The organism is Pseudomonas sp. URMO17WK12:I12 (genome assembly GCF_000514395.1).
GTDB lineage: Bacteria > Pseudomonadota > Gammaproteobacteria > Pseudomonadales > Pseudomonadaceae > Aquipseudomonas > Aquipseudomonas mucoides.
Genome location: NZ_KI911392.1, coordinates 600,173 through 657,843 on the forward strand (window position 1 = coordinate 600,173; position 57,671 = coordinate 657,843).

Consider the following 57,671-nt stretch of genomic DNA (forward strand, 5'->3'; position numbering starts at 1 on the left):
GTTTTCGACTCTTTGTGAATGATCTTCGGCGCTGGACCGCGCGGGTTTTGCACGGCCGGTTCCGAACGCGGCTGATCGTCACGGGCCGGGCGACGGTTGCGGCCTTCTTCGCGACGGGCCTGACCGTCACGTGGAGCGCCACTGCGTGGACCGCTGCGCTTGGCCGGCGGCGTGCCGGTGGTGGCGCCGTCGCTGCTGCGCGGACCGCTTTGGCGACCCTGAGGCTTGCCGCCGGTGCGCGGAGCACCTGCACCAGCCGTCGTGCCTTGTGCCGGAGCACCCGGACGGCGACCACGGCCCTGAGCCGGTTTGGCTTGAGGGACGTAATCAACGCGGTTACCGAAGTTATCGATATCGTCGTCCAGGAACTCGTCTGGAGCACGGTCAGCCGCGGCAGCGCGTGGCGCCGGACGCTGTTGCTCGCGCGCCGGAGTGCCTTCGCGTGGCTTGTGTTCACGGGCCGGGCGATCGCCACGGCCAGTGGCGGCAGGTTTTTCCTTGCCGCCCTTGTCCTTGCCTTTGTCCTTGCGACCGCCACCACCACCGGTGCCGTTCGGGCCGTCGCCACGCGGGCCACGTGGGTTGCGCGGGTTACGCACATCCGGACGCTCGCGAACTTCAGGTTTCTCGGCTTCTACGGCGCTGGAGTCGAAGCCCATCAGGTTGCCGTCGGCAATCTTCTGCTTGGTCATGCGTTCGATGCTTTTCAGCAGCTTCTCTTCGTCCGGAGCGACCAGCGAGATCGCCTCGCCCGAACGACCGGCACGGCCAGTACGGCCGATACGGTGCACGTAGTCTTCGTCGACGTTCGGCAGTTCGAAGTTGACCACGTGTGGCAACTGGTCGATGTCCAGGCCGCGAGCGGCGATGTCGGTGGCGACCAGGATGCGCACTTCACCGGCCTTGAAGTCGGCCAGGGCTTTGGTGCGGGCGTTCTGGCTCTTGTTGCCGTGGATCGCAACGGCGCTGAGGCCATGTTTGTCCAGGTACTCGGCCAGGCGGTTGGCGCCGTGCTTGGTGCGGGTGAACACCAGCACCTGTTCCCAGGCGCCTGCGGTGATCAGGTGGGCCAGCAGCGAACGCTTGTGGTTGGCTGGCAGGCGGAATACGCGCTGTTCGATACGCTCGACCGTGGTGTTCGGCGGCGTGACTTCGATGCGTTCCGGGTTGTGCAGCAGCTTGCCGGCGAGGTCGGTGATGTCCTTGGAGAACGTCGCCGAGAACAGCAGGTTCTGCCGTTTGGCCGGCAGGCGGGCCAGGACCTTTTTCACGTCATGGACAAAGCCCATGTCGAGCATGCGGTCGGCTTCGTCCAGCACGAGGATTTCCACGTGGGACAAATCGACGCTGCCTTGGCCGGCGAGGTCGAGCAGGCGGCCAGGGCAGGCCACCAGCACGTCAACACCACGGGACATGGCCTGAACCTGCGGGTTCATGCCGACGCCGCCGAAGATGCAGGCGCTGACGAACTTCAGGTCACGGGCATAGACCTTGAAGCTCTCGTGGACTTGAGCCGCGAGTTCGCGAGTAGGGGTCAGGACCAGGACGCGCGGTTGGCGCGGGCCGTGACGCTGGGATTTGTCCGGGTGACCGTTAGGGAACAGCCGTTCCAGGATCGGAAGGGCGAAGCCACCGGTTTTACCAGTACCTGTCTGAGCCGCAACCATCAGGTCGCGACCTTGCAACACGGCGGGAATGGCCCGCTGTTGCACCGGAGTAGGCTCGGTATAGCCCGCTGCCTCGATGGCGCGGACTAAAGCCTCGGAGAGACCGAGGGAAGCAAAGGACATGAGTAATCCTGTTTTAGTTAGGGCTTGGCCCAATGGGAGTCTTGCCTGGCGCGAATGGCGTTTAAGAGGAACGCAATCCCGTCCGGTCCTGCTGGGCCTTGAAAGCTCGTCTGGAGCGCTCGCGCGGGCTGAAAAGCTGCGCTGTAGCGGGATCGAGATGCCTTGAACAAGTCCGAGCGTCCGGGCGTGAGCCTGGCGGGAAGGCCGGAGTATAACAGAGCAATCACTGCGCGCCGCTTTCCTGCTGCTCAACGGTTTTTATGGTGGCCGAAGTGGCGGTGGTGGCTTTCACATCGGGGCCAGGATCGGTGCCATAACGGGCGCTCAACTCCGCGTAGGCGGGCTCGCGTTTGAAACGCTTGAGTTCGGCACCGAAACGCTGCACCAGCAGGTCCATGCCGGCATTTTTGCGTACTGCCAGAAACTGGCTCTGGTGGCTGATAACGGTCGGGTTTTCAGTGATGCTGCCGCGGATACCCAATTCATCGAGCAAATGCTGGCCAACCCGGCGATCAGTGATTAACAGGTCGATCCGTCCACGTACCAGCTTGCCGAAGTTGGCTTCATGGGTCGGCGCCGGCTCGCGGATGAACAGCGTTGAGTCGCTGAAATCCTTGCTATAGAGATAGCCCGGCGAGGTGCCGATGGTCAGGCCTTTCAGGTCGTCGAGGGTACGAAACGGATGGGGCCGGTCATTGGCGTAGAACATCACGAATTCGACTTCCGAGAGCGGTTCCCCGGGGTAGAGCAGCGTCGCGTCACGCTCATCGCTGTGGAAAATGTCCAGCGCGCCGTCTGCCTGACCGGTTTCGAGCATCGACAGGCAGCGTTTCCACGGCAGGAACTGCCAGTCCACTTCGATCCCCAGGCGTTTAAAGACGATGGCGGTGGTTTCGTAATCCAGTCCCAGGGCTTTGCCGTCTTCCTCGTAGACGTAAGGCGCCCACGGTTCGGTGACAATGCGCAGCTTCTCGCCCCGGGCGGCGAAGCTCAGGCAAGTAAAAAGCAGCACGGTCAGACATCGCGAAATCAGGGGCATGGCTTGAGATTACGACGAGAAATCATAAAGAGCCAGAAACTGGATCCAGAAGCTCTGGCGCAAGGCATCTTCCATAAAAAAGGCCCTGGATTTCGCCAGAGCCTTTTCGGGGTTTTGCACTGTTTCAGCGCGGCAACTTCAGGTTGTTCCACACCGCCAGACTCGCTTCAGCCTGATTCAGTGTGTAGAAGTGCAGGCCCGGTGCGCCACCCTGCAGCAGGCGTTCGCACATTTCGGTGATGACTTGCTCACCAAAGCCTTGAATGCTTTGGGTGTCGTCGCCGTAGGCTTCCAGCTGTTTACGGATCCAGCGCGGGATTTCTGCGCCACAGGCGTCAGAGAAGCGCGCCAGTTTGCTGTAGTTGGTGATCGGCATGATCCCCGGCACGATCGGGATGTTCACGCCCGCTGCCCGTACACGCTCGACGAAGTAGAAGTAGCTGTCGGCGTTGAAGAAGTACTGGGTGATCGCGCTGTTCGCGCCAGCGTTGGCCTTGCGCACGAAGTTGGCGATATCGTCTTCGAAATTGCGCGCTTGCGGGTGCATTTCCGGGTAAGCGGCGACTTCGATGTGGAAATGATCGCCGGTCTCTTCACGAATGAATTCGACCAGGTCATTGGCGTGGCGCATTTCGCCGCTGGCCATGCCCATGCCCGAAGGCAGGTCACCGCGCAGGGCAACGATACGCTTGATGCCGGCTGCTTTGTATTGAGCCAGCAGGCCGCGCAAGTCGTCCTTGCTGTCGCCGACGCAAGACAGGTGCGGTGCGGCAGGGACTTTGACTTCGCTTTCGAGCTGCAACACGGTGTTGAGGGTGCGATCACGGGTCGAACCGCCAGCGCCATAGGTGCAGGAGAAGAAATCGGGGTTATACGTGGCCAGCTGACGAGCAGTGGCAAGCAGCTTTTCATGCCCAGCGTCGGTCTTCGTAGGGAAGAACTCGAAGCTGTAGCGACGGTCTTGGGACATGGAGGGCACCTCCAGCTACAAGCTGCAAGCTGTGAGCTGCAAGAGAAGCGGAGGTGCGCTGATCTCTTGTGCCTGGAGCCTGCTGCCTGAAACTGTTTTGGAATAGGGGCAGAGCTCTCGAGCTTCGCGCGGCAAGTTCGGCTTTTGACCTTGCTTGCCGCTTGAAGCTTAAAGCTCGCAGCTGCTGTGTCTTAGTAGCGGTAAGCGTGCGGCTTGAACGGACCTTCGACGGTCACGCCGATGTAGTCGGCCTGGGTCTTGGTCAGTTGAGTCACAACGCCGCCGAAACCGCGGACCATTTCCAGGGCCACTTCTTCGTCGAGTTTCTTCGGCAGTACTTCAACCGTCAGGCGCTCGGCTTTCTGGGCTGGCGACAGGTCGGCGTACTTCTGGCCGAACAGGAAGATCTGCGCCAGCACCTGGTTGGCGAACGAACCGTCCATGATGCGGCTTGGGTGACCGGTAGCGTTACCCAGGTTAACCAGACGGCCTTCGGCCAGCAGGATCAGGTAGTCATCGTTCTGAGCGTCGAAAGCGCCCGGGCCGGTGCGGTGGATTTTGTGAACCTGTGGCTTCACTTCTTCCCACGCCCAGTTTTTGCGCATGAAAGCGGTGTCGATTTCGTTGTCGAAGTGACCGATGTTGCAGACAACAGCACGCTTCTTCAGGGCTTTGAGCATGTTCGAGTCGCAAACATTGACGTTACCGGTGGTGGTCACGATCAGGTCGATCTTGCCCAGCAGCGCTTTGTCGATGCTTGCTTCGGTGCCGTCGTTGATGCCGTCGATGAACGGCGAAACCAGCTCGTAGCCATCCATGCAGGCTTGCATGGCGCAGATCGGGTCAACTTCGGAGACTTTAACGATCATGCCTTCCTGACGCAGGGACTGAGCGGAGCCCTTGCCCACGTCACCGTAACCGATGACCAGAGCTTGCTTGCCGGATAGCAGGTGGTCGGTACCGCGCTTGATCGCGTCGTTCAGGCTGTGACGGCAGCCGTACTTGTTGTCGTTCTTGGACTTGGTTACCGAGTCGTTGACGTTGATGGCCGGGATTTTCAGCTCGCCCTTGGCCAGCATGTCCAGCAGGCGGTGAACGCCGGTGGTGGTTTCTTCGGTCACGCCGTGGACGCGGTCCAGAACCTGTGGGTACTTGTCGTGCAGCAGTTGAGTCAGGTCGCCGCCGTCGTCGAGGATCATGTTGGCATCCCAAGGCGCGCCATCTTTGAGGATGGTTTGCTCCAGGCACCACTCGTACTCTTCTTCAGTCTCGCCTTTCCAGGCGAAAACCGGGATACCGGCAGCAGCGATAGCGGCAGCGGCCTGGTCTTGAGTCGAGAAAATGTTGCAGGACGACCAACGTACTTCGGCACCCAGGGCAACCAGAGTTTCGATCAGCACGGCAGTCTGAATGGTCATGTGGATGCAGCCGAGGATTTTCGCGCCTTTGAGTGGCTGCTCACCGACGTATTTACGGCGCAGACCCATCAGGGCAGGCATTTCGGATTCGGCGATGATGGTTTCGCGACGGCCCCAGGCAGCCAGGGACATGTCGGCCACTTTGTAATCGTTAAAATCTGCAGGCGTGATAACAGCGCTCATGATGAGCCTCCATTCGTAATGTATGCGAATGGGCGCCGTTGTGCGTTTAGTGTCTGGTCGATAACGACCAAGCAACGCCCCATCCGAGCCTGACAGGTCGAACCTGCTGCAGCGCCCCTCGGACAGGTGGCGGGAAAACGGCAGTAGCCGTTCTAAATCGGTGGCGATTATAGCTTTCTTTGTCCGGCTAGTGGCAAGTGACAAGCTACAAGCGGCAAGTAACAGCGAATCTGCTTTTACTTGCAGCTTGTCGCTTAAAACTTGAAGCTGGGGGCAGAACCCTAGCGCTCAAACGCCTCGAACCCGGAGCCCCCTATGAATTTCCACACCCGCAAATGGGTTAAACCTGAAGACCTCAACCCCAACGGCACGCTGTTTGGCGGCAGCCTGTTGCGCTGGATCGACGAAGAAGCGGCGATCTATGCCATCGTTCAGCTGGGCAACCAGCGCGTCGTCACCAAGTACATTTCCGAAATCAATTTTGTCAGCGCCTCTCGCCAGGGCGACATCATCGAGCTGGGCATTACCGCCACCGAGTTCGGTCGCACCTCCATCACGCTGACCTGCGAAGTGCGCAACAAAATCACTCGCAAAAGCATCCTGACAGTAGAGAGGATGGTGTTCGTCAATCTGGGCGAAGACGGCTTGCCTGCACCGCACGGGCGTACCGAGATCAAGTACGTCAAAGATCAGTTTCAGGATGATGTGGCGAGCGAGTAATGCGAGCCCTGTAGGAGCCGAGCTTGCTCGCGATCGATTCACGTCGGTTTCGGCGGTGATGCGAATGACGCCATCGCGAGCAAGCTCGGCTCCTGCGGAAATGGCTTCGTTTATTCGAACACTGAACAGCGCCGAATCGCGCGTGTCGTACCTACATGACACGCCACCGGTTCAGGAACGCTATGGACACCCCAAAAGACGGCAAGACCCCGAACCTCTCGGCTGAAGAACAGCACGACGTCGACAAAAACCAGCCGCCCCGTGCGGCGGTACTGCACGAAATCATTCGGACACAGGGTGACCAGGAACTCGAGCGCAGCATCGCTGCGTTGTGGTGGTCGGCGCTGGCCGCCGGCCTGACCATGGGCCTGTCGCTGATGGCCATGGGATTGCTCAACTCGCGGCTGCCGGACGGCGAGCACTTCAAGGTGATCGCCAGTTTTGGCTACTGCGCCGGTTTTCTTGCGGTGATCCTCGCCCGCCAGCAGTTATTCACCGAAAACACCCTGACCGCCGTGTTGCCGGTCATGACCCAACCCACACTGAACAACTTCGGCCGATTACTGCGCCTGTGGACGGTAGTGCTGGGAGGCAACCTGTGCGGCACGTTGCTGGTGGCCTACGTGATGCTGAACCTGCCGATTTTCGACAGCAAAACCGACCTGGCCTTCCTCGAAATCGGCCGCAAAGTCATGGAAAACCACGCCAGCCAGATGTTCGCCAAGGGCATCGTTTCGGGCTGGATGATCGCCACCATGGTCTGGATGATTCCGTCCATGGAGAGCGCGAAAATGTGGATCATCATCCTCATCACCTACCTTATGGCGCTGGGTGACTTCACTCACATCGTGGTCGGTTCGGCCGAGGTGTCGTACCTGGTGTTTGCCGGCGAGTTGCCGTGGAAGGATTTCTGGCTGGTGTTCGCCGGGCCGACGCTGGCGGGGAATATCATCGGCGGCAGCTGCATCTTTGCGCTGATCAGTCATGCGCAGATTCGCAGCGAGAGTGGGCCGCCAAAGAAGGGTGCCGATCAGGCGCCGGATTCACGCGGACGCGAAGAGAAGTAAAGACAGGTGTACCGCGTCAACTTCATCGCGAGCAGGCTCACTTCTAAAGGGAAGGACGCGGTCCCTGTAGGCGTGAGCCTGCTCGCGATAGCCGTGTGCGAAACGATGCAGCTATTCAGCCGGACACATTCACCGCAGCCGCACTCCGACGCTGCAGGTAAATAAAGAACAACGCCGTCAGCACCGTCAAACCGCTGACCAGCGCGCCGGTCCACGGCAAGTCCGCCAGGTCGGCGCCACTGGCAACTACCAGCCCACCAATCCACGCGCCCGCTGCATTACCGAGGTTGAACGCGCTCTGATTCAGCGTCGAGCCGAGGTTGGGCGCTTCGTGTGCCTGATCGATGATCAGCAGCTGCAGAATCGGGCACAGGGCGAACGCAAAAATGCCCCACAGCACCAGCGTGATCGCCGCAGGAATCACCGAATGGCTGGTCTGCGTGAATGCCGCCAGCACCACCAGCACAGCGAGCGCCATGCCCACCAGCGAAGGCAGTAAGCGACTGTCCGCCAGTCGACCGCCGAGCATGCTGCCAGCGGTCAGGCCGACGCCAAACAACAGCAACATGATGGTCACGCCATGCGGGCTGACGCCCGTGATGTCTTGCAGGATTGGCGCGATGTAAGTGAACACGCTGAACAGACTGGTCGACGCCAGCACGCTCATGCCCAGCGCCAGCAACACATTGACCTTGCCCAGCACCTTGAACTCGCTGGCCAGATTGGCCTTGTCCATGGCGATGTGTTTCGGCAGCCAGAGCCATTGTGCGATGGCGGCAATCACACCAATCACCGAGACCGCCCAGAAGGTCGAGCGCCAGCCGGCGTACTGCCCAAGCGCGGTGCCCAAGGGCACGCCCAGCACATTGGCCAGCGTCAGGCCGGTGAACATCATCGCAATGGCTTGCGCCCGTTTGTTCGGTGCGACCAGACCGGCCGCGACCACCGAACCGATGCCGAAGAACGCACCGTGGCACAACGCAGTGACCACGCGAGCCGCCATCAAGGTGGCGTAGTTCGGCGCCAGGGCACACAGGACGTTGCCGAGGATGAACATCAGCGTCATCCCCAGCAATGTTGCCTTGCGCGGCATGTTGGCCGTGCCGACCGCAAGGATCGGCGCGCCGAACACTACGCCCAGGGCGTAGCCGGTGATCAGCAGGCCGGCGTGTGGAATGCTGACGGCGAGGTCGCGAGCGACGTCGGGCAGCAGGCCCATGATGACGAATTCAGTGGTGCCGATGCCGAATGCGGCAACAGCGAGGGCAAGCAAGGCGAGTGGCATGCGCAAGGTCTCTGTCGGTAGTCTTGACGCTTTGATCAGGCATACGCATGCCGATGACCGTTCTCGGTGAGAGCGGGCATGGGCAGAAATTTTTGGAATTAGTCTGTGCGCAACTGAGTGCGGCGTGGTCGCTTGCAGTATAAACAGCTGCTGACATATCGCGAATCAATTATCCGGGCGCGTCCCGCCGGAAATAAAAACAAATGAAGGAGTAGGCCGTGCTTGCAACAGCACTGGTGTTAGTCGCGGCACTGTTGCATGCGGCGTGGAATACCCTGATCAAATTCAGTGCCGAACGTTTGTTGGTGGTGGCCTGCATGGACAGCGTGGCAATGTTGTTTGTCGCCGTGATGCTGCCGTTTGTGAACGTGCCGCCCATCGACATCTGGCCGTGGATTCTAGCCTCGGCGGCGTTCGAATTGCTGTATCGCTATCTGCTGATTCAGGCCTATCGGGTCGGTGATCTGGGGCTGGTCTATCCTTTGATGCGCGGGCTGTCGCCGTTGGTGGTGCTGGCCTTGACACTGATCTTTGCCGGGGAAGTGCTGACGAATCAGCAGATCTTCGGAATCCTGCTGATCCCGTTCGGCATGCTGTGCCTGCTGTGGCAGGGCGGTGGCGGCGCACGTTTGCCGTGGTCGATGCTGCCGGTGGTGGCGCTGATCGGTCTGTGCATCGGCTGCTACACGTTCATTGACGGCCAGGCGTTGCGGCGCTGGTCACACCCGCTGGATTACCTGGTCTGGGTCACGTTGCTGAGTGCCTGGCCATTTCCGTTGCTGGCGCTGGTGCGCAAGCGGCCGGCGTTCATGCTGTTCTGGCGGGAGCAATGGCGGCTGGGGCTGGCGGTCGGGTTTTGCGTGTTGTTCAGTTACGCTTTGGTGTTGTGGGCCATGCAGCTGGGCTCGATTGCCGAAGCGGCGGCGTTGCGTGAGATCAGCGTAATACTGGTGGTGCTGTTCGGCATGCGCTACCTGAAAGAACCTTTCGGCCGGCCACGGCTCTTAGCCTGTGGGCTGGTGCTGATCGGCATCCTGGTGATGAAGTTTTAACCGAAACCCGAATTTCCAAACTGAAGAAAGGACTGCTTTATGACGGTTGCGCTGTGGTGCATTTTGATCGCGATTTTCCTGCCTTATGTCTGCACGGCGATTGCCAAGGCCGGTGGTCGGTATGGGCTGAGAGATAACCATGATCCCCGGGACTTTCTCGAGTCACTCAATGGTTTGGCTCGACGCGCGCATGCTGCGCAACTGAACAGTTTTGAAGTGACCCCGGCGTTCGCGGCAGCGGTGATCGTGGCGCACCTGGCTGGCAATGCCGAGCTGGTGACGATCAATGTGCTGTCGGTGTTGTTCATCACCAGCCGGTTGCTGTACATCATTTGCTACCTGGCGGACTGGGCGGTATTGCGGTCGTTGGTGTGGTTTGTGGGGATGGGGTTGATTGTGAGTTTCTTTGTGGTGTCTGTTTAAAAGTCGGTGATTTTGCTGGCCTCATCGCGAGCAGGCTCACGCCTACAAGGTTTGTGATCACTGAAGATCAATTGTAGGAGTGAGCCTGCTCGCGATAGCTATCTAATTGCCCATGCACATCTCAGGGTTTGGTGTTCGCCGCATCAGCTACCTGAGGCACCTGTGGCAACGCCGCACCTTTAGGCCACAACATCCAGATCTGCCCCTGCTGCTTCATGTCCCCGGCCAATTGCCCGGCCGCCTCGCCTGTGCCCCAGAACAGATCCGCACGTACTTCGCCGGCAATCGCGCCGCCGGTATCCTGAGCCGCCACCGGGCGAACCAGTGCAGTGCCATCCGGTTTGGTGGTGGATAACCACAACAGACTGCCCAGCGGAATGACCTTGCGGTCCACCGCCGCGCTAAAGCCGGCAGTGAGCGGCACATTCAACGAGCCGCGCGGTCCTTCGTTACTGTCCGGGTTGCGGGTGAAAAACACATAGCTGGGGTTGCTGCCGAGCAGTTCGGGAATGCGCGTCGGGTTGGCCTTGGCCCAATGGCTGATCGCGCCCATGGTCACGTCTTCTTTCTTCAGCTCGCCTTGCTCCACCAGCCAGCGGCCGATGGGACGGTACGGATGGCCGTTCTGGTCGGCGTAAGCGATGCGCAGCTGGCGACCGTCATCGAGCTGAATACGCCCCGAGCCCTGGATTTGCAGGAATTGCAGGTTCATCGGATCGGTCAGCCAGGCCACCACCGGGGCCTTGACCCCTTTGCTCTCAATAGTTGCCGCATCGTCATAAGGCTTGAGCACTCGCCCTTCCAGTCGACCGCGCAGGCGCTTGCCCTTGAGTTCCGGGTAGAGGCTGTCCAACGAGACAATGATCATGTCTTCGGGTACGCCATACACCGGGATATTTGCTGCTGCGGTTTGGGTCAAGCTGCCGGGGTAGACCGGTTCGTAGTAGCCGGTGATCAAGCCGTTGGGGTTGTCATTGGCGGCACGCAGGCCATAGACGTCCAGATTCTGTTTGAGGAAATCGCGAATATCGGTGGCGGTTTGCGGCACGTTGGCGGAGGCGGTGCAGGTTGCACCCCAGACCGGGTCGGCCTTGAGCCGGGTGCACGCGCTGCGCCACGAACCGAAGCCGGCGACCAGATCGCTGTCGGACACCGCCGGCAGCGCTTCCCAGGTGGCACTGGAATAGGTAGCGAGTGCATGGGTTTTTGGCTTGTTGTTATCGCCGCCGGTGCAGCCAGCGAGGACGGCCACCATTGGAAGAGTCCACGCGAGGTGGTGACGCCATGCCTTGAAACGGCTGTTCATGGAGTAATTCCTTTGCCGGTTGCCTGAGTGCTCCATGCGCTCAAACAACCCGTATTGATAATAGGGCTATTGGTCTTTGTCGATGACGCGAGGATACTGGCGGCCGTTCCCGTGACCTGAAGCCACCATGACTCTTAAAAGACTTTCTGTTGTATTGCTGGCCTGCCTGACGTTGTCCGCTTGCGGCGGTGTCGATCCGAATTCGCCGCTGGGTCAGCGCAAGGCGATTTTCAAGCAGATGCTCAAGACCGGCGAAGACCTGGGCGGCATGTTGCGTGGCCGCATTCCGTTTGATGGTCAGAAATTCGCCGACGGCGCCGTGAAACTTGATGCGCTGTCCCATGAGCCGTGGAAACATTTTCCACAGGTGCGCGAAGAAGATCACACCAGCGCCAAGGACAACGTCTGGCAACAGCAGGCTCGTTTTCAGGAAATGTCCCGCAACCTTGAAGCCGCCACCGGTGAATTGGTGATCGCCAGCCAGGTTCAACCTTACAAGGCCAGCAACCTGGGGCCGGCGGTGCAGAAAGTCGAAGATGCCTGCAGTGCTTGCCATAAACAGTTTCGGGATCATTGATTCTCGCTGGCTAATTGATCGATCCCCACGCTCTGCGTGGGAACGATCACTACCGAGCTACTTATCCAGTTCGTCGAGTGCGTCCTGCAATTCCTTGCGGGACTCGGCGAGTTTGTCTTTGCGTTTGTTGATCTTGTCGGGGTCGCCTTTTTTCATGGCGCTGTCGAGGTCGGCCTGACGTTTGCTGACTTCATGCTTGGCGTCGAGGACTTTGTTTTCCCGTTCTTTCTTCAGCGAGGCGTCGGTGCAATGCGCCGTGACTTCGCTCAAGGCGGTTTCCAGGCCAGCTTGCTGATCGGCGTTGCCGTGTGACTTGGCCAGTTCGATCTGGTTGATGATGCCCTGTTTCTTGGCTGCGCAGCCGGTCAGTTCCGGCGCTTCTTCGGCCGCCATCAGTGGAGCGGCCAGCACGCTGCAGAGGGTCAACAGGGCTAGCGGTGAAAGAAATTTCATAAAAGCTCCATGCGCAAAGGCAAGCGGGTCGGTGTGGCAATGGGCGTTGGAGCGCATCGGCCCCTGGGGGTTCCCGGCTGCCGTGGATTGTAGGTCTCTAGAAACCGTCAATCCCGGCAACCCTTAATGTTTCACTCAAGGCCAGGACCTGCGGGTCGCGGAAAAACGCGCTCAATTGCGCCGCACGTCCCGGGCCGATACCGGCTTCAGCCTGCCATCGTTCGGTGTTTCGGTTCGCCATTGCCTGCCATGAATCGGCAAGCTGCGCCTGCCCCATCGGTGGTAAACCCAAGGCTTTCAGCCAACGACTGAAGGGACGCTGTCGAGCACTGTTGAAACTGTTCAAAAGACGAGCGCTGCTGCGTTCGCCGAAGCCGTTAATGGTAGCAAGCTCTTGAGCATCGAAGGTCAACCAATCCAGAAGGCTATTCAGACGGCCTGTTTCTAAAAGTTTCTCCCAGGTGCCGGGGCCGACATGGGGCAAAGCCAGCCCCTGCTTGCCGCTGAGCCAGGTTAGTCGTGCGAGGAATTGGCTTTCACACCCCGGCGTCGGCTGCCAGCAACTCAAATGATGGAAGTCGGCTGCCAGCGGGACGTTTACCTCAGCCCGTTCGGTACTGCGCAGTACAACGCTGTCGAGTCTGGGAATGGTCAGTCCGGCCAGGCTGATGGACACCTGATCGCCGGGGCGGATGTCCAGTTTCTCCCAGCGCTGCAAGGAGCTGACGCTCACGCGTTTGATCTGTCGGTCATCGAGCGTCACCGGTTTCAGGTTCAGTACCGGTGTGATTCGTCCGGTGCGCCCAACCTTGAAGTCGACTGTTCGCACCTCGGCCAGTACCTGCGCGAAAGGGTATTTCCAGGCGACGGCCCAAAAGGGTGATTTCGCCTGCCAGCGTTCGGCCGAGGGGCGCAGGCTTTGGCGCAGGACGACACCGTCGCTGGCAAACGGCAGCGGCGAGCGATACCAGTGATCGCGCCAGCGTTGCGCATCAGCCATTGTCCTGACCGGTTGGCTATAGGGCAAAGTGCCTGGGAACCCCAACCCATCCAGAGCCGCTATTCGTTCAGGCAAATGGGTCGGACCTTGTGGCCAGTCCCAGACAAACAATCCGATACCGGCGGCTTGTTCAGGCGCGAGTACCTTGCGTGCCATCAGACCGGCTACGGTGGAGCGGGCATTTTGGCTGCCGGCCTTGACTTGTATGTGGTCGGTCAGCTGCCAATAGAGTTCGCCTTGCACCAGTATGTCCACGGGTTGTGCGAGTTGCCGGGGGATACCGGGGATCAGGCGAGCCGAGGCCGTCCAGTCCTGGCCATTGATGCCATCGCCACGGCTGATCGCCTGATGCAGCAAGCCGTTGCGATAGGTCAGTGTCACGGCCACGCCATCGACTTTGGGTTGTACCCAGATGTCTTCGCGACCGCGCAGCCAGTTTTCCACAGTCTGGCCATCGCGGAGTTTGTCGAGGCCGGTGTGGGCGATGGGGTGGGCGATCTTGCCAGCGGCAGTGCGCAAGGGTTCGGGTGCGAGACCCAAGTCAAAGCACTCACGCCATTCAATCAATTGTGCGCGGGACTGATCGTAGATTTCATCGGCGACCAGCGAGCGTCCTCCCCGGTGGTAGTGGTCGTCCCAGAAATCGATTTGTTTTTGCAGGGCGGTGATTTCGTCCAGGGCGCGTGCGGGTGGCCAGTCGGGGCAGTCGGCAGCGTTTGAGCTCAGGCAAAACACGGTCAGGAAGACAGCGGGCATCAGGCGTAGAAGCATCGTGAGCATCCTTGCTCAAGTGGGATGCTGGAAGGCTAGTCAATATTTTCGGGCGGGAAGGGTGGGTGTTTTGCCTGGTGTTTCAGGGGTGACCGGGCGGGCCTGCTCGCGATGGCAGCGACTCGGTGCAAAGCGAAAGACAATAAAAAGCCCCGCACGGCGAACCGTGCAGGGCTTTGGGTACCGCCGGGGAAGTCTTACAGACCGGCAGCCGAACGCAGGTCGTCGGCGCGGTCGGTTTTTTCCCAGGTGAACGTGGTGAAGGTGTCTTCGCCCACGGTCTTGCTCGCCGGGGTGCGACCGAAGTGGCCGTACGCAGCGGTTTCCTGGTACATCGGGTGCAGCAGGTCGAGCATGGTGGTGATTGCGTATGGACGCAGGTCGAACACTTCGCGAACCAGTTTGACGATTTTGTCGTCGCTGATTTTGCCGGTGCCGAAGGTGTTCAACGAGATCGACGTAGGCTGGGCAACACCAATCGCGTAGGAAACCTGAATCTCGCAGCGCTCGGCCAGGCCGGCAGCCACGATGTTCTTGGCCACATAACGACCGGCGTAGGCGGCCGAACGGTCAACCTTCGATGGGTCTTTACCGGAGAACGCGCCGCCACCATGGCGAGCCATGCCGCCGTAGCTGTCGACGATGATCTTGCGACCGGTCAGGCCGCAGTCGCCAACCGGGCCACCGATGATGAACTGGCCAGTCGGGTTGATGTGGAACTGGGTGTCTTTGGTCAGCAGTTCGGCAGGCAGTACGTGCTTGACGATCAGCTCCATCACGCCTTCGCGCAGGTCTTTGTACGACACTTCAGGGTTGTGCTGGGTCGACAGAACAACGGCGTCGATACCGACAACCTTGCCGCCTTCGTAACGGCAAGTCACTTGCGACTTGGCGTCCGGGCGCAGCCAAGGCAGCAGGCCGGATTTACGGGCTTCGGCTTGGCGTTGAACGAGCTGGTGCGAGAAGGTGATCGGTGCTGGCATCAGCACGTCGGTTTCGTTGCTCGCGTAGCCGAACATCAGGCCCTGGTCGCCGGCACCCTGATCTTCAGGCTTGGCACGGTCAACACCCTGGTTGATGTCTGGGGACTGCTTGCCGATGATGTTCATCACACCGCAAGTGGCGCCGTCGAAGCCGACATCGGAGCTGTTGTAGCCGATGTCCAGAATGACGTTACGCACGATTTCTTCCAGATCGACCCAGGCCGACGTGGTCACTTCACCGGCGATGATTGCAACGCCGGTCTTTACCAGAGTCTCGCACGCCACACGGGCGAACTTGTCTTCAGCAATGATGGCGTCCAGCACCGCATCGGAAATCTGGTCGGCGATTTTGTCCGGATGTCCTTCAGACACGGACTCGGAGGTGAAGAGGGAGTATTCGCTCATCTCGATGTTTTCCTGAATTTACCGATGGTGAGTGTCGCCAGCCGGTCGCTGAAAATGGCGGACCTGGATCTGGAAACCATTACGTAAGCCTACATAGAGGCTTTCCCCGGGAACGAGTCCCGCAGCGGTGGCCCAACGGGCCAAATCGTCCTGTTCAAACCCCAACCAGAGATCACCGCAGGCCTCCCTGGCCCAACTCTGGTTGTGGCTACATAACTCTGTCACGAGCAGGCTACCGCCCGGTTGCAGCAAGTCGGCCATGTGCTTGAGCGCTTCGGCCGGCGCGGCGAAATGGTGCAATACCATGTTCAGTACAACGCAATCGGCCTGAAGACTGACACCGTTCAATGCATCGGCCAATTGCAGGCTGACGTTAGCCAGCTTTTCACGTTCGCAGACCTGGCGCGCCAGTTCGAGCATCGCCGGGCTGTTGTCCAGCGCAGTGACTTCAGCGAAACGGCGCGCCAGTTCCGGCAGAAATTCGCCGTCACCGGGGCCGACTTCAATGGCCGTGGCGCCTTTGCCGAAACCCAGCTTGTCGAGCAAGGCCACCACGCTTTCGCGGTATTGCGGCAGGCCGGCGATCAAGTCTTGCTGGGCGCGAAATTTCTCCGCAACCCGTGAGAAAAAGTCCTGGCTGGCCGCCGCTCGTTGCCCGTGCACCTGACCAATCCGCGACTGCACATCAGTCGGCAGGGTCAGGTTGTCCACTTCTTCCAGCAGGGCGGCGTGCAGCTTGCCGCCCAGCAGATCGGTGTGGGGCAGCGCACGACGGTAGAAAATCGCGTTGCCTTCACGGCGGGTCGCCACCAGGTCGGCCTGGGCCAAGACCTTGAGGTGATGACTCATGCCGGATTGGCCGATGCCGAAGATCTGCGCCAGTTCCAGCACACCGAACGAATCGTTGGCCAGGGCGCGCAATACATTCAGACGCAGAGGGTCGCCGCCGGCCTTGCAGAGGGCCGCCAGCTCGTCGCAATCGTCATGTTGAATGGAAGGCACGCGTAAATTCATAAGGCCAGCAGTCTAGTGACGGGTCGAAATCACTGCAAGAGCAATATCAAAAAGTTTTGATATTGCTCGATAGATGGCACTTCTCGACGTTAGGTTCTGTCAACAAACGGACAGCGGAAAGGTTTCACCCGTCGAAACCGCCGTTATCACATGGAAAAACGCCTCCAGATGACTATCTGTCATTGCCCCGAGGCGGCCCGGTGAGGGAAAATGCTCGCCTTTTTTCCGATTCGTTTTATTCACTCTCGATTCAATATCCGCAGGAGAACAGCGATGCCCAGCCGTCGTGAGCGTGCCAACGCCATTCGTGCCCTCAGCATGGATGCCGTGCAAAAAGCCAACAGCGGCCATCCCGGTGCCCCTATGGGTATGGCGGATATCGCCGAAGTACTTTGGCGTGACTACCTGAAGCACAACCCGAGCAATCCATCGTTCGCCGACCGTGACCGCTTCGTGCTGTCCAACGGCCACGGTTCGATGTTGATCTACTCGCTGCTGCACCTGACCGGCTACGACCTGTCGATCGATGACCTGAAAAACTTCCGCCAGCTGCACAGCCGCACCCCGGGTCACCCGGAATTCGGCTACACGCCAGGCGTTGAAACCACCACCGGTCCACTGGGCCAAGGCCTGGCGAACGCCGTCGGTTTTGCCCTGGCAGAAAAAGTCCTGGCGGCGCAGTTCAACCGTCCGGGCCACAACGTTGTCGACCATCACACCTACGTGTTCCTGGGTGATGGTTGCATGATGGAAGGCATTTCCCACGAAGTCGGCTCCCTGGCCGGTACTTTGGGCCTGGGCAAGCTGATCGCTTTCTACGATGACAACGGCATCTCCATCGACGGCGAAGTCGAAGGCTGGTTCACCGACGACACGCCGAAGCGATTCGAAGCCTACAACTGGCAAGTGATCCGCAACGTCGACGGTCATGACCCGGAAGAGATCAAGACCGCGATTGAAACCGCGCGCAAAAGCGATCAGCCAACCCTGATCTGCTGCAAGACCACCATCGGTTTCGGTTCGCCGAACAAGCAAGGCAAAGAAGACTGCCACGGCGCCCCGTTGGGTGACGCGGAAATCGCCCTGACCCGCAAGGCACTGAACTGGAACTACGCACCTTTCGAAATTCCAGCTGACATCTACGCCGAGTGGGACGCCAAGGAAGCCGGTCGCGCGACTGAAGCCGAGTGGGATCAGCGTTTCGCTGCTTACTCCGCTGAATTCCCTGAACTGGCCAACGAACTGGTGCGTCGCCTGAGCGGCGAGCTGCCGGCTGACTTCGCTGAAAACGCCTCGGCTTATATCGCTGAAGTCGCGGCCAAGGGCGAAACCATCGCCAGCCGTAAAGCCAGCCAGAACGCACTGAATGCCTACGGCCCGCTGTTGCCTGAACTGCTGGGCGGCTCCGCTGACCTGGCCGGTTCCAACCTGACCCTGTGGAAAGGTTGCAAAGGTGTTACGGCTGAAGACGCCAGCGGCAACTACATGTACTACGGCGTTCGCGAATTCGGCATGAGCGCGATCATGAACGGCGTGGCGCTGCACGGCGGTCTGGTGCCTTACGGCGCGACCTTCCTGATGTTCATGGAATACGCGCGCAACGCAGTACGCATGGCTTCGCTGATGAAGAAGCGCGTGGTGTTCGTCTACACCCACGACTCCATCGGTCTGGGCGAAGACGGCCCGACTCACCAGCCAATCGAGCAACTGACCAGCCTGCGCAGCACGCCGAACCTCGACACCTGGCGCCCGGCCGACGCCGTTGAATCGGCCGTGTGCTGGAAGCTGGCACTGGAACGCAAGGACGGCCCTTCGGCGCTGATCTTCTCGCGTCAGAACCTGCAGCACCAGGATCGCAACGCCCTGCAAATCGCCGACATCGCCCGTGGCGGTTACGTGTTGAAGGACTGCGACGGCGAGCCTGAGCTGATCCTGATCTCCACCGGTTCCGAAGTCGGCCTGGCGGTTCAGGCTTACGACAAGCTGACCGAACAGGGTCGCAAAGTGCGCGTTGTCTCGATGCCTTGCACCAGCGTGTTCGATGCTCAGGACGCCGACTACAAGCAAGCGGTTCTGCCGTTGCAAGTCAGCGCCCGTATCGCCATCGAAGCCGCTCACGCGGACTACTGGTACAAGTACGTGGGCCTGGAAGGTCGCGTGATCGGCATGACCACCTACGGCGAGTCGGCGCCTGCGCCTGCCTTGTTCGAAGAGTTCGGTTTCACCCTGGAAAACATCCTGGGTCAGGCTGAAGAGCTGCTGGAAGACTGATCCAGATCAGGTGTCGCCTGAGCGACGCCTTCGCGGGCAAGCCCGCTCCCACAGTGTTTTCGGTTGCTCACACATGTTGTGTACACCAACGAACCTGTGGGAGCGGGCTTGCCCGCGAAAGCGGTGGTTCGGGCAACACCACGCTAACGGTTTCACCACGGTAATCGAGAACCCCATGCCTCAACCGCGTCCTTACAAAGTTGCACTCAACGGCTACGGCCGGATTGGTCGTTGCGTCTTGCGTGCGTTGTTTGAGCGAGGCGAAAAGGCCGGGTTTGAAATTGTCGCGATCAACGATCTGGCTGACATGGCCAGCATCGAATACCTGACACGCTTCGACTCCACTCACGGGCGTTTTCCCGGCGAAGTGCGGGTTGAGGGCGATTGTCTGCATATTAATGGCGACTGCGTGAAGGTCCTGCGCAGTGCTACCCCCGAAGGCATCGATTGGGCGTCGTTGGACGTCGATCTGGTGCTGGAGTGCTCCGGCGCTTATCACACCCGTGAAGACGGCCAGCGGTTCCTCGACGCCGGCGCGCCGCGCGTGCTGTTTTCCCAGCCGATGGCCAGCGAGGCGGATGTCGACGCCACCATTGTCTACGGCGTGAACCAGGATTGCCTGACCGGCGACGAACTGCTGGTGTCCAACGCGTCCTGCACCACCAACTGCGGCGTGCCGCTGTTGCGTCTGCTGGATCAGGCCATCGGCCTGGAATACGTGTCGATCACCACCATTCACTCGGCGATGAACGATCAGCCGGTGATTGACGCCTACCATCACGAAGACCTGCGCCGTACCCGTTCGGCGTTCCAGTCGGTGATCCCGGTGTCCACCGGTCTGGCGCGCGGCATCGAACGCCTGCTGCCGGAACTTGCCGGGCGAATTCAGGCCAAAGCCGTACGAGTGCCGACGGTTAACGTGTCTTGCCTCGACATTACGATGCAGACCGTCAGCGACACCGACGCCACCGAGGTCAACCGGATTCTGCGCGAGGCCGCCACCAGTGGCCCGCTCAAAGGCTTGCTGGCCTATACCGAGTTGCCTCACGCCAGTTGTGATTTTAACCATGACCCACATTCGGCGATCGTCGATGCCAGTCAGACTCGAGTTTCCGGCCCGCGGCTGGTGAACATCCTGGCCTGGTTCGACAACGAATGGGGGTTTGCCAACCGAATGCTGGACGTTGCAGAACACTATCTGCAAACAGCTACTCCAACAGCTTCTCCAAAACAGTAACTCAGGAATTGCGACCCATGACCGTGTTGAAGATGTCCGACCTCGATCTGCAAGGTAAGCGCGTACTGATCCGCGAAGACCTCAACGTCCCAGTCAAGGACGGTGTTGTCACCAGCGATGCGCGAATCCTGGCCTCGCTGCCGACCATCAAGCTGGCCCTGGAGAAAGGCGCGGCCGTGATGGTCTGCTCGCACCTTGGCCGTCCGACCGAAGGCGAATTCTCGGCCGAGAACAGTCTCAAGCCAGTCGCTGACTACCTGAGCAAGGCCCTGGGCCGCGAAGTGCCGCTGGTCGCTGATTATCTGGGCGGCGTCGACGTGAAAGCCGGCGACATCGTGCTGTTCGAAAACGTGCGCTTCAACAAAGGCGAGAAAAAGAACGCTGACGAACTGGCCCAGCAATACGCGGCCCTGTGCGACGTGTTCGTGATGGACGCCTTCGGCACCGCGCACCGTGCCGAGGGTTCGACCCACGGCGTGGCCAAGTTCGCCAAAGTCGCTGCCGCTGGCCCGTTGCTGGCCGCCGAGCTGGACGCACTGGGCAAAGCCCTCGGCGCCCCGGCCCAGCCAATGGCTGCCATCGTTGCCGGCTCCAAGGTCTCGACCAAACTCGACGTGTTGAACAGCCTGAGCCAGATCTGCAACCAGTTGATCGTTGGCGGCGGCATTGCCAACACCTTCCTGGCCGCTGCCGGTCACCCGGTCGGCAAGTCTCTGTATGAACCGGACCTGCTGGACACCGCTCGCGAAATCGCTGCCAAAGTCAGCGTGCCATTGCCGGTGGACGTTGTGGTTGCCAAGGAATTCGCTGAAAGCGCGACCGCTACCGTCAAGCTGATCGCTGATGTGGCTGCCGACGACATGATCCTGGACATCGGCCCGCAGACCGCAGCGAATTTCGCCGAGCTGCTGAAGTCGTCCAAGACCATTCTGTGGAACGGCCCGGTTGGCGTGTTTGAATTCGACCAGTTCGGCAACGGCACCAAAGTGCTGGCCCAGGCCATCGCCGAAAGCTCGGCGTTCTCCATCGCTGGCGGCGGCGACACCCTGGCGGCCATTGATAAATATGGCGTTGCGGATCAGATCTCCTACATTTCTACCGGCGGCGGCGCTTTCCTCGAGTTCGTCGAAGGCAAAGTGCTGCCAGCCGTTGAAGTCCTGGAAAGCCGGGCGAAGGCCTGAGGCCGCCCATTTGACCAGGCAAAGGAGTGTTTACATGGTCAAGACGTTAACGCTGTTGATCGCAGCGGGCATGCTGGCGGCTTGCGGGAGTAACCCGAAAGCCACGCCGGAGCCTGCGCCGCAGTCGCAGGAAAAAGGCTGCTACCAGGCCGACTGGCAAGCGGAAACCAATCCTGTGCTAAACAAGCGTTCCGGTCCCGATGGCCTGGATAAATACGAGACACAGACACCCGCCAAGGAACATGGTTGTCCTTGACGGGTCTGACTCATTACTCAGGGCTGGCGGCGTGCGCCGTCAGTCGAGGAACATGGATGAAAGGTTTTATCGCCGTTACGGCGTTGGCGTTGCTGGCCGGTTGCGCTCAGTTGAACCTGTTCCAGTCGTCCGCCCCCGTGGATAACTGGACCACCTGGACCTGTGACAGCCAGGCCAAAGTGCTGTGGCGCTACACCGACGACAGCCGCAAGGAAGTCGACGTGCGCCTCGGCGGGGCCGATCAGGTGTACCGCTTGAAGCAGGAGCCGGGCGCCGAAGGTTCGCTGTACAGCAATGACATGCTGGCGTTTCACGTAAAAGGTGAGGAAGGCCTGGTTTACTGGGTCGCCACCAATGATTTGATTGGCCGCGGTTGTAAAGCGCAGTAATTGACAGATTCAGGCAACACCCGAATTCGCAGCCCGGGCTTTACCCCCGATCTGCAATAACTTGAATAGCCGCCGCCGCTACGGCAGGCTGGCACGATTAACGACCCAAACCGGGAGAGACACACACAATGGCACTTATCAGCATGCGCCAGATGCTGGACCACGCAGCCGAGTTCGGCTACGGCGTTCCAGCTTTCAACGTCAACAACCTTGAGCAGATGCGCGCCATCATGGAAGCCGCTGACAAGACTGACTCTCCGGTGATCGTCCAGGCCTCGGCCGGTGCTCGCAAATACGCCGGCGCCCCGTTCCTGCGCCACCTGATCCTGGCGGCGATCGAAGAATTCCCGCACATCCCGGTGTGCATGCACCAGGACCACGGCACCAGCCCTGACGTCTGCCAGCGCTCCATCCAACTGGGCTTCAGCTCGGTGATGATGGACGGTTCCCTGGGCGAAGACGGCAAGACTCCGACCGACTACGACTACAACGTCCGTGTTACCCAACAAACCGTGGCCATGGCTCACGCCTGCGGCGTTTCGGTAGAAGGCGAGCTGGGCTGCCTGGGTTCGCTGGAAACCGGCATGGCCGGTGAAGAAGACGGCATCGGCGCCGAAGGCGTTCTGGATCACAGCCAAATGCTGACCGACCCGGAAGAAGCCGCTGACTTCGTCAAACGCACTCAGGTTGATGCCCTGGCCATCGCCATCGGCACCAGCCACGGCGCGTACAAATTCACCAAGCCACCTACCGGCGACGTGCTGGCCATCGACCGCATCAAAGAAATCCACAAGCGCATCCCGAACACCCACCTGGTGATGCACGGTTCCTCTTCGGTTCCGCAAGAGTGGCTGGCGATCATCAACCAGTACGGCGGCGACATCAAAGAAACCTACGGCGTGCCGGTTGAAGAGATCGTCGAAGGCATCAAGCACGGCGTGCGTAAGGTCAACATTGATACTGACCTGCGTTTGGCGTCGACCGGTGCGATGCGTCGCCTGATGGCCACCAACCCGAGTGAATTCGATCCACGTAAATTCTTCGGCGCGACTGTGACTGCGATGCGTGATGTTTGTATTGCTCGTTATGAAGCGTTTGGTACTGCGGGGAATGCTTCGAAGATCAAGCCGATCTCGTTGGAAGCGATGTATCAGCGGTATTTGAAGGGTGAGTTGAACGCTAAGGTGAACTAATTCTTCCGTGTTTCAGTAGTAAAAAAAACCCGCCGATCGGCGGGGTTTTAATGGAGTTACTCTTGGTTTCAAAGAAACAATAGAATGTTTTGTATTTAGTTATATAAGTCAAATTTAATTTGGCACCCAGTCAATACGGGCCCCTTCGCGTCGAAAATCCTCATACGCTGCGTTGAATCCTTCATATTCACCGCTTGCCTTTATTCGCTGTAGAATTTTACCTGCATCTTCTATCTCTGATTCGGTGGGTTGGTTTATATCAAGTCCAAATTGTGCGTTCTTTGCTCTAATGTAATCTATTTGGGAAGCCCCTGTGTTGCGTCCGGATAGTTTTTTATGATGAGTTTTCATCATTTCTTCCGCAGCTTTTTTAGTAGCTTCATTTTCCGCGGATGCAAGTTGCTTAAATGTCTGAAATTGGTTGATATTAGAGAGGGGGGGTAATTTTTTCAATAAGTCGTAAATATGGAGGTGCTGATGGTCATCCTCTTTGGGTAAGCAAAAGTCTAGTTGTTCCTCTGATTGTTCCTCTGATTGTTCCATAGAGCGTAGTTCTTTCTCGGAGATTAATGTTTGTATATCGCCGCGTTCGAGCTGGGACTTGATAAGTGAGGCAACATAAGATTCGTGGTAATACGGCAAGCTGGCCATGGAAGTGTTCCCTCACTAATTAAGTTAGAAAATCAGAAGCTAAGAAAGAGTTGGGTTGGCTTTTTTATTCGTTTTTCTTTAGCAGTGCTGCATGGAAGAGAATAGGTGTCGGTCTCTCTATCCGCACCTGTAAAATCTGACAGTTTTTAATATCCTTTTGCTATAAATAAACCAGCTTGGAAAAGGGGACGGATTTATTTAATGACTAAAAGGGGACAGATTTATTTAATAATCGTCCCCGGCGTTATTTTATTCGAGTTGCTTCGCAGGTCTGCCTTGCGCTCGATGAGATATTCGCAGGCCAGTAATTTTTTCAATCTCGTCTGTGAATCGTGGATTGCCCGTCAATTGTCCGCGCTGAAGGGCTCCTCGGATCAACTGCAACTCCGAGGAGGGAATCCTCTGCTCCATAAAGGAGGTATAGCGAGCAAGTCGCTCGGCGTGAGTATTACCCAATTCGGCAAAGCAAAGATTTTCATCCAGCCAATGATGTCCGGCCGCTTCGTTGAGGCGCAGGTGCAAGCTCGACCAGGGGTAATCCTGTGCACGCTGTACCATTTGCGCTCGTACCGGATTTAGCTCGATGTATCGACTACAAGCCAGCAAATAGGTGTCGGATTGAACCACGCTGGATTTGTATCGACTCTCCCACAAGGTACCGGAGCGTCCCTCCAGCTTGTTGCGATAGCGCGTCATACGGCCCGCCAGGCCTTTCATCAATTGCCCGAGACTCGCGTCTCCTGGTGCGAGGAGTAAGTGGACATGATTGGTCATTAAACAGAAGGCATAGACTTTAACGTCATATAGCGTTTTGAGCTCTCGCAGATCTTCGAGATAGCGCTGGAAGTCGCCCGCTCGGATTTGTTTTCAGTCTCGTCTGCTTTTCAGTTATCTCTGCTATCGCAAAAACGTATGAAAAACTGTCATTTATTACAGGTGATTTAATGCTGGTTGCTGCCTATTGTTTGATATGTAAGTCGAGAGGAAAGGGGAAGAGGTGGATTAAATAATCTGCTCCATTTTTCTTATTGGTCCTTTATTTGTTGTGTGTGAGGTGAGTTATGAAAAAAACTACTGCAATTATGTTTCTAGTTATGAGTCTTTCCGCCGTGTGTGGATTGGCTGTTGCTAAAGATACAACTCAGGGCGCGTCTTATGACGAAACAGGACATTCTTCAAAAAACGTCTTTGCTGCTGAGTGTACCAAGGAGAATTATGATCCTAAAAGTGAAAACTGTAAAAAGAAGTAGAGGGCTAAATGGATCTCTCCCTGAGAGATTCCCGCAAATTTACTCTAGATTCTGCGCCTGTTGATGTACTTCGTTTCTTGACGATAATTAAATAAATGTGTCCCCATTGTTCTCATCTTCATATTTTAAGTAAGGGAGTTGCAATATGTATCTGCCAAGAAAAATACTTGTTTTATTCGTCACGTTTTCTTTAATGCTGTTTCTATCTCTCAGCTTGAGAGCTGAAGACTCAGAGTATACGTGTAGTTATAGGTCTCATAATGGGGAGGTTTCTAAAACCTTTAAAGCTGGCTCAGTTGATGAGGCAAGAGATAAGGCGCATGCGGAATGGGAAACACGAACGAGCCCTTATCTCCTTAAGCGAGAGATTTATTGTGGTAAGAAATAGAGTGTTAAACAGGTCTGTCTGTGGAGCACGTGTAGCAGACTATCACTGTCTATGAGCAGGACGGGGCAGTCGGTGGTGTAATTAAATAAATCTGTCCCCATTGTTGTTCCAGTTGATCCTCCGTTGAGTAAGCGTTGTTTGAGTGTCGTTGGCGAACTTCGAGTTTTAAGTATTAAGATTTGGTGTTTGTGCCTTTAATAAAAACCCGCTATGCGCGGGTTTTTATTGCGTGAATATTTGCTAGCGAACTTTAGGTAATTCGAACCCTCGCTGCTCGATTACCCCAAACACGTCAGCGATATCCTGGACCAGGATTCGCGCAATGTTGGTGACGGTGTTGATACCGTTTTCGGCGTAATCGGGGAGGCTGGTGCAGGCCATCAGGTTCAGGTACTTGAGGACGGCGTTGAGACGTTCGCTGACGCAGTTGTGGAGTTCGCGTAGCGGGGCGTCGCTGTCGATGAGAAGGACGGGATAGTCGGTGGACAGCTGGGACATTGGGGTAAAGCGGCGTGGCGGTTGCTGATTGCTCATGGAAAATCCTTAACTCAAAAAAAGAATTTGCCACCGTCTGCTGCGAAACAAATTGGGTGGCAACTGCGCGCGGGTTCGCAGACCGAGGAGTTAAGACCCGGCAGACCAGATGGTCTCCCACGCACAGCCGCCATAAAAAGAGCACAGGCAAAGTTGCCGCGCCGTATTTTGACGGTTGTGGATCTAACTCGCTAGGGCTGCGAAACCCTATCGCCAACAATGGTCAGCGACAGGCCAACTTTAGGCAGCAATTTCGGCATTCACAACCGGGCTGTAGGACGTGCATGCGGTCATTGTGGCGAGGGAGCTTGCTCCCGTTCGGCGGGGCAGCTTCCGTAAACCGGGCGGTGTGGCGTGTCTGTGGGAAAGGAGTGGCAGGGTTTGGGGCTGCTTCGCCGCCCAGCGGGAGCAAGCTCCCTCGCCACAGTCGGAGGTGTCCTACGCGTTTTTCGGGCGCCGTAGCAGCTGTCGAGCAGCGCGAGGCTGCGTTCGGCTCCGCAGCAGTCGTAAAGGGGATTGTGAGGACTTCGTCCTCGGACGCAGCCTCGCAGGCTCGGCAGCTGCTACAGGGGATGCGGTGTTTTTACTTGTCGTGATCAATATCCAGCTTGCTGAACGTCACTTTCCCGCCTTCGCTGGTGTACCCGGTGTGGTCTTGCACATAGACCCCGGCCTTGAAATACAGCGGCTTGTCGCGCCACGTCGCGCTGATGTTGGTGTCCCACTGGTAGCCTGCCGCGCTGATGCCCAATGCACCGCCGGGGCTCAGGTGGATGAGGTAGGAAAACTCCTGATCAAGTTTCACCCCGGTGGCGATGGTGATCACCCGACCTTCATCGTCATCCGGATGCATGCGCACTTTGGCAACGATGTTGCCGGTGGCGGTGCTGGTCTTGTACTGATACTCGACCTTCACCATCGGTCTTTGGCTTTCATACGCATGGATCTGGCCAATAACGATCTTTCCTGAACTCGGTACCTGATTCACCGCCAGCGTCGCCCGCAGGGAGTTGTCGGCGTCCGGGTAGAGCCAGTTTTTCAGGGTGCCGTTGCTGTAGGTTTCTCGAAGTTCAGTGCGGGGATACTTTGCATTGGCTGTTTTAGAGCCGGTGACGGGTGCCCAGAAAAACAAGGTGCCGGTGTCTGAGTGGAAGTATTGGTCCTTGAAGCCGTCCACCAGTTTGGCGGTTTCAACGGTATACGGCGGATTGCCAACGGGAACGCTGAGGTTCCAGGTTGCGAGATCGATCATAGACAAAGCTTCCACAAATTTTTGCTGCACGCGCGTGCCAGAAGCTCTAGCCCGCGCATCGGGGGGCGGTCTTTATAAGCGTACGAGGCCACTTTGTTAATGCCCATCCGGCAGAGATTTGGCGTCAACGTCCTGTCGAAATGCCATCTTTCCCGGTTTTCGGGGCTTTCAGGACCGACCGTTAGTCGGCAAATGAACGCGTTAGTTAAATGATGGCGCTCTGATGGCTTCTGCTTTTGTGGATCCCGGTCTAGAGTGAAGGCCTAGTATTTGTCCGGTTTTCACGAGAAACCGGCCTGACGTCCCCGAACAAGAGAAGCAGCATGGAATGCGCGCAACCCACGCCAGCCGAAGGCAACTCGGTCCTTTTAATCGTCGATGATTACCCTGAAAACCTGATCAGCATGCGCGCGTTGCTCCAGCGCCAGGACTGGCAGGTGATGACCGCGGCCTCCGGCTTTGAAGCGCTAAACCTTTTGCTCGAACACGATGTCGACCTGGTGCTGCTCGATGTGCAAATGCCGGGCATGGACGGTTTTGAAGTCGCGCGCCTGATGCGCGGCAGCCAGCGAACCCGCCTTACACCAATCATCTTCCTCACCGCCAACGAACAATCCCCGGACGCGGTGATCAAGGGCTACGCCAGCGGCGCGGTGGATTACCTGTTCAAACCGTTCGATCCGCAAATCCTCAAGCCTAAAGTCCAGGCCCTGCTGGAACACCAGCGCAATCGCCGTGCCTTGCAGCGCTTGAGCCACGACCTGGAAGTCGCACGCGCGTTTAATGCCTCGGTGCTGGAGAACGCGGCCGAAGGCATTCTGGTGGTGAGTGAGGACGGGGTTATCCAATTTGCCAACCCGGCGATGTCGCGGCTGCTGAACGCAACGGTGCAGGAGCTGCAAGGCAGGGATTTTCTGGACTTCCTGCAAAAACCGCACATCCCGGTCTGGCTGGAATCCGAAATTTATACCGGTTACCGGCGCGGCGAGACTTTGCGCCTGCATGATGCGCTGTTGCGTACTGCGCCCGGCCAACAGGTGCCGGTGGCGCTGTCATGCGCGCCATTGCCTGCGGAGCAGCACGCGATGGTGGTGACGGTGCTGGACATGTCGGTGGTGCGCCACCTGCATCAGCAGCTGGAGTTCCAGGCCGTGACCGATCCATTGACCGGCCTGCTCAATCGTCGGGGTTTCTACCAGACCGTGGAAAACCTGTTGCTGCGCGGTGAACGCACCGACAGCGCCTGGGTGCTGCTGTACCTGGACCTCGACGGCTTCAAACGGGTCAATGACTCCCTCGGCCACGATGCCGGCGACCGCGTGCTGCGCTGGGTGTCCGAGCAGTTGAAGGCCTGCTTGCGGCCGTTCGACATTCTGGCGCGGATGGGCGGCGATGAATTTACGGCGCTGCTGGACCTGGAGTTTCCCGAGCAGGCGGCGAAGATTGCGGAAAAACTCATCGAGCGGGTATCCATCTGTCAGCAGATTGATGGACTGGAAATCACTTTGGGCGCCAGCATCGGGATTGCGACGTTTCCGGATTGCGGGGCGAACCTCGACGGTTTGTTGCGGGCCTCGGACATTGCCATGTACGAAGCCAAGCGCGCGGGCCGTCAGCAGTACCGTTTCTACGATCACGAGATGAACGGCCGGGCGCGTTCGCGGCTGATGCTCGAAGAGAGCGTGCGCACGGCCATCGAAAACCGTGATTTCAATTTGGTGTACCAACCTCAAGTGTCCATTGCCAATGGACAGGTTCGCGGGTTCGAGGCGTTGCTGCGCTGGCAGCACCCGAGTGTCGGCGATGTGCCGCCGGGGCTGTTTTTGCCGTTGCTGGAAGAGGCGCGACTGATCAGTCGACTGGGCAGCTGGATTTACCAGCGTGGAGCCGGGCAGCGAAAGGCTTGGGAAACCCTGTTTGCCGAAGATCTGGTGCTCGGCGTCAGTCTGAGCAGCACTCAGTTCGGCATGCCCAATCTGGTCACCGAGTTGCGCCAGGTGCTGGAGCGCCATGGCCTGCAACCGCGTCATCTGGAAGTCGAAGTAACGGAAGAAGCGCTGATGCAAAACCCGGAAGAAACCCATAAGACCCTGCGTCTGCTGCGCAATCTTGGGGTGCGGGTGGCTCTCGATGACTTTGGTTCCGGGCCCTGCTCGCTGGCGCATCTGCGGGACCTGGAACTGGACACGCTCAAGCTCGACCGGCATTTGATCTCCCGGCTGCCCGAGTCCTCAAGGGATGCCGCCCTGGTGCGCACTGTGATCGACCTGTGCAAGCAATATGGAATGCTGGTGATCGCCGAAGGGGTGGAAACCGTTGCGCAGTACCAATGGCTGCAAGCGAATGGCTGTGAGTACGTGCAAGGTTTTCTGGTGGCGCGACCGATGATGGCCGAGGACGTCGGCGACTTTGTGCAGCCGTTCGACTGGAGCGCACTGAACAGTTGAATTCGCTACACTGGCGACCTTTTCGTGATTCGTGTTGCCGCCCCAATGACCGCGTTGAAATACCTCCAGGCCTATCCTGCTGCATTGCAGGATCAAGTGCGCCAGTTGATCGCCGACGATCGGCTGGGCGATTACCTGACCAAGCGCTACCCGGAAAAGCACGGTGTGCAGAGCGACAAGGCGCTGTACACCTACGCGCTGGATCTCAAGCAGGAATACCTGCGCAATGCTCCAGCCATCGACAAAGTGTTGTTCGATAACCGTCTAGACCTCACGCATCGCGCCCTTGGCTTGCACACCACGATCTCGCGGGTGCAGGGCGGCAAGCTCAAGGCCAAGAAAGAAATCCGTGTGGCCTCGCTGTTCAAGGAAGCGCCTTCGGAGTTTCTGAAAATGATCGTGGTGCATGAGCTGGCGCACTTTAAAGAGTCGGATCACAACAAAGCGTTCTACAAACTCTGCGAACACATGCTGCCGGGCTATCACCAGGTGGAGTTTGACCTGCGGGTGTACCTGACCTGGCGGGACATGCAATAACGGATCAACGGCCGGGAGTGTTTGAATGGAAGTCAGCAAGACCAAGAGCAGTTTTTACCGCCGGTTGTACGTGGCGTACTTGATCGACAGCGGGCTGGCGAGCAGCGTCCCGGCCTTGACCGAAGTCACCGGCATGCCCCGGCGCACGGCGCAGGACACGATTGCGGCGTTGGCGGACCTGGACATCATTTGCGAGTTCGAACAGGAAGAAGGTGCGCGCAATCATGCGGGGCGTTATCGGATTCGTGAGTGGGGGGCGATTGATCGGGGGTGGATCGAGCGGAATTTGCGGCAGATCAAAGAGGTGCTTGAGTACCCCTAGCTTTTGCGGTGTTGCAGCTGATGCCATCGCGAGCAAGCTCGGCTCCTACAGGATTGAGGTGATCCCTGTGGGAGCGAGCTTGCTCGCGATGGGGCCCTTAAGGCCGACGCATCCCAATGTGCGGAATGCCATCCTCGACATACTCCTCACCCGCCACCACAAACCCGTACTTCCCGTAATACCCCTGCAAATGCGCCTGGGCCGACAGGTAAACCGGCATGTCCGGCCAATGTTTCTCAGCCTGCTTCAACGCCTGCGCCATCAGCTCATGCCCAATCCCGGTGCCACGGGCCGTCGGGGCAACGATCACCCGGCCAATCACCACATCTCCTCCTTGTAGCTGCGGATCGAGCAATCGCAGGTAACCCACCAGCCGATTCTCTTCCCATGCCATCAAATGGCAGGTGTCACCTTCCAGGTCCTGGCCATCGATGTCTTGATAGACGCATTTCTGCTCGACGACGAACACCTCTGAGCGCAGTTGCAGAATGGCGTACAGCTGTTCCTTGCCCAAATCGCTGTGGTGTTTGCAGATCCAGTCAATTGTCATATTCACTTTCCTTGAGCATCGTCGCTCGATACTAAGCGTCCTGAGGATCATTGTCTTTATGGCGGGGAAATCTGTGACAAAGGCCAAAATGCCATCATTCATTTCGCGCGGCGCCGTCTTCTTTGTGTAATCTTCGATGACGCGCTGTGCAATGGCTTCAATGAGCTAATGTTGAGTACCTGGCTGCCGGTACACGGGTCTTGGAGTTTGGGCTGAAAAACACGTCGGGCTACCCGCTCGCTAAGGATTTTCTAGCATGCCGCGATTGCATCGAGCTTCTGCTTTGATCGTATTGCTGTGGCTGACACAAGGCGCGGCAGCGGAAAAGCTGCGACTGGTCGCCGACGCCTGGCCGCCCTTTACCGACGCGACGCTGGTCAACGGCGGTTTGGCGACGGACATCGTCACGACCGCGCTGGCACGCGCAGGCTATGCCAGTGATTTCGAGCAGGTGCCCTGGGCCCGAGCGTTATTGGGTGTAGGCGAGGGGCGTTATGACGTGCTGGTCAACGCCTGGTACACCGCTGATCGCACCAAGCTGGGCCAGTTCTCCGGCGAATATCTGGTGAATCGTGTGCGCTTCCTGAAACGCAAAGATTCGCCGATCGAATACAACAACTTGCAGCAACTGCACACCTATCCGATTGCGATCGTGCGCGGCTACGCCTATTCGCCAGAGTTCGATGACGACGCATCACTGCAGAAAGTCCCGGTGCATAACTTTTCCATGGCCGTGCGCATGGTCGCGGCGGACCGGGTCAAGTTGACGCTGGAAGATGAGTACGTCGCCCGTTATTACCTGGCGCGTGAATCATCCAAAGTGCGTAATGCGGTGGAGTTTCTGCCCAAGCCGTTGAGTGAGAACAGCCTGCATATTTTGGTCAGTCTGAAGAACCCGCAGCATGAGCAGATCGTTGCCGGGTTTGACCGTGAGATTGCCGAGATGAAGGCGGATGGCAGTTATCAGCGGTTGATGAAACAGCATGGGATGTGAGGCTGATCCGATGCCTCCGCAAGTCTCAAGCCTCACTGGTGTCTTTGATCAAATGCGCCGCCAATGTTCGCAGCGGCCCCAGTTGCCGACAAATCAACGCCAACTGCGTCTGCACCAACCGTTGCCCTTCATCGATTTCATCGGGCATCTGCTCAAGCGAATTGGCCAGGGCCTCTTCTTCATCACTCTGAATCGCCACCGGCGTTTTGCTCGCCAGGCCTTGGGCGATCTCATCGATGCTCGCTGCCAGGCTCACGCCGGCACCCTCAATCAACTGCTCGCGAACATCCGCCGGTAGCGCCGTTTCACGGTGCGCGCCCAGCCCGGACAAATAGCTGAGCAAGGTGTGCGACAGCACCAGGAAACGAAACCCGACATCCGCTTCTTTTCGGAAGTGCCCAGGCTCCATGAGCATGTTGGCCAGCGTCGTCGACAATGCTGCGTCGGCGTTGTGCGCGTTGCGTCGAGCCAGGCGATACGCCAGGTCGTCACTTTTGCCGGCGGCGTATTGCTGCATGATCTGGCGCAGGTAAATGCTGTTGCAGGTCAGGGTGTTGGCCAGAACTTTGTTCAGGCGTCGGCCCTGCCAGTCCGGCAGGAACAGGAACACCGCCAGCCCGGCGATCAGGCTGCCGAGCAACGTATCGAGCAGTCGTGGCAGGAACAGTCCGTACCCGTCGCCGACCTGATTGAAGCAGAACAGCACCATCAAGGTAATCGCGGCCGTGGCCAAGGTGTAGCGGGTGGTGCGGTTGATAAAGAACACGACGCCAGCGGCGATGGCGAAGCACGACTGAATCAGCGGATTCGGGAACAGATCGAACAGTGCCCAGGCCAAGGTCAGGCCGATCGCCGTGCCGATGATCCGCTGGCCGAGCTTGCGTCGGGTAGCGCCGTAGTTCGGCTGGCACACGAACAGCGTGGTGAGGATGATCCAGTAGCCTTGCGAGGGGTGAATCAAATGCACCATGCCGTAGCCGATGCTCAGCGCCAGGGGCAAACGCAGTGCATGGCGGAACAGCAGCGACGTTGGCGTCAGTTGTGTGCGCAAGCGTATCCACACATCTTTGAGGCTGCGCGGCGAACGGTCGAGCAGGCTGCTGTCGGTGGCATCGGCCAGGGCGTCCGGGTTGCTCGCGTCGCTGAGCAAGCGGTCGAGTGTCGAGAGGTTGGCCGTGAGCGCCCGCAGCGAGCGCAACAGGCCGCGCCAGGCCGGGTTGCTCTGGATGCGCAGGTGTTCGATGGAGGCGTTCAGGTCGCCCAGGGCTTCGGCGAAGCTTGCGTCGTAGACGAACGGCTGACGCATCTGGATCGATTCGGCCAAGGCGCGGCACGCCTTGCCTTGTTGACGCAGCAGGCGCTGACAGCGGAACAGCACGTCGCTGTGGAAAAACGCCTCGGCGAGTGCGTTGTAGGGGTAGTGTGACGAACTGGCGCGCTCGTGGATGTCCTGGGCGAGGAAGTACAGCTTCAGGTAGCGGCTGACTTTCGAGCCCGGCCGTCCGTTGCCGACCCGGTGCAAAATGATTTCCTTGGCGGCGTTCAACGCTGCCACCACCCGACCGTTCTGCTGGGCCAGTTCCAGGCGCCGGGCTTCCACGTCCATCTGCCGGATCGGCTCGAACAGCGACGATTTCAGCTTCAGGTAGAAACCCAGCTCACGGAACAACCGCGCCAGGCTCTGCTGCACTGGCTGGTTGGAAAACATTGCCTGCCACAGCACTGACAGCAAACCGTACCAGGCCGCACCGGCCACTAGCAGCACCGGTTCATGCCAGAAGTCGGTGACGGCGCCACCGCGCTGGTCCACGCCGATCATCGTGTAGACCGACAGAATCAGCGTCGCCGAGGCAATGGCGCCATAGCGTTCGCCGAGGGCGCCAAGCATGGTCAGGCCGAAACTGGCGAGGGCCAGGGCGATGATGAAGAGGTAGGGGTAGGGGAACAGCAGTTCGACGGAGAACGCGGCGACGCTGAAGCACACCAGTGTCACGGCGAGCGCATTGAGGCGGCCCTGCCAACTGTCGTCGGTTTCGGCCAGGGCGCTGGCGATGATCCCCAGGAACAACGGGATCAGCAGGCCCATTTCATCCTGATACCAACAGACCGCCATGCTGCCGGTCAGGGCGATGAACACCCGCACGCTGTAGCTGAATTTATCCAGCGCCCAGAGGCGACGCAGAGACTGACTGAGAGGAGTCGATGACATGAAGTGCGAAGGCCTTCCGAGGCAATGACGCTAAATTGAGCCAGTAATGACGCCGACGCAATGGCGTCGATCACATCTGACAGCAAAATCTGTTCCTTGATATCACACAGGGTCAATGTAGGAGTGAGCCTGCTCGCGATGAGGACGCTACATTCAACATCTCTGTCGACTGTTACACCGCTAGCGCGAGCAGGCTCACTCTTACATGGATTTTGTGTTGCTTCAGGCGTACTGCGCGGCAGCGTAGCCAGAGGCCCAGGCCCACTGGAAGTTGAAGCCGCCCAGATGCCCGGTCACGTCGAGCACTTCGCCGATGAAGTACAGGCCGGGGCTTTTCAGCGATTCCATGGTTTTGGACGACACTTCGTGAGTGTCGACGCCGCCCAGGGTCACTTCCGCCGTGCGATAGCCTTCGGTACCGGCCGGCACCACTTTCCAGCTCGCCAGTTTTTCGGCGATGTCGGCGATTTCCGCGTGGGTGTACTGCTTCATCGGTTTGGACACGAACCAGTTGTCCGCCAGCAGATTGGCCATCTTCTTGGTGAAGATTTCCCCCAGAAGGGTTTTCAGTTCGCTGTTCGGGCGTTCGGCTTGCTGCTGTTGCAGCCACTCATGCGCGTTGTGGTCCGGCATCAGGTTGATCTCGACCGTGTCGCCAGATTCCCAGAACGAAGAAATCTGCAAAATCGCCGGGCCGCTGAGGCCGCGGTGAGTGAACAGGATGTTCTCGCGGAAACTCTGCTCGTTGCAGCTCACCAGGCAATCCACCGACGTGCCTGACAGCTCGGTGCAAAGCTCTTTCAACTGATCGGTGATGGTGAACGGCACAAGGCCGGCACGGGTTGGCAGCAGTTGGTGGCCGAATTGTTTGGCAACCTGATAACCGAAACCGGTCGCGCCCAGCGTCGGGATCGACAGTCCGCCTGTGGCGATGACCAAAGACTCACAAGTGATCTGGCCCATCGTGGTGTCCAGCAGGTAACCGCTTTCGAGCTTTTCGATGGTCTGGATCGAGGTGTCCAGGTGCAGGCTGACGCCCACCTGATCGCACTCGTTGAGCAGCATCTCGAGGATGTCGCTGGATTTGTTATCGCAAAACAACTGCCCGAGCTTTTTCTCGTGATACGGCACGCCATGTTTGGCGACCATGCCGATGAAATCCCACTGGGTGTAGCGCGCCAGTGCGGATTTGCAGAAGTGTTCGTTCTGCGAGAGGAAATTGCCAGGTTCGGTGTACATGTTGGTGAAATTGCAGCGGCCACCGCCCGACATCAGGATTTTCTTGCCAGCCTTGTTCGCATGGTCGAGCAACATCACCTTGCGCCCGCGCCCGGCGGCGGTCAGCGCACACATCAACCCTGCGGCGCCAGCGCCAATGATCACGACTTCGGTAGAGCGCAAAACGGTGTCCTCTTGGTGTGTCACCACAAAACAAACTGTGGGAGCCGGCGTTGCGCCGGCTCCCACAGGGGAAGTGCGTTGTTCTTACAGGATACGAACGCGCAGCGAACGGCCTTTGATCTTGCCGTCATTCAGGCGTTGCAAGGCCTGCTTGGCGATCCCGCGCTCCACGGCCACATAGGCCTGGAAGTCGAAAATCGCGATCTTGCCAACCTGGGCGCCCGGAATGCCGGCATCGCCAGTCAGTGCGCCCAGGATGTCACCCGGACGAACCTTGTCTTTACGGCCAGCGCCGATGCACAGCGTGCTCATGACCGGCAGCAGTGGACCGCCGCCCTGGGACGTGAGGTTGTCCACCAGATCCCAGTTCAACGGCGCCTTCTGCAGTTGCTCGATGGCTTGGGCGCGGTGCGCTTCAGACGGTGCAACCAGGCTGATCGCAATGCCTTTCTCGCCAGCGCGGCCGGTACGGCCGACACGGTGAATGTGAATTTCCGAGTCCCGGGCCAGCTCGACGTTGATCACCATGTCCAGCGCATCGATGTCCAGACCGCGCGCGGCGACGTCGGTGGCGACCAGTACCGAGGTGCTGCGGTTGGAGAACATGGCCAGCACTTGATCGCGATCACGCTGTTCCAGATCGCCATGCAGGCCGACGGCCGAGATGCCTTTGGACGTCAGGTGATCAACGGTTTCCTGAACCTGCTGCTTGGTGAAGCAGAACGCCACGCAGGACGCCGGGCGGAAGTGGCCAAGGACTTTGGTCACCGCGCTCATGCGGTCATCCGGGGAGATCTCGTAGAAACGCTGCTCGATCTGCGTGTCGTCATGGAACGCCTCGGCCTTCACGATCTGAGGGTTGCGCATGAATTTCGCGGCGAGTTGCTTGATGCCCGACGGGTACGTGGCCGAGAACAACAGGGTCTGGCGACGTTCCGGGGTCTGGGCAATGATTTCTTCGATGGAATCGTAGAAACCCATGTCGAGCATGCGGTCAGCTTCGTCGAGGATCAGCGTGTTCAGGCCATGCAGAACCAGCGAACCTTTGCGCAAATGCTGCTGGATACGGCCCGGGGTGCCGACGATGATGTGCGCGCCGTGTTCCAGCGAGCCGATCTGCGGGCCGAAGGACACGCCGCCGCACAAGGTCAGGATCTTGATGTTGTCTTCGGCGCGGGCCAGACGACGGAGTTCCTTGGCGACCTGGTCCGCCAGCTCGCGCGTCGGGCAGATGACCAGTGCCTGGCAACCGAAGAAGCGCGGATTGATCGGGTTCAGCAGGCCGATACCGAAGGCGGCGGTCTTGCCGCTGCCGGTCTTGGCCTGGGCGATCAGGTCCATCCCCTTGAGGATCACCGGCAAGCTTTGCGCCTGGATCGGCGTCATCTGGGCATAACCGAGGGAGTCGAGGTTAGCCAGCATGGCGGCGGACAGCGGCAAAGTATTAAAAGCGGTGGCGATGGTGGTCACGGGACTGGCCTGCAAAACAAAATGTCGCGCAGTGTACCAGTCTCGCTCTATCTACCTGCAAATTCTGGACGAATAGCCGTAGCCGCTGTCGAGGCTACAGGTCAGTGTTCTATATCGTGCTCGCGGGTGACCATCCGTCGGCCGTCCGTTGGTGAGAGCTGGGAAAAGATCGTGGCCGCCAGCATGGCCATGATTCCGACCGTGACAAACGTCAGCTGGAACGCGCCCAACACCGTTTCCACGCCATCGTTTCCGATCTCGGCGGTAAAGCCGCCGAGCAACGCACCGGCGCAGGCAACGCCCAGGCTCAGGGACAATTGCGCGACGACCGACAACAGGCTGTTGCCGCTACTGGCGCTGGCATCGTCGAGGTCGATCAGGGTGACGGTGTTCATCGCGGTGAATTGCAGCGAGTTGATCGCCCCGAGAATCGCCAGCAGGCACAGCAGCAGCCAGTACGGTGTCTGTTCGCTGACCAGGCCCATGCTCGCGAGCATGATGCCCAGCGCCAGGGTGTTGCCGGTCAGCACGATGCGATAGCCCAACCGCTCGATCAGCGGACGTGCGACCCACTTGGCAACCATCGCCGCCGCCGCCAGCGGCAGCATGCTCATCCCCGCCTGTGACGGCGAATACCCCAGCGCCACTTGCAGCAGCAAGGGCACGAGGAAGGGCAGGGCGCCGCTGCCGAGGCGGGCAAACAGGTTGCCGAGGATGCCCACGGCGAAGGTCCGGGTCTTGAACAGTGACGGCGCGAACAGCGGGTTTTCAGTATGCCCGGCGCGTAACCAGTACGCCGCCAGACAGGCCATGCCAGCGAACAACAACAGCATCACGCGCAGGTGGGGCAGGTGCAGCTCGCCCAGACCTTCCATGGCGACGGTGATCAGAATCATCGCCGCGCCGAACAGCACGAACCCAAGGCTATCGAAACGGGTGCGCTCGGTGCCGCGTAGGTCCGGGATGAATTTCCACACGGCGTAGCAACCGACCAACCCGACGGGCAGGTTGATCAGGAAGATCCAGTGCCAGGTCAGGTACTCCACCATCCAGCCGCCCATGGTTGGGCCGATCAAGGGGCCGAGCAAGCCGGGAATGGTGATGAACCCCATGATCCGCACCAGTTCCGAACGCGGGTAAGCGCGCAGCACCACAAGGCGCCCGACCGGCAACATCAATGCACCGCCCAGGCCCTGAATGATCCGGGCACCGATCAGCAGGCTCAGGCTCGTCGAAAAGGCGCAAAGCAACGAACCGAGGCTGAACAGAAGGATCGCGCCGAAGAATATTTTCTTGGTGCCGAAACGGTCGGCGATCCAGCCGGAAGCGGGGATCAGCAAGGCGACGGTGAGCATGTAGGCGATGATCACGCCCTGCATCCGCAACGGATCTTCCGCCAGGTCGCGGGCCATGGCGGGCAGTGCGGTGTTGAGGATGGTGCCGTCGAGGGACTGCATGAAAAACGCGATGGCGACGACCCACGGCACCCAGCGGGCGGTGACAGCGTCGAGAGGCGGGCGGTTGGGCATGGGACCTCTTGCGGGTTGGAGTTGTTAATGCAAGGTCATTGCAAGCCACAATCTCTGTGGGAGCGGGCTTGCCCGCGAAGGCGGTGTGTCAGTCAACATTAATGCTGAGGCTGATGGCCTCTTCGCAGGCAAGCCCGCTCCCACAGGGGTTTTGTGTTTACAGGGTCAAGGTGAGTTTACTGATGAGTGCGCCCGGCAATAACGCCGAAGCTGTGGCCCGCTGACTGTAGGTACTCGCCGACAGCAACAACTCGCGCTCCTCGGTCAACGCCTCCAACTGCGAACCCAGCAAGCTGTAGGCGCTGTCATCAAAACGCATGGTGCTCACCGGCGACTGAATCTCGCCGTTCTCGACCCAGAACGTCGCAAACCGGGTCATCCCGGTCATGCGTGCCCCCGGTTGGTCGGAGTAGTTCAGGTACCAGAGGTTGCTGATGTACAACCCCGTGCCCAGTTGCTTGAGGATTTCGGCTTCAGGCAACGTCCCGGCCGCCATGTTCAATGCACTGGGCATCTCCCCACCGCCCGCCCCGTTGGCAGTCAAGCCGTATTCCGCCGCGCTGCGGGAACTGACCATTTGCGCGCCGGCCTTGCCTTCGACGATCAACCCCAGATCACTGCGGGGATAACCTTCGCCGGAGAATGCCGGGCTCAACGAGCCACTGACTTTTTCATCAATGGACACCTGCGGGCTGAACGAACTGTCCCCCGCATACAGCTTTTGCAGTGGGCTGGTTTTGCTGGCAATCGACTGCGCTGAAAAACCACCCCAGCCGAGCATGCCCATGATTTCTTCAAGGGCTGCCGGTGCGAGGTAGGCGCGGTACTGACCCGGTGCCAGCGTGCGCAACGGCCGACCGAGAAACGCCAGTTGCTCGCGCGCCAGAGCGAAGCGCTTGGCAAACCCTTCGCTGCTCCAGTCATGTCCGGCATAGCTGGCTTTCACGGCCTGACCATTTTCATGAAACAGGCTGAAGTCGAAGTTGAAACTGTTGGCCTGATGCCAGCCAAACGCACCCGAAGAGCTGGCGAAACCGCGACTGATCGGGCCCGCCGCATAGAAGCCCACCAGGTCCAGCCCTTCCGCGGCCTGAGTGATTTCAGCGACCACCTGCCCGGTGTCCGGCAGTGGATGTTCCTGCACATTCTTGCTCTGCCAGCTGTTGTGGTTGATCAGCAGGTACGGATCCTGCGGCAGCAACGGCAGAATTTCGCGCAACTGTTGCAGACCTTCGGCCAGACGCTGCAGGTCCACTTCCGGGTCGCCAGCCAAGGTGATGTCGAGGTCGGCATGCCGGCCATCGTTGATCAGCTTGAGGCCGATGCTCGCTTGCTGCACCTGCCCGGCCTGGCGCACCTTGGCGTGGTTGAAACGCACGAAGGCCGATGACTCGGCGGCGTAGCTGAGGGTGAATTGTTCCGGCTCGCCAATGGCGTCGCGTAGCCAGTTGACCAAGGCCTTGAAGCCATCGGCCTGATTTTTCGACGTACTCATCAGGCGTCTCCCCCAAACACATCCACGTTGCTGAACACACAGGCTGGCGACGCGTGGCCGACGCGGATCACCTGGTTCGGTTCGCCCTTGCCACAGTTCGGCGTGCCCAGGACCTTGACGGTGTTGGCGTCGCCGACGGCGCTGAGGCTTTTCCAGAACTGCGCGGAAATCGCCCGGTAGTTCGGGTTTTTCACCACGCCCTTGAGTTCGCCGTTTTCGATCAACTGCGCCCATTCGCAGCCGAACTGGAACTTGTTGCGCGCATCGTCGATGGACCAGGAACGGTTGGTGGACATCATGATGCCGTGCTCGATGTTGCCGATCAGTTGCGCCAGCGGTTGATCGCCGGGCTCGATGTTGAGGTTGGCCATGCGGTCGATCGGTGGACGGTTCCAGCCACAGGCGCGGCTGTTGGCGACACCGTTCATGCCCGCGCGAAATTGCGAGAGCGCGCCGCCCAATGGGCGCAGCAACACACCTTCCTTGATCAGGAATTGCTTGCTCGCGGCCGTGCCGTCGTCGTCATGACCGTAGCTGGCGAGCTGCTCGGGGATGTCCGGGTCGAACGTCACGTTGAGCAGTTTCGAGCCGTATTGCAGATGACCGAAGTCTTGTGCCTTGACGAAACTGGTGCCGGCGTAATTGCGCTCATCGCCGAGGATGCGGTCCAGCTCCAGCGGGTGGCCGATGGATTCGTGGATCTGCAGCATCATCTGATCGGGCATCAGCAGCAGGTCGCGCGGGCCTTGCGGGGTGTTCGGCGCCAGCAGCAATTGCAGCGCCTGATCGGCGACTTGCGGGCCGGCGCCGATCAAGCCGCACCGGCTGATCACATCCGCGCCGCCCTGCTGGCCGAAGTTCTCGCGGCCAAGGCTGCGGGTCTGGCTGTCGCTGCCGTCATAGGCCGTGACGTCGAGGCCCGGGTAGACGAAACGTTGGGCCTGGCGCAGTTCGGCACCGGCGCTGTTGAGGTAGATCTGCTCGACGTGGGTGATGCCGATGCTGACCTGCCAGTTCACCAGCCGCTCGTCCTTGGGCACGGACGCAGATTCGGCGCCGAGCAATTGGTAGCAATCACTCAGGGACGGGAAAGGCTGGTCGAGGTTAGGCGAAAAATAGTCGGCGCGGTCGCTGGAGACGGTTTGGTCGCGCAGGTCGAGCAACGCATGGGGCTTGAGTCGGCGGGCTTGTTGTTCGGCGCGGTCGAGGGCCGATTGCAGGCCGTGTTGCGACAGGTCGTTGGTCGCGGCGTAGGCTTCGACGCCGTTGATGCGCACGGTCAGCATCGCGCCTTCATCACGGCTCAGGCTGGGAGGTTCGGCGACATTCTTGCGCACCGACAGGTATTGGCCGGACTCGCGCACATAACGCAGCGAAAAGAATTCAGCGCCCGTGCGCAAGGCAGCGAAGCGCTGCTTGAGCTGGGGGTGGAAATCGAACATTCGGGAACCTCCTTGGTATGGAGTGGCGGTGTTGCGGTGTTGCGAAGGGGGAGGTGAAACGTTTGCGTGGCGCTAGATTAGGCCTGTGCGGGGAGCGATATCAAGGGTGGAGCGGTGTAGGAAAGGATTACGTCGGTGTGTCAGCCAGGGATGTGTTGTCTGGTAGGACCCATCGCGGGCGAGCCCGCTCCCACAGGTTTTCGGTTTGATCACATATCTGCAATCCAACCGAAAACCTGTGGGAGCGGGCTTGCCCGCGATTGGCCGCGACGCGGTGTAACGGTCTTACTGCGCCGTAGGACTCACATCACGCATCGGCTTGCCACGCACCGGTGCATCACCGGCCACGAAGTAGGCAGCCTTGCTGCGCGGCAGCGGCTGGCGGCCACGGATCTTGTCGGCGATTTTCTCGGCGATCATGATCGTCGGCGCGTTCAGGTTGCCGGTGGTGATGATCGGCATGATCGAGGCATCGACCACACGCAGACCTTGCATGCCATGCACACGGCCTTCGCCATCAACCACGGCCATTTCGTCGGTACCCATCTTGCACGAGCAGGACGGGTGGAACGCGGTTTCGGCGTGTTCGCGGATGAACTTGTCGAGCTGCTCATCGGTTTGCACGTCGATGCCCGGGCTGATTTCGCGGCCACGGAAAGCATCCAGCGCAGGTTGCTGCATGATTTCACGGGTCAGGCGGATGCCGTCGCGGAATTCCTGCCAGTCCTGCTCGGTGGCCATGTAGTTGAAGAGGATGCTCGGGTATTCGCGCGGGTCTTTCGACTTCGCTTGAATACGGCCACGGCTCGGCGAACGCATGGAACCCATGTGCGCCTGGAAGCCGTGCTCTTTCACACCGTTGCTGCCGTTGTAGTTAATCGCGACCGGCAGGAAGTGGTACTGGATGTTCGGCCAATCGAATTCCGGACGGGTACGAATGAAACCGCCGGCTTCGAACTGGTTGCTGGCGCCGATGCCGGTGCCGTTGAACAGCCACTCTGCACCGATGGCCGGCTGGTTGTACCAGAGCAGTGACGGGTACAGCGAGACCGGTTGGGTGCAAGCGTATTGCAGGTACAGCTCTAGGTGATCCTGCAGGTTTTCGCCGACGCCTGGCAGGTCATGGACCACCGGGATGTCGAGCTTGTTCAGCAGTTCGGCCGGGCCGACACCGGAGCGTTGCAGGATCTGCGGCGACGCGATGGCGCCGGAGCACAGCAGCACTTCTTTGCGGGCACGGGCTTCAACGCGCTCTTCGGCGGCGCCGATCAGGTAACGCACGCCGACCGCACGCTTGCCTTCGAACAGGATCTTGTCGGTCAGGGCGTGGGTGACGATGGTCAGGGTCGAACGCTTCTTGGCGACGTCCAGATAACCGCGAGCGGTGCTGGCGCGACGGCCGTTCGGCGTCACGGTACGGTCCATCGGGCCGAAGCCTTCCTGCTGGTAACCGTTGAGGTCTTCGGTGCGCGGGTAACCGGCTTGCACGCCGGCTTCAACCATGGCGTGGAACAGCGGATTGTTGCCGGCTTTCGGCGTGGTCACGCTGACCGGGCCGTCGCCACCGTGGTAGTCGTTCGGGCCGATGTCGCGGGTTTCGGCTTTGCGGAAATACGGCAGGCAGTTCAGGTAATCCCAGTCTTCCAGGCCTGGCAACTTGGCCCAGTTGTCGTAGTCCATCGCGTTGCCGCGGATGTAGCACATGCCGTTGATCAGCGAGGAACCACCGAGGCCCTTGCCGCGACCGCATTCCATCCGGCGACCGTCCATGTGTGGCTCTGGATCGGTTTCGTATGCCCAGTTGTAGCGACGGCCTTGCAGCGGGAACGCCAGGGCGGCCGGCATCTGCGTGCGGAAGTCGAAACGGTAGTCCGGTCCGCCGGCTTCGAGCAGCAGGACGGTGACGCCTTCGTCTTCAGTCAGACGGGTCGCCAGGGTGTTACCGGCCGAACCGGCACCGATGATGATGTAATCGAATTCTTGGGACATTGAATGCACCCTCTTTGAAGTTGGTCAGGTCAGCGAGTGCTTCGCACTCGATCGCGGGCAAGCCACGCTCCCATAGGGATCGGGGGGCACCGCAGATTTGGCGAACGACGCCAAACCTGTGGGAGCTGGTTTGCCTGCGATAGCGATCTCGCAGGCGAAGCAAATACCGCCTTAGAAAACCGAGGCGTAATCGCCCAGTTCGACCTGTACCGATTTGATGCGGGTGAAGTTGTTCAGCGAGCTGATGCCGTTCTCACGGCCAACACCCGACTGCTTGTAACCGCCAACTGGCATTTTCGCGTCGGACTCGCCCCAGGCGTTGATCCAGCAGATACCGGCTTCCAGTTGATGAATCACGCGGTGAGCGCGGTTCAGGTCCTTGGTGACGACGCCAGCGGCCAGGCCGAAGTCGGTGTCGTTGGCACGACGGATCACTTCTTCTTCGGTTTCGTAGGTCAGGATGCTCATCACCGGGCCGAAGATTTCTTCGCGCACGATGGTCATCTCGTCGGTGCAGTCGGTGAACACGGTCGGGGCCACGAATGCGCCTTTGGCGAATTCGCCGTCGGTCAGACGAGCGCCGCCGCACAGCACGCGAGCGCCTTCTTCCTTACCTTTGGCGATGTAGCCCAGCACGCTTTCCATGTGGGCGAAGCTGACCAGAGGACCGAAGTTGGTGTTCTCGTCTTCCGGGTTGCCGACGCGGATGCGCGCTACGCGTTCAACGATCTTGGCTTCGAAAGCGGCTTTCAGGTGGCTCGGTACGAACACGCGAGTGCCGTTGGTGCAGACCTGGCCGGAGCTGTAGAAGTTGGCCATCATCGCGGTGTCGGCGGCGCGATCAAGGTCGGCGTCGTCGAAAATGATCAGCGGGGATTTGCCACCCAGTTCCATGGTCACGTCTTTCAGCGACGAGGCAGAAGCGCTGGCCATGACTTTCTTGCCGGTGTCGGTGCCGCCGGTGAAAGAGATTTTTTCGATGCGTGGGTGTTCGGTCAACCAGGTGCCGACTTCACGGCCGCTGCCGGTCAGTACGTTGAACACACCGGCTGGCAAGCCTGCTTCGGTGTAGATCTCGGCCAGTTTCAGGGTCGTCAGGGACGTGACTTCGCTTGGCTTGAAGATCATCGCGTTACCGGCCGCCAGGGCCGGTGCGGATTTCCACAGGGCGATCTGGATCGGGTAGTTCCACGCGCCGATACCGGCCACGACGCCCAGCGGCTCGCGACGGGTGTAGACGAACGAGGTGGTGCGCAGCGGAATCTGCTCGCCTTCGATGGCCGGGACCAGACCTGCGTAGTACTCCAGCACGTCCGCGCCGGTGACGATGTCGACGTACTTGGTTTCGGAGAACGACTTGCCGGTGTCCAGGGTTTCCAGGGCGGCCAGTTCATCGTTGCGCTCGCGCAGGATGTCGACGGCGCGACGCAGGATGCGCGAACGCTCCATGGCGGTCATCGCGGCCCAGATTTTCTGGCCCTTTTCGGCGCTGACCACAGCACGCTCAACGTCTTCCTTGGTCGCGCGTTGTACTGTTGCGAGGACTTCACCGTTAGCCGGGTTGATGGCTTCGAAAGTGGCGTCGCTGCTGGCGTCGGAGTAACCGCCATCGATGTAGAGTTTTTGCAGTTCGAAACGGGCCATAAAGTCCTCGCAAGTGCATAAGTTAGTTGGCGTTAACCACTGGGCGTGCCGTGTTGCGCTGGCACGCGGGTCAGTGGCGGTTCGGGGGTTGAGCGTTTTGTGTGTGCTCTAACTCACCCGCTTGGCCAGTTGGAAATCCATGTATTCGTAAGCGATCCGGTGCGCCTGCTCGGTGTCGAAAGCATCTCCCGACAGCGCGCCGCGCAACCACAAACCGTCAATCAACGCTGCCAGGCCACGGGCTGCACTGCGCGCATCATCGAGCGGCAATACGCGGCGGAACTGGCAGCACAGGTTGGAATACAGACGGTGATCGTTGATCCGCTGCAACCTGTGCAAAGACGGGTGGTGCATGCTGGTGGCCCAGAAGGCCAGCCAGGTTTTCATTGCCGGGCCATTGACCTGGCTGGCGTCGAAGTTGCCTTCGATGATCACCTGCAGATGCGCCCGCGGGCTGTCATCTGTCAGCGCCTGACGGCGTGCGGTGACGTTCTCGCTGAGTACACTCATCAGGTACTGCGCCGTGGCAGCGATCAGGCCGTTCTTGTCCTGAAAATAGTGACTGATGATGCCATTCGAGACACCGGCCAAACGGGCGATCAGCGCAATGCTGGCGTCCCCCATACCGACCTGATCGACGGCCAGCAAGGTGGCTTCGATCAATTGCTGGCGGCGGATGGGTTGCATACCGACCTTGGGCATCTTGCACATCTCCTTAGGCCTTCCGGCGGACGTAAGACGTCCATCGGTTTGAGGGCCAGTCTATTTTGTTTTGATTGAACGTTCAATCAACAAAGAATAAGATCTGCGACAATTCGTCGCTGCTTACAGATTTTTCCTACGTGTAAATGACGATAAACCGACATCCAAAACGGCTCGAAACCCCTACGCCTTGGCGTTCCGGGCTTCGGGCTTTTTTCGGGGTGTCTTTATATCACCCGTCGGTCGGCTGCCCACTAACCGATTAGTCGGGTACCGCGTTGCCTTGTGTTCTTCTCTCGCACTGCCTGGAGCATCTGTGCCATGAGTTCTGCCTCTCTTATAAAGACCCCACCCGATAAGGTGACGGTCAACGGTTGGGTGTTCTACACCTCTACCGCGCTGATCCTGTTGTTGACCGCCATTCTGATCATCGCCCCGCAAGAGGCCGGCAGAGTGCTCGGTATTGCCCAGGCCTGGTTGTCCCGCAGCTTCGGCTGGTACTACATGGTGGTGATCGCCGCTTACCTGGTGTTTGTGGTGGGCCTGGCGTTTTCGTCCTATGGCAAACTGAAACTGGGCAGCAAGGACGATACCCCGGACTTCAGCTACGGCGCCTGGGCGGGGATGCTGTTCTCGTCGGGTATCGGCATTTCGCTCCTGTACTTCGGTGCCTCCGAGCCGCTGGACCACTACTTCAACCCGCCCGAAGGCGTGGCCGCGAGCAACATGGCCGCCCGTCAGGCGGTTCAGCTGACGTTCCTGCACTGGGGCCTGCATGGCTGGGCGATCTACGCACTGGTCGGTCTGGCCGTGGCTTACTTTGCCTACCGTCATAACCAGCCGCTGGCGCTGCGTTCGGCGTTGTATCCGCTGGTGGGCGAGCGTTGGGTCAAAGGCGCGGCCGGTCATGCGGTGGACGGCTTTGGCATGTTCGTGACCTTGCTGGGGCTGGTGACGAACCTGGGGATTGGTTCGCTGCAAGTGTCTTCCGGGTTGGAAAACCTGTTCGGCATGGAGCACAGCAACACCAACCTGCTGATCGTGATCATTGTGATGAGCACCGTGGCGACCATCGCCGCCGTGTCCGGTGTGGAAAACGGTATCCGCCGTTTGTCCAACCTGAACATCGTGCTGTTCAGCGGTTTGCTGATTTTCGTCCTGTTGTTCGGCCCGACCCTGCACCTGCTCAACGGCTTCGTGCAGAACATTGGCGACTACCTGAACGGCGTGGTCCTGAAGACCTTCGACCTCTATGTGTACGAAGGCGACAGTGAGAAGTCCGACCGCTGGTTGGGCCTGTGGACCCTGTTCTACTGGGCCTGGTGGATTTCCTGGGCGCCATTTGTGGGCATGTTCATCGCGCGTATTTCCCGTGGTCGCACGGTGCGTGAACTGGTGGCCGGCGTGCTGCTGATTCCGCTGGGCTTCACCCTGGCGTGGCTGTCGATCTTCGGTAACTCGGCCCTCGACCTGGTGATGAACCATGGGGCGGTGGAGCTGGGGAAGACGGCGCTCGAACAGCCGTCCATGGCGATCTACCAGTTGCTTGAGCATTACCCGGCGTCGAAGGTTGTGATCGGCGTGTCGATTTTTGTCGGTTTTGTGCTGTTCCTGACCCCGGCGGATTCCGGCGCGGTGATGATGGCCAACCTTTCGTGCAAGGGCGGTAATGTCGACGAAGATGCGCCGCACTGGCTGCGGATTTTCTGGTCGGCGGTGATTACCCTGGTGACCATCGGCCTGCTGTTTGCCGGTAACTTCGAAGCCATGCAAACCATGGTGGTGCTGGCCGGTTTGCCGTTCTCGGTGGTGCTGGTGTTCTTCATGTTCGGCTTGCACAAGGCCATGCGCCAGGATGTGCAGATCGAGCAGGAGCAAGCGGAGTTGGCTGCGCGCGGTCGTCGTGGTTTCAGCGAGCGTTTGACTCAGTTGGACCTGCAACCGAACCAGTCGATTGTTCAGCGTTTCATGGACAAACAAGTCAGCCCGGCGCTGGAAGATGCGGCGGTGCAATTGCGCGGTCAGGGTCTGGATGTGCAGACGTTGCTGGGCAAGTCGAAACGCTGCATGGGCGTGCGGATCGAGATGGAAGAGGGCAACCCTTTTGTCTACGAAGTGAGCCTGGACGGCTATCTGGCGGCGGCGAGTGACACGGCGTCGGCTGAAAGCGCTGATGAACCGCGCGCACGCTACTACCGCGCCGAGGTGTACCTGCACAACGGCAGCCAGGATTACGACTTGATGGGCTTCACCCAGGATCAGATCACCCGTGACGTGCTCGATCAGTTTGAAAGCCATCGGCAGCTCCTTGGCCGTGTCTATAGCTAAACCTTGATAGGGCGCGGTGTTTCAGTCTGAAACACCGCGTCCTATCCATCGCGGGCAAGCCCGCTCCCACAGGATTGCCACCGTCCTTGTGGGAGCGGGCTTGCCCGCGAAGGGGCCATCACTAGCAAAGCAGCTTGACCCGATGTCCCGATAAACAAAAACGCCGCGATCCTCTCGCGGCGTTTTTGTGTCTGCTGCCTTACCCCAGGTTCTTGCCGAGCAGCGCGTGATACAGCTCGCTGTCGCCGAGAATCCCGACCACTTTGTTGTTGTCGTGAAGCACCAGTTTGTTGCCGGTCTGATAACGAATCTGCAACGCATCGCGCATGCCGATGTTCGAGTCCACCAGCGTCGGCCGACGGCCCAGACCTTCCACCGCTTGCCCTGGAATCCAGTTCTGCAGGTCCAGGCTCGCGCCGTTCTGGCGGGCGCCCTTGATGGTGTTGCCTTCAGCCAGGTCCAGCCACGAATCTCCGCCCGGATCGAGGCACACCGAACCGTTGATGCGCTTGCAGTTGTCCAGCGTGCGCATCAGGCTGCGGCCGCACAACACGTTCAGCGGGTTGGTGTGCGCGACGAAGGTCCGCACGTAGTCGTCCGCCGGGTTCAGCACGATCTCTTCCGGCTTGCTGTACTGAATGATCCGGCCGTCTTTCATGATCGCAATGCGGCTGCCGAGCTTCAGGGCCTCATCGAGGTCGTGACTCACGAACACGATGGTCTTGCTCAGCTTGCGTTGCAGTTCCAGCAATTCGTCTTGCAGGCCCTGGCGGATCAGCGGGTCGAGTGCCGAGAACGGTTCGTCCATCAGCAGAATGTCGGCGTCCATCGCCAGTGCGCGGGCCAGGCCCACACGTTGCTGCATACCGCCGGAAAGCTCGTTGGGTTTCTTGTTGCGCCATTGGGTCAGGCCCACCAGCTCAAGCTTGTCGTCCACCAATGTGCGGCGTTCCTTCTCGGGACGACCCTGCATTTCCAGGCCGAAACTGATGTTTTCACGAACGGTCAACCAAGGCATCAGGGCGAACTTCTGGAACACCATCGCAATGCGCTTGGTGCGCATCATTTTCAGTTCTGCCGGGGTGCAGGAGGCGATGTCGATCTGCTTGCCTTCGTGCTCGACAAACAGCTTGCCGCGGCTGACGGTGTTGAGGCCGTTGATGCAGCGCAGCAGGCTGGACTTGCCGGAGCCGGACAGGCCCATCAGTACGCAGATTTCACCTTTTTCGACGTCCAGGCTGGCCTTTTCCACACCAACGATCTGCCCGGTCTTTTTCAGGATCTCGTTACGGGTCATGCCTTGATCCAGCAGTTTGAGTGCCTCGCGTGGATCTTTGGAGAAGATTACGTCGACGTTATCGAAGCGAATAATGCTCATGCGTCACCCCCTACTTTGGCGTCGGGTTGTTTGCAGATACGGTCGAGCATGATCGCCAGCAATACGATCGCCAGGCCCGCTTCGAAGCCCAGGGCGATATCAGCAGTGTTCAGTGCGTTGACCACGGGTTTGCCCAGGCCGTCGGCGCCTACCAGTGCCGCGATCACCACCATCGACAGCGACAGCATGATGCACTGGGTAATGCCGGCCGCGATGCTTGGCATGGCGTGGGGCAATTCAATCCGTGAGAGCAGTTGACGTCGCGAGCAGCCAAAGGCCTTGCCAGCGTCCATCAATTCTTCCGGTACATCGCGAATGCCCAGGTAAGTCAGGCGGATAGGCGCGGCAATCGCGAACACTACCGTCGAGATCAAGCCCGGGACCACACCCAGACCGAAGAGGGTCAGGGTAGGAATGAGGTACACGAAGGTCGGTACGGTCTGCATCAGATCGAGCACCGGACGCATCAATGTGTAGAACATCGGTTTGTGCGCGGCGACGATGCCCAACGGCACGCCGATGACCACGCAGACCAGGGTGGCGAACAGCACCTGGGCGAGGGTTTCCATGGTTTCCTGCCAGTACCCCAGGTTGAGGATCAGCAGGAAGGAGGCGATGACGAAAACCGTCAGTCCCCACTTGCGTTGAATGAAGTGTGCCAGTAGTGCGATGAGGCCGATCAATGCCAGCGGGTTGAACCAGGTCAGCGCAAAAGTCACGCCGTGGATCATCGTTTCCAGTGTCACGGCGATTGCGTCGAAGGTGTTGGCGCCGTGTTGCGTCAACCATTCAACGAAGCCCGCGATGTACTGGCCTAAAGGGATTTTCTGATCAATCAGCATGGTAGTGAACGTCCGCATGCAAGGAAATAAACAGCCCGGACGGCCGAAGCCGTCCGGCGTAAGCGATTACTGCGCGAGCTTGGCTTTCACGGCCTCCAGGCCTGGTTTACCGTCAATGGTGGTCACGCCAGCGAGCCAGGTATCGAGGACCTGTGGATTCTTTTTGAGCCAGGCCTTGGCGGCCGCGTCAGGCTTCATCTTGTCGTCCAGGATGTTGCCCATCAGAGAGCTTTCCATGTCGACGGTGAATTCCAGGTTCTTCAGCAGTTGGCCGACGTTGCTGCATTCCTGGGTGTAACCCTTGCGGGTGTTGGTTGCCACGGTGGCGGCGCCGAAGTCGGGGCCGAAGAAGTCGTCACCACCGGTGAGGTACTGGATCTTGAAGCGCTTGTTCATCGGGTGCGGCGCCCAGCCGAGGAAGACCACGGCGGTGTCGCGCTTCTGCGCGCGATCGACCTGCGACAACATGCCGGCTTCGCTGGACTCGACCACTTTGAAACCAGCGTCTTTAAGGCCGAAGGCGTTCTTGTCGATCATACTCTGGATCAGGCGGTTACCGTCGTTACCTGGCTCGATGCCGTAGATCTTGCCGTCGAGCTCTTTCTTGAATTTGGCGATGTCGGCGAAGTCATGCAGCCCTTTGTCGTACAACGCTTGCGGCACGGCGAGGGTGTACTTGGCGCCGGTCAGGTTGGTGCGCACCACATCGACGGTGCCGGCATCGCGGTAGGCCTTGATGTCGTTTTCCATGGTCGGCATCCAGTTACCCAGGAAGACGTCCATGTTCTTGCCGTCGGCCAGGGACTTGTAGGTCACCGGCACGGAAATCATCGTGGTTTTGGTCTTGTAGCCGAGGGCGTCGAGCACGACGCTGGTGGTAGCGGTTGTCGCGGTAATGTCGGTCCAGCCGACATCGGAGAAGTTTACGGTACTGCACTGAGCGGGTTCTGCAGCGTGAGCCAGTAACGGCAGACTCAGCATGGCGGCCAACAACAACGACGGGGAACCTTTCATGGATGGACTCCTTGGTGTTTTTTTTGGCAGTGTTCCGACTGGACCACCGCACTTATAGGTTGCGGTTGGATGGCGTTTTGGAGACAGCTCTACCACGGCGCCTTGCAATCGAGTCGATACGATCATGTACCAGTGAAAATCTGACGCCTACAGGGTGCGTCGTAACCAGTACAGGGAGGGTCGCATCCAGTGTCGGTGACGTCGTTTACAGCTTTTTTCAGCCCTCTTTTCCCCTCTGATCCGCTAAAAAACGGCGAAAACATTGCGTCGCCGCCCTGCGGCGTTGGTGGGCATGAGTGCGTCGGTGTGAGACGTCGAACGACATGACAAAAGCCTGATGATGCGGCCATCTCGGCGGATTGCAGCTTGAGCGTAGCAGCTCCGCCACTGGGCGCCTTTGCGTCTGGAGTCGGCACATCCAGGAGTTCGGCAGTAATGGCTATCAGTGTTTTCGACCTGTTCAAAATCGGCATCGGTCCTTCCAGTTCGCACACCGTGGGGCCTATGCGGGCCGCCGCGCTGTTTGTCGAGTCGCTTCGGGACAAGCATCTACTGGAGCAGGTGCGACGGGTCGAAGTTCAACTTTATGGTTCGCTGTCGGCCACCGGCATCGGTCACGGCAGCGACAATGCCGTCATCATGGGCCTGATGGGCGAATGGCCGGATGCGATCGATCCGTCGCAAATCGGCATTCGCATCGAAACCCTGCGTGAAACCCACATGTTGCTGCTCGACGGTCGCTTGTCGGTGCCGTTCATTTGGGCGCGGGACATGCGCCTGATCGACGAAAACCTGCCGTTCCACCCCAATGCCATGACCCTGATCGTCGAAGGCGATCACGGTGAGCTGCATCGCGACACCTACTATTCCGTCGGCGGTGGTTTTGTCGTGGATGAGGCCCAGGCGTCCAGCGGCGTGGTCGATCTGGACCGCACCGTGTTGCCGTACGATTTCTCCAGCGCCGTCGAACTGTTGAGCCTGTGCCAGACGCACAACCTGCGCGTGGCTGAATTGATGATGGCGAACGAGAAGGTCTGGCGCAGTGAAGAGGAAATCCGCGCCGGTCTGATGAAGTTGTGGCGTGCCATGCAGGATTGCGTCGACCAGGGCCTCAAGCACGAAGGCATCCTGCCCGGCGGCCTGAATGTGCGCCGTCGCGCGGCGAAGTTGCACCGTAGCCTGCAGGAACTGGGCAAGCCCAATGTGATCGGCTCGACCTTGAGCGCCATGGAGTGGGTCAACCTGTTTGCGCTGGCGGTCAACGAAGAGAACGCCGCGGGTGGGCGCATGGTCACGGCGCCGACCAACGGCGCGGCGGGGATCATTCCGGCGGTGTTGCACTACTTTATGAAGTTCAGCGAGGCGGTGACGGACGCCAACGTGGTCGACTATTTCCTCAGTGCTGCGGCGGTGGGCATTCTGTGCAAGAAGAACGCCTCGATCTCCGGCGCCGAAGTCGGTTGCCAGGGCGAAGTGGGTTCGGCTTGCGCGATGGCGGCAGCGGGGCTGGCGGAGATTCTCGGTGCCACGCCGGAGCAGTTGTGCAATGCGGCGGAAATCGGCCTGGAACACAACCTCGGCCTGACATGCGACCCGGTGGGTGGACTGGTGCAAGTGCCGTGCATCGAGCGCAACGCGATTGCCGCGGTGAAAGCGATCAACGCGGCGCAGATGGCGCTGCGTGGGGATGGTCAGCACTTTATCTCGCTGGACCGGGTGATCCGCACCATGCGTGATACCGGCGCGGATATGCATGACAAATATAAAGAGACATCGCGGGGTGGGTTGGCGGTGAGCGCGGTGGAGTGTTGAGACCGAGTTGACGCCATCGCGGGCAAGCCCGCTCCCACAGGATTTGTTGTGTATTCAAAAACTGATGCGCACCACAAATCCCTGTGGGAGCGAACTTGCTCGCGATGGCGTCAGACCAGTCAAAACTGCGCGCTAAATGAACACCCGATTCAAAACACGCCACCTTTTAGCGCGTCGCTTACAGATAAGCCCCTTTCCGAATCACAGGGATCCAAACCGGCCCTGACCACTCGTCACCCGTGCTTGCGGTGACACTCTGTCCCGGCACCTCGCAGCCCTGTTCCCACAAGTGCTACCGATTTGCTCACGCCCCGCAAGGCAGGGCGTCTATCGCCGATAATGGCACTTATATCCACCCGTCGCCGCGCGGCTTATATAGACATGTCGCGACGTCGTTTTCAGGAGTTATTGAACGCGCATTCAATTTTAGGCATGGCATTTGCTCTGTCATTACAAAGCCCGTCTCCCACGCGAGAACGATGGCAATAACAAGAGCCTCCGCCTGAGGCCATCACCCGCTTTGTGTGAGGAGATACCGCGATGACGACGTCCAACTCCGGGGCTCAACCCCAGAACCGTGCGCCTCAATCCATCGGCTTTCTGCTGTTGGACAATTTCACGCTTATTTCTCTGGCCTCCGCAGTTGAACCCCTGCGCATGGCCAACCAATTGTCCGGCCGCGAGCTGTATCGCTGGTCCACACTCACCGTCGATGGCGGCCAGGTCTGGGCCAGTGACGGTCTGCAGATCACCCCCGACTGCTCCATGCACAAAGCCCCACCCCTGGACACCATCATCGTCTGCGGCGGTATCGGCATCCAGCGCACCGTTACCCGTGAACACGTGTCGTGGCTGCAAAGCCAGGCGCGTCAGTCCCGTCGCCTCGGCGCGGTCTGCACCGGCAGCTGGGCCCTGGCCTGCGCCGGCCTGCTGGACGGTTTCGATTGCAGCGTGCACTGGGAATGCCTGGCCTCGATGCAGGAAGCTTTCCCGCGTGTGGCCATGAGTACCCGCTTGTTCACCCTCGACCGTAACCGTTTCACCAGCTCCGGCGGCACCGCGCCACTGGACATGATGCTGCACCTGATCAGCCGCGATCACGGCCGTGAACTGTCCGCCGCGATCTCGGAAATGTTTGTCTACGAACGCATCCGCAACGAGCAGGACCATCAGCGTGTGCCACTCAAGCACATGCTCGGGACCAACCAGCCGAAATTGCAGGAAATCGTTGCGCTGATGGAAGCCAATCTGGAAGAGCCGATCGACCTCGACGAACTGGCGGTGTACGTCGCCGTTTCGCGTCGACAGCTTGAGCGCCTGTTCCAGAAATACCTGCACTGCTCGCCGTCGCGCTACTACCTGAAGCTGCGCCTGATCCGCGCCCGGCAGTTGCTCAAGCAAACGCCGATGTCGATCATCGAAGTGGCATCGGTGTGCGGTTTCGTGTCGACGCCGCACTTCTCCAAGTGCTACCGCGAATACTTCGGCATTCCGCCGCGTGACGAGCGCGTAGGTTCCAACACCACGCAACAGGTGGCGATGATGCCGCTGCCGCAAGCACTGGTGCTGTCGCCATTGTCGGGGCCGTTGTCGGCGTTGAGTCAGGCGCGTAACGAGTCGACTTTCGCTAGCGTACGGCTCTAGACCGCGCTGGCTTCATCGCGGGCAAGCCCGGCTTCTACAGGATCACGCTGTACTGTAGGAGCCGGGCTTGCCCGCGATGGCGGTTTATCAGGTTCTAGGGCTCTGTTGATACTCCGCCAACGCTGGCAGCAATTGCCTGTCGATCGCCTGACGCACTGCCGGCAGGATGGTCGCGCTGCTGGTGTACATATTCTTGACCATCTTGCGCAGTTCATATGCCCGGGCATCGTCCAATCCCCTTACCGCACACTCGCAAGCCTGTTCGGCTGTGGCACCGCTTGGCACTTGAAAACCCAACGATTTCAGCTGGCCCAACAGGTCTTCCTGGTCGATCAAATCGGCGTACATCATGACGCAATCCTTCTTCAGGGAACGGTGTCTTGGCTCGATTCTGGTAGGGGGACGAAGTGGCGGCAAGGGCGATTTGTCGCAATGGCCGCAATACCTATGAGCATGTCGTTTTCGGCTAACTTGTGAATCAAGGGAGTGGGCACACTGGACTCAGCTGGCAACACGAAGGTTTGGTCACCCTCGCGCAACGGCTCCTCAACAGTACCCTCCTCAGCTCCGATCCTGTCACGGCTTGATCGGGGTTTTTTTTGCCTGTGAATCAGGGCGGGATGGGGTGTCTGGATTTAAGCCATCGCGAGCAGGCTCACGCCTACACTCAACCGTATTCCTCTGAAAGAACCCGGTCAACGGCAGGAGTGAGCCTGCTCGCGATGAACGATGACGCGGTCTAGCGTTGCAACACCAGGATCCGCGACAACAACTCATCACGGTCGACATAGCACCCCTGAAAATGCCGGGCGCCACTGGCGGGATCAAACGCATTGCGCGCATGCAGCGTACGACGGTTATCAAAACACCACAGCTCGCCCGGATTCAGCCGCGTCATCACCCGAAACCGTGCTTCCCGAGTCATCGCGATGAACCGCCGGTAAGCGTGATACAGCCCGGGCATCTGCTCCACCGACGCATCAAACGGTCCGCGCAGGAAGTTCGCCATGCGGATTTCCGACACCTGCCCCCGTGCATCCAGCGCGATGATCGGCGCCAGGCAACGGTAGTCGCTGTGACGGTCCTTATTGCGGAACTCCACAGGGATTTCACAGAGACTTTTAAACGCCTCGGGGTCCTCATTGCGCAAGGCATCGGCGATGGCAAAACCGTCGACAAAAATACTCTCGCCACCGTCGGCATCATTGACCAGGCAATGCAGGAATTGCAGCCCTGGTTGCAGCTCCCGGGTCGGCAGATCGCTGTGCAACGGCAGGTTGAAAGCGGTGTAGGCATTGCTGTCGGCATCGGCCTTGGATTGCACGTTGAACAGCACGCCGAAATTGCTCTCGCGGATGAAGGAAATCCGCTGGGCGATCAGCTTCAGCGAGCCCGGTTCAGTGGGGACGCCGCGCACTTGAGTCAGGCCGATATCGCGCACTGCCAGTAGCCATTGCAGCAGGGCGTCGTTGTCATTCATCAATGCCTGGTAATCGAACACCGGCAGCTGCAAATCCTGCTGCCACAGCCTGGCCTTGGGTTTACGCGCCTCCCGTTCGGCGCGGGATTCATCGTCATAGGCATGGGCGCGCAGCCAGCCGGGGTCGAAGCGGCTGAGATGGCCGTCCTGCCAATCGACGCAGAGACAACCTTCAGCATCGACGCGAGAGTCGGAAGGCAACAGGGTTTCGGCGACATCGACGATTTCCAGCACTTGCTCGCGGGTCACGGTATAGACGCATTGCGGGCAGGGGCAGTTGTCGCGCAACCACTGATGATGAAAGGGGCTGACGCGACCGTCCGCCCAGCTCACTTGAATTCGGTCCGCCAGGGTGTGCACGGCGGTCAACGCGCTGATCAACGGGTAGGTACGGAAGTCGGCAAAAGCGGCGGCGGTGTTCAATGGCGATCTCCTTGTTATTTTTTTTGGGGTAAAGCGATCACTCGACCAATGTACTCGGGGGTGGGCAAGTCAGTCTGCTCGGCGACGATGGCTTGCAGCTTGCTCAGCGACAGTTCACTGAAGGGCGCGGATCGCGGCCCGGCAAGGTCGACGTGCAGCAACATTTGCTCGTTGCCGGCCAGCTCCTTGTCGTCACCGACCCGATGCAGGCTGTGGTAGAGGTGCAGGCGTTTGCTGTCGTGACCGATGATTTGCGTGTGCACTTCGACGTCGGCGTCGAGCTTCACTTCGTGCAGGTAATTGAGGTGCAGTTCGAGGGTGAACAGCGAGTGGCCGCTGGCTTCGCGGTTGTTGCTGTCGAGCCCTAAGCGATCCATCAGCGCGTCGGTGGCGTAGCTGAAGATCAGCAAGTAGAAAGCGTCGCGCAGGTGGCCGTTGTAGTCGACCCAGTCGGGGATGATGCGTGTTTGGTAGGTGGTGAGGGTGGGCATGATGAGGATCCAGAATATAGGGTGATCGGGCTGCCGCTATCGCGAGCAAGCTCGCTCCCACAAGGACTGCGCAAAACCTGTGGGAGCGAGCTTGCTCGCGATGGGGCCAGTCCTGCCAGTTCATTACTCGCTGAAGGCCATCCCATGCTTTTCTTTGGTGGTCTTCACCGCTTCGAGCACCGCCAGCAGGCAATCATCACGATAGCGCTCCAGCGCCGAAATGCTGTGCGTGCCCAACTGATCAGTGGTGCCATCCACCACATCATCGATCAATTTGTCGGTCAGCTCCGGCGCTGGCAAATAGGTCCACGGCAACTGCAACGCCGGACCGAACTGCGCCATGAAGTGGCGCATCCCGGCGTCACCGCCGGCCAGCGTGTAGGTCAGGAACGTGCCCATGAATGACCAGCGCAACCCCGCGCCAAACCGAATCGCGTCGTCGATTTCACCGGTGGTTGCCACGCCATCGT

Annotated in this window: 49 protein-coding genes, 1 pseudogene and 1 riboswitch (2 of these 51 running past the window's edge); of the genes and pseudogenes, 19 read left to right on the forward strand and 31 right to left on the reverse strand. The window is 59.3% G+C overall.

The window, feature by feature from the left end; all coding sequences use genetic code 11:
- The 4 genes from D882_RS0129755 to ahcY form a co-directional block, all read right to left on the reverse strand.
- On the reverse strand, positions 1-1,790 hold the 5' portion of the coding sequence (locus D882_RS0129755; RefSeq protein ID WP_027926599.1) for a DEAD/DEAH box helicase. 88 nt of this gene lie to the left of the window's left edge; only the first 1,790 of its 1,878 coding nucleotides appear in the window; its start codon is at positions 1,788-1,790; its stop codon lies off the left edge, out of view.
- Positions 1,791-2,013: 223 nt separating this feature from the next.
- Positions 2,014-2,829 carry an ABC transporter substrate-binding protein gene (locus tag D882_RS0129760; protein WP_027926600.1) on the reverse strand — a complete coding sequence of 272 codons (816 nt, stop codon included), beginning with the start codon at positions 2,827-2,829 and terminating at the stop codon, positions 2,014-2,016.
- Between the two features lie 124 nt (positions 2,830-2,953).
- Complete coding sequence (metF, locus tag D882_RS0129765) at positions 2,954-3,799, reverse strand: methylenetetrahydrofolate reductase [NAD(P)H] (protein ID WP_027926601.1); 846 nt, start codon at positions 3,797-3,799, stop codon at positions 2,954-2,956.
- Positions 3,800-3,990: 191 nt separating this feature from the next.
- Positions 3,991-5,400 (reverse strand): adenosylhomocysteinase, encoded by a 1,410-nt coding sequence (gene ahcY / locus D882_RS0129770; protein ID WP_027926602.1) that lies wholly within the window; start codon positions 5,398-5,400, stop codon positions 3,991-3,993.
- Positions 5,401-5,423: 23 nt separating this feature from the next.
- A riboswitch (S-adenosyl-L-homocysteine riboswitch) is annotated at positions 5,424-5,526 on the reverse strand.
- 189 nt (positions 5,527-5,715) lie between these two features.
- Here ahcY and D882_RS0129775 point away from each other — a divergent pair.
- The gene (locus D882_RS0129775; RefSeq protein WP_027926603.1) at positions 5,716-6,120 is read left to right on the forward strand and encodes an acyl-CoA thioesterase; all 405 of its coding nucleotides are present in this window, start codon (positions 5,716-5,718) and stop codon (positions 6,118-6,120) included.
- A 182-nt stretch (positions 6,121-6,302) separates the two neighbouring features.
- Complete coding sequence (locus D882_RS0129780; protein ID WP_027926604.1) at positions 6,303-7,187, forward strand: formate/nitrite transporter family protein; 885 nt, start codon at positions 6,303-6,305, stop codon at positions 7,185-7,187.
- A gap of 115 nt (positions 7,188-7,302) precedes the next feature.
- Here D882_RS0129780 and D882_RS0129785 read toward each other — a convergent pair whose 3' ends face one another.
- Complete coding sequence (locus D882_RS0129785) at positions 7,303-8,472, reverse strand: MFS transporter (protein WP_027926605.1); 1,170 nt, start codon at positions 8,470-8,472, stop codon at positions 7,303-7,305.
- Between the two features lie 218 nt (positions 8,473-8,690).
- Between D882_RS0129785 and D882_RS0129790 the strand changes: the two genes are divergently transcribed.
- The gene (locus D882_RS0129790; protein ID WP_027926606.1) at positions 8,691-9,524 is read left to right on the forward strand and encodes an EamA family transporter; all 834 of its coding nucleotides are present in this window, start codon (positions 8,691-8,693) and stop codon (positions 9,522-9,524) included.
- 39 nt (positions 9,525-9,563) lie between these two features.
- The gene (locus D882_RS0129795; RefSeq protein ID WP_027926607.1) at positions 9,564-9,947 is read left to right on the forward strand and encodes an MAPEG family protein; all 384 of its coding nucleotides are present in this window, start codon (positions 9,564-9,566) and stop codon (positions 9,945-9,947) included.
- A gap of 121 nt (positions 9,948-10,068) precedes the next feature.
- On the opposite strand, the gene D882_RS0129800 is transcribed toward D882_RS0129795, so the two are convergent.
- A complete protein-coding gene (locus D882_RS0129800) occupies positions 10,069-11,253 on the reverse strand; it encodes a murein transglycosylase A (RefSeq protein ID WP_027926608.1) in 1,185 nt (394 codons plus the stop codon).
- 127 nt (positions 11,254-11,380) lie between these two features.
- Between D882_RS0129800 and D882_RS0129805 the strand changes: the two genes are divergently transcribed.
- Positions 11,381-11,830: a cytochrome c gene (locus tag D882_RS0129805; protein WP_027926609.1), complete on the forward strand. Its 450-nt coding sequence runs from the start codon at positions 11,381-11,383 to the stop codon at positions 11,828-11,830.
- A 57-nt stretch (positions 11,831-11,887) separates the two neighbouring features.
- Here the strand turns inward: D882_RS0129805 and D882_RS0129810 are convergent, their stop codons facing one another.
- The 4 genes from D882_RS0129810 to D882_RS0129825 all read right to left on the reverse strand — a co-directional run bounded on the left by D882_RS0129810 (position 11,888) and on the right by D882_RS0129825 (position 16,456).
- Positions 11,888-12,283, reverse strand: a complete 396-nt coding sequence (locus D882_RS0129810) for a DUF1090 domain-containing protein (RefSeq protein WP_027926610.1) — start codon at positions 12,281-12,283, stop codon at positions 11,888-11,890.
- 97 nt (positions 12,284-12,380) lie between these two features.
- The gene (ligB, locus tag D882_RS0129815) at positions 12,381-14,054 is read right to left on the reverse strand and encodes an NAD-dependent DNA ligase LigB (RefSeq protein WP_027926611.1); all 1,674 of its coding nucleotides are present in this window, start codon (positions 14,052-14,054) and stop codon (positions 12,381-12,383) included.
- A 197-nt stretch (positions 14,055-14,251) separates the two neighbouring features.
- Positions 14,252-15,442, reverse strand: coding sequence for a methionine adenosyltransferase (gene metK / locus D882_RS0129820; RefSeq protein WP_027926612.1), 1,191 nt, complete (start codon positions 15,440-15,442; stop codon positions 14,252-14,254).
- Positions 15,443-15,460: 18 nt separating this feature from the next.
- Entirely contained in the window at positions 15,461-16,456 is a 996-nt protein-coding gene (locus tag D882_RS0129825; protein ID WP_027926613.1) for a metalloregulator ArsR/SmtB family transcription factor, read from the reverse strand.
- 273 nt (positions 16,457-16,729) lie between these two features.
- On the opposite strand from D882_RS0129825, the gene tkt reads away from it, so the two are divergent.
- The 6 genes from tkt to fba all read left to right on the forward strand — a co-directional run bounded on the left by tkt (position 16,730) and on the right by fba (position 22,983).
- Positions 16,730-18,727, forward strand: a complete 1,998-nt coding sequence (gene tkt / locus D882_RS0129830) for a transketolase (RefSeq protein WP_027926614.1) — start codon at positions 16,730-16,732, stop codon at positions 18,725-18,727.
- Positions 18,728-18,902: 175 nt separating this feature from the next.
- The gene (epd, locus tag D882_RS0129835) at positions 18,903-19,964 is read left to right on the forward strand and encodes an erythrose-4-phosphate dehydrogenase (RefSeq protein ID WP_027926615.1); all 1,062 of its coding nucleotides are present in this window, start codon (positions 18,903-18,905) and stop codon (positions 19,962-19,964) included.
- Positions 19,965-19,981: 17 nt separating this feature from the next.
- Positions 19,982-21,145, forward strand: coding sequence for a phosphoglycerate kinase (locus tag D882_RS0129840; RefSeq protein WP_027926616.1), 1,164 nt, complete (start codon positions 19,982-19,984; stop codon positions 21,143-21,145).
- Between the two features lie 34 nt (positions 21,146-21,179).
- A complete protein-coding gene (locus D882_RS0129845) occupies positions 21,180-21,401 on the forward strand; it encodes a hypothetical protein (RefSeq protein WP_027926617.1) in 222 nt (73 codons plus the stop codon).
- A 56-nt stretch (positions 21,402-21,457) separates the two neighbouring features.
- Complete coding sequence (locus D882_RS0129850; protein ID WP_027926618.1) at positions 21,458-21,790, forward strand: MliC family protein; 333 nt, start codon at positions 21,458-21,460, stop codon at positions 21,788-21,790.
- 128 nt (positions 21,791-21,918) lie between these two features.
- The gene (gene fba, locus D882_RS0129855) at positions 21,919-22,983 is read left to right on the forward strand and encodes a class II fructose-bisphosphate aldolase (RefSeq protein WP_008081027.1); all 1,065 of its coding nucleotides are present in this window, start codon (positions 21,919-21,921) and stop codon (positions 22,981-22,983) included.
- Positions 22,984-23,097: 114 nt separating this feature from the next.
- Here the strand turns inward: fba and D882_RS0129860 are convergent, their stop codons facing one another.
- Both D882_RS0129860 and D882_RS1000000132490 read right to left on the reverse strand, forming a co-directional pair.
- Positions 23,098-23,634 (reverse strand): hypothetical protein, encoded by a 537-nt coding sequence (locus D882_RS0129860; RefSeq protein WP_027926619.1) that lies wholly within the window; start codon positions 23,632-23,634, stop codon positions 23,098-23,100.
- A 249-nt stretch (positions 23,635-23,883) separates the two neighbouring features.
- A pseudogene (locus tag D882_RS1000000132490) lies at positions 23,884-24,483 on the reverse strand (transposase); the annotation flags it as partial.
- 212 nt (positions 24,484-24,695) lie between these two features.
- Here D882_RS1000000132490 and D882_RS1000000132800 point away from each other — a divergent pair.
- Entirely contained in the window at positions 24,696-24,884 is a 189-nt protein-coding gene (locus tag D882_RS1000000132800; RefSeq protein WP_155953759.1) for a hypothetical protein, read from the forward strand.
- A 628-nt stretch (positions 24,885-25,512) separates the two neighbouring features.
- Here D882_RS1000000132800 and D882_RS0129870 read toward each other — a convergent pair.
- Positions 25,513-25,806: a hypothetical protein gene (locus D882_RS0129870; RefSeq protein ID WP_027926621.1), complete on the reverse strand. Its 294-nt coding sequence runs from the start codon at positions 25,804-25,806 to the stop codon at positions 25,513-25,515.
- Positions 25,807-26,389: 583 nt separating this feature from the next.
- Positions 26,390-27,058: a polysaccharide lyase family 7 protein gene (locus D882_RS0129875; RefSeq protein ID WP_027926622.1), complete on the reverse strand. Its 669-nt coding sequence runs from the start codon at positions 27,056-27,058 to the stop codon at positions 26,390-26,392.
- Between the two features lie 323 nt (positions 27,059-27,381).
- Between D882_RS0129875 and D882_RS0129880 the strand changes: the two genes are divergently transcribed.
- Genes D882_RS0129880 through D882_RS0129890 form a run of 3 tightly spaced genes read left to right on the forward strand, consistent with a single transcriptional unit; the run spans position 27,382 to position 30,364 of the window.
- Positions 27,382-29,505, forward strand: a complete 2,124-nt coding sequence (locus tag D882_RS0129880) for a bifunctional diguanylate cyclase/phosphodiesterase (protein WP_027926623.1) — start codon at positions 27,382-27,384, stop codon at positions 29,503-29,505.
- Positions 29,506-29,550: 45 nt separating this feature from the next.
- Positions 29,551-30,042: a M48 family metallopeptidase gene (locus tag D882_RS0129885; protein WP_027926624.1), complete on the forward strand. Its 492-nt coding sequence runs from the start codon at positions 29,551-29,553 to the stop codon at positions 30,040-30,042.
- A 25-nt stretch (positions 30,043-30,067) separates the two neighbouring features.
- Positions 30,068-30,364 (forward strand): helix-turn-helix domain-containing protein, encoded by a 297-nt coding sequence (locus D882_RS0129890; protein WP_027926625.1) that lies wholly within the window; start codon positions 30,068-30,070, stop codon positions 30,362-30,364.
- 97 nt (positions 30,365-30,461) lie between these two features.
- On the opposite strand, the gene D882_RS0129895 is transcribed toward D882_RS0129890, so the two are convergent.
- Positions 30,462-30,914 carry a GNAT family N-acetyltransferase gene (locus D882_RS0129895; protein WP_027926626.1) on the reverse strand — a complete coding sequence of 151 codons (453 nt, stop codon included), beginning with the start codon at positions 30,912-30,914 and terminating at the stop codon, positions 30,462-30,464.
- A gap of 256 nt (positions 30,915-31,170) precedes the next feature.
- On the opposite strand from D882_RS0129895, the gene D882_RS0129900 reads away from it, so the two are divergent.
- A complete protein-coding gene (locus tag D882_RS0129900) occupies positions 31,171-31,908 on the forward strand; it encodes an ABC transporter substrate-binding protein (protein WP_027926627.1) in 738 nt (245 codons plus the stop codon).
- Positions 31,909-31,933: 25 nt separating this feature from the next.
- On the opposite strand, the gene yccS is transcribed toward D882_RS0129900, so the two are convergent.
- The 9 genes from yccS to betI all read right to left on the reverse strand — a co-directional run bounded on the left by yccS (position 31,934) and on the right by betI (position 45,789).
- Positions 31,934-34,117, reverse strand: a complete 2,184-nt coding sequence (yccS, locus tag D882_RS0129905; RefSeq protein WP_027926628.1) for a YccS family putative transporter — start codon at positions 34,115-34,117, stop codon at positions 31,934-31,936.
- 222 nt (positions 34,118-34,339) lie between these two features.
- A complete protein-coding gene (locus tag D882_RS0129910) occupies positions 34,340-35,518 on the reverse strand; it encodes an NAD(P)/FAD-dependent oxidoreductase (protein WP_027926629.1) in 1,179 nt (392 codons plus the stop codon).
- An 84-nt stretch (positions 35,519-35,602) separates the two neighbouring features.
- Positions 35,603-36,988, reverse strand: a complete 1,386-nt coding sequence (gene dbpA / locus D882_RS0129915; protein ID WP_027926630.1) for an ATP-dependent RNA helicase DbpA — start codon at positions 36,986-36,988, stop codon at positions 35,603-35,605.
- Positions 36,989-37,089: 101 nt separating this feature from the next.
- Entirely contained in the window at positions 37,090-38,517 is a 1,428-nt protein-coding gene (gene mdtD / locus D882_RS0129920; RefSeq protein WP_027926631.1) for a multidrug transporter subunit MdtD, read from the reverse strand.
- Between the two features lie 157 nt (positions 38,518-38,674).
- The gene (locus D882_RS0129925; RefSeq protein WP_027926632.1) at positions 38,675-40,012 is read right to left on the reverse strand and encodes a TldD/PmbA family protein; all 1,338 of its coding nucleotides are present in this window, start codon (positions 40,010-40,012) and stop codon (positions 38,675-38,677) included.
- On the reverse strand, positions 40,012-41,454 hold the full coding sequence (locus D882_RS0129930; RefSeq protein WP_027926633.1) for a TldD/PmbA family protein: 1,443 nt from the start codon (positions 41,452-41,454) through the stop codon (positions 40,012-40,014). The genes D882_RS0129925 and D882_RS0129930 overlap by 1 nt, the downstream gene beginning before the upstream one ends.
- A 285-nt stretch (positions 41,455-41,739) precedes the next feature.
- Positions 41,740-43,443 carry a choline dehydrogenase gene (betA, locus tag D882_RS0129935; RefSeq protein ID WP_027926634.1) on the reverse strand — a complete coding sequence of 568 codons (1,704 nt, stop codon included), beginning with the start codon at positions 43,441-43,443 and terminating at the stop codon, positions 41,740-41,742.
- Positions 43,444-43,614: 171 nt separating this feature from the next.
- Positions 43,615-45,087, reverse strand: coding sequence for a betaine-aldehyde dehydrogenase (gene betB, locus D882_RS0129940; protein WP_027926635.1), 1,473 nt, complete (start codon positions 45,085-45,087; stop codon positions 43,615-43,617).
- A gap of 108 nt (positions 45,088-45,195) precedes the next feature.
- Complete coding sequence (gene betI, locus D882_RS0129945; protein ID WP_027926636.1) at positions 45,196-45,789, reverse strand: transcriptional regulator BetI; 594 nt, start codon at positions 45,787-45,789, stop codon at positions 45,196-45,198.
- A 378-nt stretch (positions 45,790-46,167) separates the two neighbouring features.
- Here betI and D882_RS0129950 point away from each other — a divergent pair, with 378 nt between their 5' ends.
- Positions 46,168-48,117, forward strand: a complete 1,950-nt coding sequence (locus tag D882_RS0129950) for a BCCT family transporter (RefSeq protein ID WP_231986537.1) — start codon at positions 46,168-46,170, stop codon at positions 48,115-48,117.
- Between the two features lie 199 nt (positions 48,118-48,316).
- On the opposite strand, the gene choV is transcribed toward D882_RS0129950, so the two are convergent.
- From choV to D882_RS0129965, 3 genes are all read right to left on the reverse strand, one after another.
- Positions 48,317-49,495 carry a choline ABC transporter ATP-binding protein gene (choV, locus tag D882_RS0129955; protein WP_027926638.1) on the reverse strand — a complete coding sequence of 393 codons (1,179 nt, stop codon included), beginning with the start codon at positions 49,493-49,495 and terminating at the stop codon, positions 48,317-48,319.
- A complete protein-coding gene (gene choW, locus D882_RS0129960) occupies positions 49,492-50,337 on the reverse strand; it encodes a choline ABC transporter permease subunit (protein ID WP_027926639.1) in 846 nt (281 codons plus the stop codon). The genes choV and choW overlap by 4 nt, the downstream gene beginning before the upstream one ends.
- A 66-nt stretch (positions 50,338-50,403) precedes the next feature.
- Entirely contained in the window at positions 50,404-51,351 is a 948-nt protein-coding gene (locus D882_RS0129965) for a choline ABC transporter substrate-binding protein (RefSeq protein WP_027926640.1), read from the reverse strand.
- Between the two features lie 435 nt (positions 51,352-51,786).
- Between D882_RS0129965 and D882_RS0129970 the strand changes: the two genes are divergently transcribed.
- Together D882_RS0129970 and D882_RS0129975 are read left to right on the forward strand one after the other, a co-directional pair.
- On the forward strand, positions 51,787-53,163 hold the full coding sequence (locus D882_RS0129970) for an L-serine ammonia-lyase (protein WP_027926641.1): 1,377 nt from the start codon (positions 51,787-51,789) through the stop codon (positions 53,161-53,163).
- A 540-nt stretch (positions 53,164-53,703) separates the two neighbouring features.
- The gene (locus D882_RS0129975; protein WP_027926642.1) at positions 53,704-54,807 is read left to right on the forward strand and encodes a GlxA family transcriptional regulator; all 1,104 of its coding nucleotides are present in this window, start codon (positions 53,704-53,706) and stop codon (positions 54,805-54,807) included.
- A gap of 87 nt (positions 54,808-54,894) precedes the next feature.
- Here the strand turns inward: D882_RS0129975 and D882_RS0129980 are convergent, their stop codons facing one another.
- From D882_RS0129980 to D882_RS0129995, 4 genes are all read right to left on the reverse strand, one after another.
- Positions 54,895-55,158, reverse strand: coding sequence for a hypothetical protein (locus D882_RS0129980; RefSeq protein WP_027926643.1), 264 nt, complete (start codon positions 55,156-55,158; stop codon positions 54,895-54,897).
- 388 nt (positions 55,159-55,546) lie between these two features.
- Complete coding sequence (locus D882_RS0129985) at positions 55,547-56,710, reverse strand: gamma-butyrobetaine dioxygenase (RefSeq protein ID WP_027926644.1); 1,164 nt, start codon at positions 56,708-56,710, stop codon at positions 55,547-55,549.
- A 14-nt stretch (positions 56,711-56,724) separates the two neighbouring features.
- A complete protein-coding gene (locus tag D882_RS0129990) occupies positions 56,725-57,201 on the reverse strand; it encodes a thioesterase family protein (RefSeq protein WP_027926645.1) in 477 nt (158 codons plus the stop codon).
- A gap of 123 nt (positions 57,202-57,324) precedes the next feature.
- Positions 57,325-57,671: the 3' portion of an L-carnitine dehydrogenase gene (locus tag D882_RS0129995; RefSeq protein ID WP_027926646.1), read on the reverse strand. It continues 619 nt past the right edge of the window; 347 of the gene's 966 nt are visible here — the last part of the coding sequence; the start codon falls outside the window, past its right edge; its stop codon occupies positions 57,325-57,327.

Coding starts and splice junctions, on each gene's coding strand:
- D882_RS0129760 (WP_027926600.1), bottom strand. CDS start 2,829: ATGCCCCTGATTTCGCGATGTCTGACCGTGCTGCTTTTTACTTGCCTG.
- metF (WP_027926601.1), bottom strand. CDS start 3,799: ATGTCCCAAGACCGTCGCTACAGCTTCGAGTTCTTCCCTACGAAGACC.
- ahcY (WP_027926602.1), bottom strand. CDS start 5,400: ATGAGCGCTGTTATCACGCCTGCAGATTTTAACGATTACAAAGTGGCC.
- D882_RS0129775 (WP_027926603.1), top strand. CDS start 5,716: ATGAATTTCCACACCCGCAAATGGGTTAAACCTGAAGACCTCAACCCC.
- D882_RS0129780 (WP_027926604.1), top strand. CDS start 6,303: ATGGACACCCCAAAAGACGGCAAGACCCCGAACCTCTCGGCTGAAGAA.
- D882_RS0129785 (WP_027926605.1), bottom strand. CDS start 8,472: ATGCCACTCGCCTTGCTTGCCCTCGCTGTTGCCGCATTCGGCATCGGC.
- D882_RS0129795 (WP_027926607.1), top strand. CDS start 9,564: ATGACGGTTGCGCTGTGGTGCATTTTGATCGCGATTTTCCTGCCTTAT.
- D882_RS0129800 (WP_027926608.1), bottom strand. CDS start 11,253: ATGAACAGCCGTTTCAAGGCATGGCGTCACCACCTCGCGTGGACTCTT.
- D882_RS0129805 (WP_027926609.1), top strand. CDS start 11,381: ATGACTCTTAAAAGACTTTCTGTTGTATTGCTGGCCTGCCTGACGTTG.
- D882_RS0129810 (WP_027926610.1), bottom strand. CDS start 12,283: ATGAAATTTCTTTCACCGCTAGCCCTGTTGACCCTCTGCAGCGTGCTG.
- ligB (WP_027926611.1), bottom strand. CDS start 14,054: ATGCTTCTACGCCTGATGCCCGCTGTCTTCCTGACCGTGTTTTGCCTG.
- metK (WP_027926612.1), bottom strand. CDS start 15,442: ATGAGCGAATACTCCCTCTTCACCTCCGAGTCCGTGTCTGAAGGACAT.
- D882_RS0129825 (WP_027926613.1), bottom strand. CDS start 16,456: ATGAATTTACGCGTGCCTTCCATTCAACATGACGATTGCGACGAGCTG.
- tkt (WP_027926614.1), top strand. CDS start 16,730: ATGCCCAGCCGTCGTGAGCGTGCCAACGCCATTCGTGCCCTCAGCATG.
- epd (WP_027926615.1), top strand. CDS start 18,903: ATGCCTCAACCGCGTCCTTACAAAGTTGCACTCAACGGCTACGGCCGG.
- D882_RS0129840 (WP_027926616.1), top strand. CDS start 19,982: ATGACCGTGTTGAAGATGTCCGACCTCGATCTGCAAGGTAAGCGCGTA.
- D882_RS0129845 (WP_027926617.1), top strand. CDS start 21,180: ATGGTCAAGACGTTAACGCTGTTGATCGCAGCGGGCATGCTGGCGGCT.
- D882_RS0129850 (WP_027926618.1), top strand. CDS start 21,458: ATGAAAGGTTTTATCGCCGTTACGGCGTTGGCGTTGCTGGCCGGTTGC.
- fba (WP_008081027.1), top strand. CDS start 21,919: ATGGCACTTATCAGCATGCGCCAGATGCTGGACCACGCAGCCGAGTTC.
- D882_RS0129860 (WP_027926619.1), bottom strand. CDS start 23,634: ATGGCCAGCTTGCCGTATTACCACGAATCTTATGTTGCCTCACTTATC.
- D882_RS1000000132800 (WP_155953759.1), top strand. CDS start 24,696: ATGAAAAAAACTACTGCAATTATGTTTCTAGTTATGAGTCTTTCCGCC.
- D882_RS0129870 (WP_027926621.1), bottom strand. CDS start 25,806: ATGAGCAATCAGCAACCGCCACGCCGCTTTACCCCAATGTCCCAGCTG.
- D882_RS0129875 (WP_027926622.1), bottom strand. CDS start 27,058: ATGATCGATCTCGCAACCTGGAACCTCAGCGTTCCCGTTGGCAATCCG.
- D882_RS0129880 (WP_027926623.1), top strand. CDS start 27,382: ATGGAATGCGCGCAACCCACGCCAGCCGAAGGCAACTCGGTCCTTTTA.
- D882_RS0129885 (WP_027926624.1), top strand. CDS start 29,551: ATGACCGCGTTGAAATACCTCCAGGCCTATCCTGCTGCATTGCAGGAT.
- D882_RS0129890 (WP_027926625.1), top strand. CDS start 30,068: ATGGAAGTCAGCAAGACCAAGAGCAGTTTTTACCGCCGGTTGTACGTG.
- D882_RS0129895 (WP_027926626.1), bottom strand. CDS start 30,914: ATGACAATTGACTGGATCTGCAAACACCACAGCGATTTGGGCAAGGAA.
- D882_RS0129900 (WP_027926627.1), top strand. CDS start 31,171: ATGCCGCGATTGCATCGAGCTTCTGCTTTGATCGTATTGCTGTGGCTG.
- yccS (WP_027926628.1), bottom strand. CDS start 34,117: ATGTCATCGACTCCTCTCAGTCAGTCTCTGCGTCGCCTCTGGGCGCTG.
- mdtD (WP_027926631.1), bottom strand. CDS start 38,517: ATGCCCAACCGCCCGCCTCTCGACGCTGTCACCGCCCGCTGGGTGCCG.
- D882_RS0129925 (WP_027926632.1), bottom strand. CDS start 40,012: ATGAGTACGTCGAAAAATCAGGCCGATGGCTTCAAGGCCTTGGTCAAC.
- D882_RS0129930 (WP_027926633.1), bottom strand. CDS start 41,454: ATGTTCGATTTCCACCCCCAGCTCAAGCAGCGCTTCGCTGCCTTGCGC.
- betA (WP_027926634.1), bottom strand. CDS start 43,443: ATGTCCCAAGAATTCGATTACATCATCATCGGTGCCGGTTCGGCCGGT.
- betB (WP_027926635.1), bottom strand. CDS start 45,087: ATGGCCCGTTTCGAACTGCAAAAACTCTACATCGATGGCGGTTACTCC.
- betI (WP_027926636.1), bottom strand. CDS start 45,789: ATGCCCAAGGTCGGTATGCAACCCATCCGCCGCCAGCAATTGATCGAA.
- choV (WP_027926638.1), bottom strand. CDS start 49,495: ATGAGCATTATTCGCTTCGATAACGTCGACGTAATCTTCTCCAAAGAT.
- choW (WP_027926639.1), bottom strand. CDS start 50,337: ATGCTGATTGATCAGAAAATCCCTTTAGGCCAGTACATCGCGGGCTTC.
- D882_RS0129965 (WP_027926640.1), bottom strand. CDS start 51,351: ATGAAAGGTTCCCCGTCGTTGTTGTTGGCCGCCATGCTGAGTCTGCCG.
- D882_RS0129970 (WP_027926641.1), top strand. CDS start 51,787: ATGGCTATCAGTGTTTTCGACCTGTTCAAAATCGGCATCGGTCCTTCC.
- D882_RS0129975 (WP_027926642.1), top strand. CDS start 53,704: ATGACGACGTCCAACTCCGGGGCTCAACCCCAGAACCGTGCGCCTCAA.
- D882_RS0129980 (WP_027926643.1), bottom strand. CDS start 55,158: ATGATGTACGCCGATTTGATCGACCAGGAAGACCTGTTGGGCCAGCTG.
- D882_RS0129990 (WP_027926645.1), bottom strand. CDS start 57,201: ATGCCCACCCTCACCACCTACCAAACACGCATCATCCCCGACTGGGTC.